Source organism: Pseudomonas sp. FW305-20, assembly GCF_058788075.1.
The window spans coordinates 1-57671 of sequence record NZ_JBYTAJ010000033.1 but is presented as its reverse complement, the minus strand read 5'-3'; the positions used below and the strand labels follow the sequence as shown (position 1 = coordinate 57671).

The window sequence follows — 57671 nt, the reverse complement described above, 5'->3', positions numbered from 1 at the left end:
CGCAAACTGGCGGAAAACCAGTTCGATATCACCCAGTACCACCATGTGCCACGGCGTTATTACGGGCGGATTTTCTTCGCCACCGTGATCGTCATTGCGATTATCGGCCTGGTACGAGCCTTTGCCGAAGGCAAGATCGAGTGGTCCTATATCGGCCAGTTCCTCACGTCCCAGGCGATCATGTGGGGCTTGCTCAACACCATCGTCATGGCGGTGCTGGCCATGGCGCTGGGCATCGTTTTCGGGGTGATCACCGCGATCATGCGCATGTCGGCCAACCCGATCCTGCGCTACGTGGCGGTGACCTACACCTGGCTGTTTCGCGGCACGCCGCTGATCCTGCAACTGCTGTTGTGGTTCAACCTGGCGCTGATCTTCCCCACCATCGGCATCCCCGGCCTGTTCGAAATGGACACCGTGAGCCTGATGACCCCGTTCGTGGCGGCCCTCCTCGGTTTGAGCATCAACCAGGGCGCCTACACCGCCGAAGTGGTACGTGCCGGCCTGCTGTCGGTGGACACCGGCCAGTACGAAGCTGCCAAGTCGATTGGCATGCCGCGCCTGCAAGCGCTGCGCCGGATCATCCTGCCGCAAGCCATGCGGGTGATCATTCCGCCGGTCGGTAACGAGTTCATCGGCATGGTGAAGATGACCTCGCTGGCGAGCGTCATCCAGTACTCGGAACTGCTCTACAACGCCCAGAACATCTACTACGCCAACGCCCGCGTGATGGAGCTGCTGATCGTCGCCGGTATCTGGTACCTGGCCACCGTTACCGTCCTGTCCTTTGGTCAAAGCCGTCTGGAGCGTCGTTTCGCTCGCGGCGCCGGCAAGCGTTCTTGAGGAGCCCCACATGAGAAGCATCGTCAAGGCCGTGAGCCTGAACAAGTACTACGACCATTTCCACGCGCTCAAGGACGTCAACATCGAAGTCGAGCAAGGCGAAGTGCTGTGCATCATCGGCCCGTCCGGCTCCGGCAAAAGCACTTTGCTGCGCTGCATCAACCAGCTGGAAAAAATCGACAAGGGCGGCCTCTGGGTCGATGGCGAACTGGTGGGTTACCGCATCGTCGGCAACAAGCTGCACGAACTCAACGAGTCGCAGATCGCCCGTCAACGCCTGGCCACCGGCATGGTGTTCCAGCGTTTCAACCTGTTTCCGCACATGACCGTGCTGCAAAACATCATCGAAGGGCCATGCCAGGTGCTCAAGCGTTCGCCCAAAGAGGCGCACGAAGAAGCCTTGGAACTGCTCGCTCGCGTCGGCCTGGCCGACAAGCGCAACAGCTACCCGATCGAACTCTCGGGTGGCCAGCAACAACGCGTCGCCATAGCCCGTGCACTGGCCATGCGGCCCAAGCTGATGCTGTTCGATGAACCCACTTCGGCACTCGACCCGGAACTGGTCGGTGAGGTGCTGTCGGTGATGCGCGATCTGGCGCAGACCGGCATGACCATGATCGTCGTCACCCATGAACTGGGCTTCGCTCGCGAAGTTTCCAACCGCATGGTGTTCATGGACGGCGGGCAGATCGTGGAGGCTGGAAGCCCCGAAGAAATACTAATAAGTCCGCAAAACCCGCGCACCCAAAGCTTCATTTCTGCCGTTCGAACCTAAGCGTCCTTTGGCGCTCACAACACTCATAAGAGAACGACCATGAAGAACATTGTTATCCCAGCAGTACTCGCAGGCGTTATGGCTTCCGGCTTCACCTGGGCCGCCGAACTACCGGCCAGCATCAAGGAAAAAGGCGAGGTCGTGGTAGCGATCATGCCGAACTACCCGCCGATGGACTTCAAGGACCCGGCCACCAACACGCTCACCGGTCTTGACTACGACCTGGGCAATGCCTTGGCCGAACGTCTGGGCGTGAAGATCAAATGGCAGGAAACCGGCTTCGAGCAAATGATCAATGCGCTGACCACCGACCGCGTCGACATGGTGCTGTCGGGCATGACCGACACCGCCGAACGCCAGGCCAGCGTGACCTTCGTCGACTATTTCACCAGCGGTCCGCAGTTCTACACCTTGCAGAAGAACAAGGATTTCAACGAGATCATCGACCTGTGCGGCAAGAAAGTCGGCACCAGCCGCCGCACCACCTTCCCGGCGGAAATCGCCGAGTGGAGCAAGGCCAATTGCGAAGCCGCCGGCAAGCCTGCGATCAACGTGATCGGCACCGAAGGCTCAGCCGATGCCCGCGCGCAATTGCGTCAGAGCCGTATCGATGCGGCCATGCAGGGCAGCGAGACTTTGTCCTACCTGAAGACTCAGGAAAAGGACATGTACAAAACCGTGGGCCTGCCAATCTCCAAACAGTTCACCGGGTTGGGCGTGAGCAAGAAAAAGCCTGAGCTGAGCGAGGCGGTGAAGGTCGCGTTGCAGAGCATGGTGGATGACGGCAGCTACCAGGCGATCCTGAAAAAGTGGGACCTGGAACTGGGGGCGATCAAGACTGTGACCATTAACGCCGGGAAATAAGGGATCGGCGTGATGCCTTTGTGGGAGCGAGCCTGCTCGCGATGGCGGTCTGTCAGGCGACAGGGATGTTGAATGTGCCGGCCCCATCGCGAGCAGGCTCGCTCCCACAGGGTTCGGTGTTTATTTATGAATAGTTGGAGCCCACATGTCCTCCTTGCCACAACCCACCTGGCCCGACCAGCACAAAGCCTGCCTCGCCCTGGCCTTCGACCTCGACGGCCCGACCGGCGATGCCATGCTCAACGGTTCGATCTGGCGCAAGCCCGAGTACTTCGGTTTTGGCGGTTACGGCCCTTACCGCGCCTTGCCCCGCATCCTCGATGTACTCGACGCCTACCAAATCCCGACGACGTTTTTCGTCCCGGCCTGGGTCGTGGAGAACTGGCCGAAACAGTGCCAGGCGATTGTCGAGCGCGGGCATGAAGTGGCCTACCACGGCTACAAGCACGAATCCTTTTACGCCCTGACGCTGGAACAGCAAAAGGACGTGATGAACAAATCCCGCGAGGTGTTCTGGAAGCACCTGAACATCCGCGCCGAAGGGTTTCGCACCCCGTCCGGTGACTGGCGGGCCGAAACCCCGGCGATGCTGGTGGAGGCTGGCGTGACCTACTCCAGCAGCATGCGCGGCGATGACCGGCCATACCTGGTGAAAGTACCGGGGCACGACACGCCGCTGGTGGAAATCCCCGGCCGCTGGGAAATGGACGACTACGCCTCCCTCGCCTACACCCGCGCGCCGGACTTTCCTTCCGGGCTGGACCGCACCGCCAGCTACGCACTGACCCTCGATAACTGGTGCCGCGAATACGACGGCGCCATGAACGAAGGACTGTGCCTGACCACCCTGTTCCACCCCAAGATCACCGGCAAACCGGGACGCATCCTGCTGCTGGAAAAACTCTTCGAACACATGCGCCAGCGCGATGACGTGTGGTTCGCCACATGCCGCGATGTCGCCCACTGGTGGCTGAAGGAGCATCACCATGGCTGATTCCCCTGTCTGGCCCAAAGGCTACCGCTGCGCCGTGGTACTGACCGTCGATTACAACGACATCCACGGCATCCTCACCCAGGCCCCGGAGGTCGCCGGGCGCGACAAGACGCTGTCGGTCTGGCGCTATGGCACCCAACGCGGCGTCGACCGTTTGCTCGGTTTATTCGAAGAACTGGGGGTTTCCAGCAGCTGGTTTGTTCCCGGGATCGTCGCCGAGGAAAACCCCGGGCACATTCGGGCAATCCAGGCCGGTGGACATGAGATCGCCTGCGCCGGGTATCGCCACCAGCACTACGACACCCTGAGCCTCAACGAACAAAGCGCCGAGATTGCCAAAGGCTGCGAGGCGTTGACCGCGCTGACTGGCCAGCGTCCAACAGGCTTTCGCATCCCGGCCGGCAACGGTGCACCGGGCTTCATCGAAGCGTTGAAGGATCACGGCATTCGCTGGTCCTCATCGTGGCGTGGCGATGATTTGCCATTCGCTCATCCGACGGCGCCCGACGTCATCGAGTTGCCATTGCACTACGAACTGGAAGACGAACCCTACTTCGCCTTCAACCTGAGCCCGGCCGTGCCACCGGCGCAATCGCGGATCGCCTCTTACAGCCATACCCTGGGCAACCTGCAACTGGACTTCGCCGGGTTTCACCGATTCGGCCTGTGTTATGTGCTGCGACTGCACCCGGAAATCATTGCGACACCCGGGCGGATTGGCGTGTTGCGCGAGTTGCTGGAGGGGATTCAACAGCACGACGACGTGTGGATTGCCACAGGCGCCGACGTTGCTCAATGGTGGGCCGAATCGGCGCGACAGGTGACCGAGGACCATCCGGCGGCTGTGTATGAGCGGCATTATCGGGATTACCTTTCATGAGTGAGCGGATGCAGCGATTGGCGCAGTTCTGCGTCGACAGCCGATTCGAAGACTTGCCGCCCGCACTGGTGGCCCAAGCCAAGCGGCACATACTCGACACCTTCGGCGCGACCCTGGCCGGGGCTGGCAGCGATGTCGCGAAGCAGGCACGCCAGGTCTTCGACGGTGAAACCGGGAGCACGCTGATCTGGGGCACCGATCAGCGCACCGGAGCGGCCCAGGCCGCCCTGCTCAATGGTGTCGCCGCCCATGCCCTGGAACTGGACGACACCGGTGGCTGCGACCATTCCGGCGCGGTGGTGCTGCCGGCAGTCATGGCGGCGGTGTCGATGGCTGGACAACCGGTGAATGGTCGGGAGCTGATCACCGCCGTGGTGATCGGCTACGAAATCGGCCGTCGGGTGCTCGAAGCCTGCGGCAGCTATTCAGCCCACAACGGCGCCGGCTGGCACTCCACTGCCACCTGCGGCGTGTTCGGTGCGGCGGCGGCCAGTGCGCGAATACTCGGACTGGATACCGCGCAAACCGTCTCGGCGCTGGGCATTGCCGGCAGTTTCAGTGGAGGGTTGTGGGCGTTTATCCACGACGGTTCGCAAAGTAAAAAACTTCACAGTGGTCGTGCCGCCGAGGGCGGATTGCTGGCGGCGCGATTTGCCCAACGAGGCATCACCGGGCCGACCCGATTATTCGATGATGTCTGGGGCGGGTTTCTCAAGACCCTGGCAGGTGAGACTGCACAACCTGACGCGCTGGATACCGATCTGGGCGTCGTATGGAAACTCGCTCGCTGCTCGATCAAACCTTACGCCGCGTGCCGAGGAACGCATTCCGCCATCGATGCGCTGGGGCTGTTGCTGGATCAACTGCAGGTCAGCACAGATCAGGTCGAGGATGTTCGGGTGTCGTTGTGCGGATTTCTGCAGGACATGTGCGGCGGGCGCGACGTCGGTACGCTGGCGGCGGCGCAGATGAGCCTGCCGTATGCCCTCGCAGCCCGGCTGGTGCAGGGGCATTGCCGGTTGGAGGCGTATGACGATGAACAACGGGGCGATCCACGGATTGCTCACTGGATGTCGCGCATCCACCTTGAAGTGGACCCGCAACTGTCAGAGGATGGCGAGCCCGTTGTCAGCATGCGGACCGTGGACGGTCGGCAGGCGAGCCTGTGTGTCGACCCGCCATTGGGTGCGCCGGGTAATCCGTTGTGTGATGTGGCGCTGGAGGAGAAGTTTTTCAGCCTGGCGTTGCGGGTGATGCCACGGGGGCAAGCGGCAGAACTGCTTGAGCAGTTGTGGCGGATTGAAGAATTGGAATCCATTGAGTTGTCGATCGTTCCCACGCTCCGCGTGGGAATGCAGCCCGGGACGCTCCGCGTCCCTGCCGAAGCGGACGCAGAGCGTCCGGTAAGGCATTCCCACGCAGACGGTTCGACGCCTCGACGTGGGTACGATCACTCAGAGAACATTAAATAAGGATATTTGCACCACCGTGGCCACTTACTCACTCGTTATCCGCCGGTTGATGATCGTTTCGCTGACCATCGTCGTCAGCCGCGCCATCACCAGCCCGCTGCTGACGCTGTTCCTGAGCAACAAACTCGGCCTCAACCAACAGGATGTCGGCTTGCTGCTGGGCATTGCGGTGTTCATCGCCACCCTGCTCGCGCTCTACGGCGGTTACATCATCGACCGCCTCGAGAAGCGCCGACTGTTGATCCTGGCGATGCTCTCCAGCGCCATCGGCTTCGTGCTGCTGACCTTCGCCGACAACCTCTACCTGACCACCGCCACCCTGGTCATCACCGAAACCGCCTCGGCACTGTTCCTGATCGGCTCGAAGGCGATCCTCAGCGAAAACCTGCCCGTGGGCCAGCGCGCCAAGGCGTTTTCCCTGCGCTACACCTTGACCAACATCGGCTACGCCACCGGCCCGATGCTGGGCGTGGTGATTGCCGGCGTGTATCCGATAGCACCGTTCCTGATCGCGGGCGGCATCGCGTTCTTCAGTATTTTCCTGATGATCGGAATACCGAAGGATTCGGCCCAGGCTCCCGCGATTGGCCAGCCAACGAGTTTTCTCAAGACCCTGATCACCCTGAAAAACGATCGCACGCTGATCATGTTCACCTGCGGCTGCCTGCTCAGCACCGTGGTCCATGGCCGTTTCACCCTGTACCTGTCGCAATACCTGTTGGTGACTCAAGACACCAAACGGGCACTGGAAACCATGGCCGCCCTGCTCGCCTGCAATGCGATCAGCGTGATCCTGCTGCAATACCAGATCGGCCGTTTCCTCAAGCGCGAACAATTGCGTTACTGGATCGCGGGCGGTACCAGCCTGTTCATCGTCGGTTTGATCGGCTTCAGCCTGGCCGACAGCCTTGTGAGTTGGTGCGTGGCCATGTTCATCTTCACCCTCGGTGAAATGATCATTTACCCGGCCGAATTCCTCTTCGTTGACACCCTGGCGCCGGAAGAGCTGCGCGGCAGTTATTACGGCGCGCAAAACCTCGCAGCCCTCGGCGGTGCACTGAGCCCGGTGATTTGCGGTTTCCTGCTGATGCACACCCCAGCGCCAACGATGTTTTATGCCTTGAGCGCACTGACCGCGATGGGCGGATTCCTGTGTTTCATGAGCGGTCGCCGGGTGGCTTTACAGCAATATTAATGCACTAAAACTGCATTAATATGAATTTGTCAGCATCGGGAATGAGCGGCACACTGTGCCCCGTTCCTCCCCCAATAGTTGGAACAACTTCAAGGGCTTTCTGGGTATCCCAGCTAAGCCTTTTTTTTGCCTCGGTTTTTTTTCAACGGATCGTCTGCCCCATGTTTGCTCGCTGGTTTCCCGCTGCCATCAACACCCGCCCCTCCGAATGGAGTCGCGCCGCGATCGGCATGTCCTTGGGCACGATGTTCAGCGTCTGGCTCTGCAGCCAGGTATTCGGCATGCAAGTGGCGCAGCATCTGATCGGTCCGCTGGGTGCATCGGCCGTGTTGCTGTTCGCCGTGTCCTCCGGCGCCCTCGCCCAGCCCTGGTCGATTCTTGGCGGCTACCTCAGCGCCGGGGTGGTTTCACTGCTGGTCGCTCACGTGCTCGGGCGAACCCTTGGCAGCGCTTGCCTGGCGGCGGGCATGGCGCTGATTCTGATGTGCTGGCTGCGTTGCCTGCACCCACCGGCCGGGGCCTTGGCGTTGCTGTTGGTATTGGCAGACCCGGCGACCATTGCCCTGGACTGGAAAGCCCTCGGCCCGGTGATGCTCAGTGGATCGACCATGCTGCTCATCGCCCTGGCCTACAACAACCTGACCCGTATTCGTTACCCAAAACGCGCCAGCGAACCGGCGTCCATCGTGCCGGCCGACCGCCCGCCCACCGACAGCCAGGCGATCACTGCCGCGGATCTGAAACTGGCCCTTGCCGACATGGAGGCCTTCTACGACGTCACCCCCGAAGACCTTGAACAGCTGATCCATGCCAGTGAGTTGCATGCCAAACGGCGCAGCATTGGTGAAGTCCTCAGCGGTAGAACCTGAAGAAACAAAGATCCCCTGTGGGAGCGAGCCTGCTCGCGAAGGCGGTGTGTCATACAAATCAATATTGACTGACAGCGCCCCATCGCGAGCAGGCTCGCTCCCACAGGTTCAGCGCCAACCCAAAAATCTGTTCAGGCTGCTGACTGTTGCCGCACCGGCACCGCCAGACTCACCGCGCGCACCGATGACCCGACACTCAATCCCAAACTCTTCGCAGTTGCCGCATCGACAATCAACGTCCCGGCAGCCACCCGCGCCGGTGCCGCGATAATCCGGCACTCGGCAAATTGACGGTTATGAATCAGGTAAGTCGCCGCCTGCTCCCCCGGTGTGCCAATGCTCAGTTGCAGCACCTGACTGTCGCGCACCGCACGGATATCCCCGGTGGCGCATTCGATCAGCGGGCCGCCGTCGAAGATGTCGATGTAGTCGCGGTGCTCGAATCCTTCAGCCTTGAGCATGCCCAGCGCCGGTTCGGTATTGGGGTGAACCCGCCCGATGACGGTTCGCGCCGCTTCAGGCAACAGGCAGGTGGGCAGCGGAAACTTGGGCATCAGCTCGGCGATGAAGGTTTTGTTGCCCAGCCCTGTGAGGTAGTCGGCATCGGCAAAGTCCATCTTGAAGAAGTGCCGACCCAGGCCTTCCCAGAACGGTGAAATGCCCTCTTCGTCCGAGTAGCCACGCATCTCGGCGATGACTTTCTCACCGAAGTGCTGACGAAATTCCGCCAGAAACAGGAACCGCGCCTTGGACAGCAAGCGCCCGTTCAGACCGCTGCGGTGATCGGCATGCAGAAACAGTGAACACAGTTCTGAGTGACCGGTCATGTCGTTACCGAGGAACAACGTCGGCAGTTGCTGATTGATCCCGAGGTTTTTCGAGGCCGCGACAAACAGGCCCAGTCGGTAGTTGTACCAGGGCTCGCGCAGGCCGACGGCCCCGGCCAGTGCGCAGATGCCGATGGCTTCATGCTGGTCATTCTCAAGCACAAACAGGTAATCGGCATCGGCGCGTTCGGCTTCGCCGGCGAAGGTCTTCGCTGCCCACTCCAGACGCTGGCGCAGACGCCCCGCGTCGGCAGGCAAGGTGGTCAAGCCGGTTCCGGCGCTATGGGCCAGGGCTAACAGTGCCGACAGGTCTGCCGGTGTGGCTGGACGAACGATCATTGCATTTGCTCCTGGGTAGCCCGATGTTTGGACAGAAAGACTTCGGCCAACATGCAGCGCGCGCTGCCGCCGCCGATGCGTTCGATGGTGTCGATGTTCACGGGGAGCGGCGTGGCGTGGGTTTCGATCAAACGACGTTGGGCGGCATCCAGCGATTGCCAGGCCGTGCGCGACATCACCAGCAAGGGTTCGCCCGCAGCGTTGTGGACTTCCAGCATGTTGCCGGCGAAAGATTCCAGTTGTTCCCAGCTCAGGGCAATCACCTGTTTGCCGCTGTCTTCCAGGCGTTTACGCAGGGCCAGGCGTTCGGCCGGGTGCGTGACTGACGTCAGGCAGGCCACGGCCAGGCGTGTGCCGACACTCATCATCACGTTGGTGTGGTAAATCGCGACGCCCTGACGGTCCACCGCGTTGAAGGCGCACAGTTCGTAACCCAAATGACTGACCACCTGGTCCAGAGCGCGGGCATGGGTGCGGGTGGAGTAACCGGCGTAGCAAATTCGCTGCTGACGATCCAGCACCATGCTACCGGTGCCTTCGAGGAACACTTCCTGCTGTTCGAGGCTGGAAAGGTCCAGCAACTGTTCCACCCGGTACTCGTCCCGCAGCCAGTCAAGCACGCCTTTGTCCCGTTCCAAACGCCGGTTGTGGCCCTGCATCGGGTACAGCACCAAGGTGCCGTCGGGATGGCTGCTCCACCAATTGTTAGGGAAGATCGAATCCGGGGTATGCGGCGCTTCGCGGTCGTTGTGCACCCTGACCTCGACACCGTGCTGACGCAGCGCTGCAACGTAGCCATCGAACTCTTGCAACGCCTTTTGCTGCACGTCTTCGCTGACGGCGGCCGGCTGCTGGAAACGGTTGTTCGCCGCCGTGTCCTGATTGAAGGAGAAACGTGTCGGGCGAATCATCAAAACGGTATTGGTGGTTTGCATGGGCACAGATTCAATGAGGGCTGAGAGGTACTCATTGTCTGTTTCGCAGGCTGGAAAACCCGGTTGATAAGTGTCTGCGGCGTGATGGAAACGGCTGAAAAACGTGTGTGGCCCAGCCGATTCGGCGGAGCTGAACACAAAAAAAATCGCAGCCCGAAGCTGCGATTTTTTGTTCTGCCAAACCTATTCCATCGTGGTCTTGACCATCGCCAGTTCCGGATGGCTGACCAACTTATCGATGTGCAATTCCGGGTCATCGAACCAGACTTCGGTCAGCACCCGATAGTGCTCCATGTCCCGGCAACGCATGCGCAAGCTGTAGTCGAACGCACCGCTGATCAACTGACATTCCATCACCTGAGGGCAGGCGCGGACCTTGGCTTCGAACGCCTTCTGCGCCGCGCGCCCGCTCTGGTTCGACAACGCAACCAACACCAGCAACGACAAGCCTGGCGTCAGTTTCTTTTCATCGAGAATCGCGCCATACCCACGAATGACCCCGAGCTGTTCGAGTTTGCGCACCCGTTCCAGGCACGGCCTGGGCGTGAGATGGACGCGCTCGGAAAGCTTTTGATAAGTGATGCGCCCTTCGTGGCGCAACACTTCGATGATTGCCTGATCGATACGATCAAGCACGATCGACAGATCGCGGATATCCGCCATGTACGTCTTGCCTCACTTCAAACGACCCGATAGGAATTGCTGCAAACGTTCACTTTTTGGCTGGTCAAGGATCGTAGCATCACCCTGCTCCTCGACCTTTCCCTGATGCAAAAACAACACCTGGCTGGAAACCTGCCGGGCAAACCCCATTTCGTGGGTCACCATCAACATGGTACGGCCTTCCTCGGCCAGGGCCTGAATGACCTTCAGCACCTCACCCACCAATTCCGGATCGAGTGCCGAGGTCGGCTCGTCGAACAACAGAATCTCCGGTTCCACCGCCAGGGCACGTGCGATCGCCACCCGTTGTTGCTGGCCACCGGACAGAAACGCCGGGTATTGATCGGCCACTCGTTGCGCCAGACCGACCTTGTCCAGGTAAGCCCGCGCACTTTCTTCGGCGGCCTTGCGGCTGATCCCCAACACCCGGCACGGCGCCAGCACGATGTTCTCCAGCACCGTCAGATGGCTCCACAAATTGAAATGCTGGAACACCATTGCCAGGCGCGTGCGCAGACGCTGCAATTGCGCCGGATGAGCGACGCGCATGCCACCGGCACCCGGGCGCGTGATCACGCGCTCGCCGTCCAGTTCAATGGCGCCTTCGTCCGCGCGTTCCAGAAAGTTGATGCAGCGCAGCATCGTGCTTTTACCCGAACCGCTGGCGCCGATCATGCTCACCACATCGCCTGCCCGTGCATTCAACGAGACGCCCTTGAGCACTTCGTTGTCACCAAAACGTTTATACAGATTTTCAACCGTGAGTTTGTACATGTCAGCACTCCTGGAGCGGCAGGCTTGGCGGCACCGCTCTGGACAGAAAATGGGATTTAGTGAGTCGGGCCGAGAAAACCCAGCCAACGCTTCTCTGCGAACCGGAAGGCGCCGACCAGGCCGAACGACAGCGCGAGGTACAGCAGTCCGGCAATGCCGAAGGCCTGGAACGTCATGAAGGTCGCGGCATTGGCGTCCCTGGCGACTTTGAGGATGTCTGGAATGGTGGCGGTGAACGCCACTGAGGTCGCGTGCAACATCAGGATCACTTCGTTGCTGTAATACGGCAATGCCCGGCGCAACGCCGAAGGCAGAATCAGCCGCAGGTACAGGCGCCAACCGCTCAAGCCATACGCGTGGGCGGCCTCGATTTCACCATAGGGAATGCTGCGAATTGCCCCAGCGAAGATTTCCACGGTGTAGGCGCAGGTGTTGAGCGTGAACGCGAGCAAGGTGCAATTCATCGCATCGCGAAAAAATGCTTCGAGCAGCGGTTGCGAGCGCACCACCGCGATGCCGTAGATCCCGCTGTAGCAAATCAGCAACTGGATATATAGCGGCGTGCCGCGAAACACATAAGTGAACAGCTGAACCGGCCAGCGCAGCAGGCCCCAGCGCGAGGTGCGCATGATCGCCAATGGCAGCGACAGGAAGAACCCCATCACAATGCTCGCCACCAGCAGCCACAAGGTCATGGCCAACCCGGTGAGGCTGTAGCCGTCGCTGAACAGAAAGGGTTTCCAGTATTCGGCAATCAACTCGATCATCGTGCCATCCCCCGCACACCCTGGTTGTAGCGCCGTTCCAACACGCGCAAAACGTAGTTCGAAGCGCTGGTGATCAGCAAATACAACGCGGCTGCCAGCAGCAGGAAATCGAGCATGTTGAAGGTGCTTTTACCCGCTTCCTGCGCGACTTTGACCAGGTCCGACAAACCGATGATCGACACCAGCGCCGTGGCCTTGAGCAGCACCAGCCAGTTATTGCCCAGGCTCGGCAAAGCGAAACGCATCATTTGCGGGAACACCACAAAGCGGAATCGCTGCCAGCGGTTCAGACCAAAGCACGCGGCGGCCTCCTGCTGGCCGCGCGGCACGCTCAGAATCGCCCCGCGAAAGGTCTCGGTGAAATACGCGCCGTAGATAAAACCGAGGGTGATGACCCCGGCCACGAACGGATCGATTTCCATGTAGGGCCAGTCCATGGCTTCGGTCAGGCTGCTCAGCCAGCCTTGCAGGCTGTAGAAAATCAGCAGCATCAGCACCAGGTCCGGCACCCCGCGAATCAGCGTCGTGTAGAAGGTTGCCGGCAGGTTCAACAGCTTCAGCGGCGACAGTTTCGCCGCCGCGCCGAGCAGGCCCAGTGCCATGCTCACCAGCAGCGAGAGCGCTGACAATTTCAGCGTGACCCAGGTGCCATGCAGCAACAATGGGCCATAGCCTTGCAGGGCAGAGAGATCGACCCCGATCAGATTCAGGAAGGAGTTCACGTCAGTCACCTGTCTTGAGGCGCCCGCGCGCAAGCGCTGCGCCTGTCACCAGGACGCAGCCTTTGGGGCGCGGGGATCAGTAGTTGTAGAGGTCCAGATCGCCGAAGTGTTTCTGCTGGATCTGCGCGTAGATACCCTTGTCATGCAGGGCCTTGATGGCGGCATTGAGCATGCCTTTGAGTTCTTCGTTGCCCTTGCGTACGCCGATGGCGATGTCGGAAGGCACCAGCGGGTCGCTGATGCCTTCACTGTTCTTGAAGTCAGCGCCTTGAGGGGAAGTCAAAAAGCTCATCTGCGCCTGCATTTTGTCCTGGATCGAGGCGTCGAGACGGCCAAATACCAGGTCGGCGTAGACCTGATCCTGATTCTGATAGGCCCGCAGTTTCACACCGCCCGGCCCCAACTTGGCCTTGGCGTAGGTTTCCTGGATCGTGCCCTGCATATAACCGATGGTCTTGCCCTGCAGCGACTCGGCGGTGGGCAACAGCCCGGAATCCTTGCGAGTGACGATGGCGGTCGGCCCTGCATACAGGCGGTCGGTGAAGTCGATCTGTTTTTTGCGCGCATCGGTCACGGTCATCGACGATTCGATGGCATCGAACTTGCCCGCCTTGAGCGCCGGAATCAGCCCGTCGAAGTCATTGCTGACCCACACGCATTTAACCTTCAATTCGGCGCAGATCGCATTGCCCAAATCCACGCCAAAGCCCTGCACGCCGCCATCGGCGGTGGAGGATTCAAAAGGCGGGTAGCTCGGGTTGACGCCGAATCGCAGCTCCTTCCATTCCTTGGCACTGGCGCCGGTGGTGCAGCACAGCAATGCGATTGCCGACAAGCTCAGCCATCTAGTCTTCATCTTCTTGAATCCCGATTTATTTGGAATTATCGCGGCCAGGCTAACCCGGCCACCTTTATGGGCAGGAACAGAGAGTCGATGCGGCTAACACCGCAACAGCGTTCTTATTGTTTTGCACGGTGGGCCGCACTCAGCGGCACCTGGCCTGAAACCCTCGGCAGAAGGCTTCAAACCCGAGGCCAGAATGCCAAGAGATGAGCGGGTACAGGTGTCGTACGGGCCGGTGTAGACACCCGGATTGCGCTGATAAGGCTGTTTTGACAGCCGAATCTGTCGTGAGCCCGGCCCACGGCCGTATTCAGAAAGGAATTCTCCACTGCCATTACAAAAATGCAGGCAAGACCTGCACATATGCCGGTTGTACATCACAAATTTGCACTGTTACGATCCAGCATCGCTCGCGCGCGAGCTTCTCTATAAAGAACAATAAAAGCAGGGAGTTAGTGATGACTGCTCAGGTTTCTTCTCCGCGGACTTCGTCCATGGATGCCACGCAAAACGAAGTGCTGGCCGAGGTTCGCAACCACATCGGTCACCTGACCCTCAATCGCCCCGCCGGCCTCAACGCCATTACCCTGAGCATGGTGCGTAACCTGCAGCGTCAGCTCGACGCCTGGGCACTGGATCCGCACGTACACGCGGTGGTGTTGCGCGGTGCTGGCGAGAAGGCGTTCTGTGCTGGCGGCGACATCCGTTCGCTGTACGACAGCTTTAAAAACGGCGACACGCTGCACGAAGATTTCTTCGTCGAGGAATACGCCCTCGACCTCGCGATTCATCATTACCGAAAACCTGTGCTCGCCTTGATGGACGGTTTTGTCCTGGGCGGCGGCATGGGCCTGGTGCAAGGCGCCGACTTGCGGGTGGTCACCGAGAAAAGCCGTCTGGCCATGCCGGAAGTGGCGATCGGTTATTTCCCAGATGTCGGTGGCAGCCATTTCCTGCCGCGCGTTCCCGGTGAACTGGGGATTTACCTCGGCGTCAGCGGCGTGCAGATCCGTGCGGCCGATGCGCTCTATTGCGGCCTCGCCGACTGGTACCTGGAAAGCGACAAGCTGGGCACGCTGGACGAGCAACTCGATCAACTCGAATGGCACGAAACGCCGTTGAAGGACCTTCAAGGTCTGCTGGCGAAACTGGCGGTGCAACAGCTACCCGACGCGCCATTGAGCGCGTTGCGTCCGGCCATCGATCACTTCTTCGCCCTGCCCGATGTGCCGAGTATTGTTGAGCAACTGCGTGAAGTAACGGTCGCCGACAGCCACGAGTGGGCCATGACCACCGCCGACCTGATGGAAAGCCGTTCACCGCTGGCCATGGGCGTGACCCTGGAAATGCTCCGTCGTGGTCGGCACTTGAGTCTTGAAGACTGCTTCGCCCTTGAGCTGCACCTGGATCGTCAGTGGTTCGAGCGCGGCGACCTGATCGAAGGCGTGCGCGCCTTGCTGATCGACAAAGACAAGAAACCGCGCTGGAACCCGCCGACCTTGCAGGCGCTGGACGCCGAGCACGTCGCGAGTTTCTTCAGCGGTTTTGACCAAAGCGGGAGCTGAGCCATGCACGATATCGAATTGAGCGAAGAGCAAGTCATGATCCGCGACATGGCCCGGGACTTTGCCCGCGGCGAAATCGCCCCCCACGCCCAGGCCTGGGAAAAGGCCGGCTGGATCGATGACGGTCTGGTGGCGAAGATGGGTGAACTGGGCCTGTTGGGCATGGTGGTGCCCGAGGAATGGGGCGGCACCTATGTCGACTACGTCGCCTACGCCTTGGCCGTGGAAGAGATTTCGGCCGGTGACGGCGCCACTGGCGCACTGATGAGCATTCACAACTCCGTGGGTTGCGGTCCGGTCCTCAACTACGGCACCGAAGAACAGAAACAGACCTGGCTGCCGGATCTGGCCAGCGGTCAGGCCATCGGCTGCTTCTGCCTGACCGAACCCCAGGCTGGGTCCGAAGCCCACAACCTGCGCACCCGCGCCGAACTGCGCGACGGCCAGTGGGTGATCAACGGCGCCAAGCAATTCGTCAGCAACGGCAAACGGGCCAAACTGGCCATTGTGTTTGCGGTGACCGATCCGGACCTCGGCAAGCGCGGCCTCTCGGCGTTCCTGGTGCCGACCGATACCACCGGTTTCATCGTTGATCGCACCGAACACAAAATGGGCATTCGCGCGTCCGATACCTGCGCGGTGACCCTGAGCAACTGCACGATCCCAGAAGCCAATCTGCTGGGTGAGCGCGGTAAAGGACTGGCCATCGCCCTCTCCAATCTCGAAGGCGGCCGCATCGGCATCGCGGCACAAGCGCTGGGCATTGCCCGCGCGGCGTTTGAAGCGGCGCTGGCTTATTCGCGGGATCGGGTACAGTTCGACAAGCCGATCATCGAGCACCAGAGCATTGCCAACATGCTGGCCGACATGCACACCCGGTTGAACGCGGCACGACTGCTGATCCTGCATGCCGCGCGATTGCGCAGTGCCGGCAAGCCGTGTCTGTCGGAGGCTTCACAGGCCAAATTGTTCGCGTCGGAGATGGCCGAGAAAGTGTGTTCGTCGGCGATGCAGATTCATGGCGGGTATGGGTATCTGGAGGATTACCCGGTGGAGCGTTACTACCGGGATGCGCGGATTACGCAGATTTATGAAGGGTCGAGCGAGATACAGCGGATGGTGATTGCCCGGGAGTTGAAGCACTACCTGGTCTAAATCAACGCCACAGAACTGATCGTTCCTACGCTCTGCGTGGGAACGCCGCCCGGGACGCTCCGCGTCCCTTCTCAAGCGAGACGCAGAGCGTCACAGGATGCATTCCCACGCAGAGCGTGGGAACGATCAAAGCTTCGACTTGCTCGCGAAAGAGCCTTCAAGGGCGCTACATCACTTGCCTTGGAATTCGGCTTCACGCTTGGCAATAAACGCCGCCATCCCTTCTTTCTGATCTTGTGTGGCAAACGCCGCATGGAACACCCGACGTTCAAAACGCACACCTTCCGACAGGCTCACTTCAAACGCGCGGTTGACGCTTTCCTTGATCATCATTGCAATCGGCAACGACTTCTTGGCAATCACCGCCGCGACTTTCAACGCTTCTTCCAGCAACTCATCAGCCGGAACAATCCGCGCGACAATCCCGCAACGCTCCGCTTCCACCGCATCGATCAAGCGACCGCTGAGGCACATTTCCATGGCCTTGGCCTTGCCCACTGCGCGGGTCAGGCGCTGGGTGCCGCCCATGCCCGGCAGTACGCCGAGGTTGATTTCCGGCTGACCGAACTTGGCATTGTCGCCAGCCAGGATGAAGTCGCACATCAGCGCCAGTTCGCACCCACCGCCCAAGGCGAAACCGTTGACGGCGGCAATGATCGGCTTGCGGCGGTTAGCCACGCGATCGCTGTCGCTGAACAGGTCATCGAGGTAGATCTGCGGGTAGGTCAGCTCGGCCATTTCCTTGATGTCGGCGCCGGCCGCGAAGGCTTTTTTCGAGCCCGTGAGCACGATGCAGCCGATGTTCGAATCAGCTTCCAGGCCATCGAGGGCGTGGTTCAGCTCGCTGACGATCTGCGCGTTCAACGCATTCAGCGCTTGCGGACGGTTCAGGGTGATCAGGCCAACGCGACCATGGGTTTCCAACAAAATCGTTTCGTAGTTCACAAGTAGCTTCCTTCTCAAAGATTGCGCGAAATAACCATGCGCTGAATGTCGCTGGTGCCTTCGTAGATCTGGCAAACGCGTACGTCGCGGTAGATCCGTTCCAGCGGGAAATCGTTCAAGTAACCGTAACCGCCGAGGGTTTGCAACGCCGAGGAGCAGACTTTCTCGGCCATTTCCGAGGCGAACAGCTTGGCCATGGACGCTTCGACCAAGGCCGGCTTGCCGCTGTCACGCAGCGCCGCCGCGTAATGCACCATCTGCCGGGCGACGGCGATCTGGGTCGCCATGTCCGCCAGGCGGAACGCGACCGCTTGATGTTCGATGATCGGCTTGCCGAAGCTTTCACGCTCGCGGGCGTAGTCGCGGGCCGCTTCGAACGCAGCGCGGGCCATGCCCACCGATTGCGAAGCGATGCCGACACGGCCGCCTTCGAGGTTGGCCAGGGCGATTCGATAACCTTCGCCCTCCTCGCCCAAGCGGTTGGCCACCGGCACTTTCACGTCCTCGAATAGGATCTGGCAAGTGTCGGAGGCATGCTGGCCGAGTTTGTCTTCGACCCGTGCGACTTTATAGCCTGGCGAATCGGTCGGTACGATCAATGCGGTGATGCCGCGCTTGCCAGCACTCGGATCGGTCACGGCGAACACGATCACCACCCCGGCGTTCTGCCCGGAGGTGATGAACTGCTTGCAGCCGTTCAACACGTAGTGATCGCCTTCCAGACGGGCACGGGTTTTCAGGCCGCTGGCGTCGGAGCCGGCCTGCGGTTCGGTCAGGGCAAACGCCCCGAGCATCGAGCCGCTGGCCAACGGTTTGAGGAAGCGTTCTTTCTGGTCGTCGTTGCCGTACTTGAGAATCGGCACACAACCCACCGAGTTGTGCACGCTCATGATGGTCGAGCAGGCGCCGTCGCCGGCCGCGATTTCTTCCAGGGCCATGGCGTAGGCCAGGTAACCGGTGTCGCAACCGCCCCACTCTTCGGGCACCAGCATGCCGAAGAAGCCCAGTTCGGCCATCTCGCCGATGGCTTCCGTGGGGAAGCGATGCTCGCGGTCCCACTCGGCGGCGAACGGTTTCAGCCGTTCCTGGGCAAACTGCCGGGCCGCGTCGCTGATCTGAAGTTGTTCGTCATTGGGAATCATGCCAAATCCTTAATTTGGTTAAGACGCAGGTCCTGCGGGAGCCGTGTGGCGAGGGGGCTTGCCCCCGTTCGAGTGCGCAGCGCTCGCAGATTTGTGGGGCCGCTGCGCGGCCCAACGGGGGCAAGCCCCCTCGCTACAAAGCCCACTCCCACAGGGATTTGCGTCAGCCCTTAGTAAAGGCATTCAACGGCCATGGCCGTGGCTTCGCCGCCGCCGATGCAGATCGCTGCAACGCCGCGTTTCAGGCCTTTCTGGCGCAGCGCCGAGAGCAAGGTCACGAGGATCCGCGCCCCGGATGCGCCGATCGGGTGGCCGAGGGCGCAGGCGCCGCCGTGAACGTTGATCTTCTCGTGGGGGATTTCCAGTTTGGTCATGGTCACCAGACTGACCACGGCGAAGGCTTCGTTGACTTCGACCAGATCGACTTCGTCCAGGGACCAGCCGGTTTTCTTCATCAGCTTCTCGATCGCGCCCACCGGTGCCACCGGGAACAGGCCCGGGGTGTCGGCAAACGCCGCGTGGCCGTGAATCACTGCCAGTGGTTTCAGGCCGCGTTTTTCAGCTTCGGAACGGCGCATCAACACCAGTGCGGCGGCGCCATCGGAGATCGAGCTGGAGTTCGCCGCCGTCACCGTGCCGCCATCGCGGAACGCCGGTTTCAAGGAAGCGATCTTGTCCAGTTTGGCTTTCGGTGGCTGTTCGTCGTTGCTGATCAGCACCTGCTCTTTGCCGACGGTCACGGTGAGCGGCACGATCTCGTCTTTGAAGCTGCCATCCTTGATCGCCTGCTGCGCACGGGTGGTCGAGGCAATGGCAAACGCGTCCTGGGCTTCACGGGTGAAACCGTTGGTTTCAGCGCAATCCTCGGCGAAGGTGCCCATCAGGCGACCCTTGTCGTAAGCGTCTTCCAGGCCGTCAAGGAACATGTGGTCAAGGACGCGACCGTGGCCCATGCGGTAACCGCTACGGGCGCGGTCCAGCAGATACGGCGCGTTGGACATGCTTTCCATGCCGCCGGCGACAACCACGTCGGCGCTGCCGGCCACCAGCATGTCGTGGGCCAGAATGGCCGCTTCCATGCCCGAACCGCACATCTTGTTGAGGGTGGTGCAGCGGGTCGATTTATCCAGCCCGGCGCCCAATGCAGCCTGACGCGCTGGCGCTTGGCCAAGGCCGGCGGACAGGACGCAACCGAACAGCACTTCTTCAACCGAGTCTGGCGCCACACCGGCACGTTCGACGGCGGCGCGAATCGCCGCAGCACCGAGTTGCGGTGCGGTCAGGCTTTTCAGTTCGCCCTGGAAACCGCCCATCGGGGTGCGGACGGCGCTGACGATAACAATGGGATCGTTGGAAATAGTCATGACAAATCCTCCTTACTTGGCGGCCATGCGCAAGGCACCGTCGAGACGGATCACCTCGCCATTGAGCATGCTGTTTTCAATGATATGCCTGACCAGCCCGGCATACTCGCTCGGTTTGCCCAAGCGCGGCGGAAACGGCACGCCAGCCGCCAAAGATGCGCGGACTTCCGGGGTCATGCCAGCCATCATCGGGGTTTCGAAAATGCCCGGGGCGATGGTCATCACGCGGATGCCGAAGCGCGCCAGTTCACGGGCGGCGGGCAAGGTCAGGCTGACGATCGCGCCCTTGGAGGCGGCATACGCGGCCTGACCGATCTGGCCGTCATAGGCGGCAGCCGAGGCGGTGTTGATGATCACGCCGCGCTCGCCGTCAGCATCGGCTTCGGTTTCGGCAATCGCCGCCGCGGCCAGGCGCAGCATGTTGAAACTGCCGATCAGGTTGACGTTGATCACCTGGCTGAAATTGGCCAGCAGGTGCGGGCCGTTCTTGCCGAGAATCTTCTCACCGCGCACGATGCCGGCGCAGTTGACCAGGCCATTGAGGCCACCAAAGGCTTTGACCGTCGCCTGCACAGCAGCTTCGGCCGCAGCTTCGTTGCTGATGTCCGCCACCACGCTTTGCGCGCCGAGACGTTCAGCCTGGGCCGCAACGGCTTCGGCGTTCATGTCCACCAGCATCACTTTGGCACCGGCCGCGACCAGCATTTCAGCCGTGGCCGCACCGAGGCCGGATGCACCGCCGGTGACGAGAAAAACCTTGTTTTCGATCTGCATCATTGTTTCCTTGGATTCAAGCTGAAACGTTCTTCGCGGCGGCCTCTTGAGCCTTGGCGATTTCCTGGTTGCGCAAGATAAAGCGCTGCAATTTGCCGCTTGGGGTTTTCGGCAATTCGCTGACAAACTCGATTTCACGGGGGTACGAGTGCGCGGCCAGTCGTTTGCGCACGTGTTGGCGCAATTCTTCGGCCAGTTCCGGCGCCGCGCGGTATTGCGGGTTGAGCACGACAAAGGCCTTGACCAGTTCGGTGCGTTCCGGATCGGGCTTGCCGACCACCGCCGCTTCAACCACGGCCGGGTGTTCGATCAACGCGCTTTCCACGTCGAACGGACCGACGCGATAGCCGGAGGTGGTGATCACGTCGTCGCTGCGACCGACGAAGCTGATGCTGCCATCCGGGTTCCACTCGACGGTGTCGCCGCTCAGGTAATAGTTACCGACGAAGGCCTTGGTCGGTGCGCCTTCGTAACCGGCGAACCAGCACATCGGCGACTGGGTGCGATCGATGGCCAGAATGCCCGGTTGGCCGACGCCGAGTTCCTTGTACTCGTCATCCAGCACCACGATGCGGTGGCCCGGCGAGGCGAAACCGGCGGCGCCCATGTGGATCGGGTGCTCCAGGCCATGGTGATTGCACAGCACCATACCCAGTTCGGTCTGGCCATAGTGGTCGTGGATGACCACGCCGAGGTTGTCGGCGAACCAGCGAATCACTTCCGGGTTCAGCGGCTCGCCGGCACTGCTGACGATGCGCAGCTTGCCCTTGATCGAACGGGCGAACTCGTCGCCACCCGCGATCAACAGGCGATAGGCCGTCGGCGAGCCGGTGAGGTTGGTGATCCCGTATTTGTTGATCACCCGGCAGGTGCTTTCGAGGGAGAACGGGCCATCATAAAAGGTGATCGGATGCCCCATGGCCATCGGCCCGGTGACCCCGAAATAGATGCCGTAGGCCCAACCCGGATCGGCGAGGTTCCAGAAGGCGTCTTCAGGGCGCAAGTCCACGGCGTCACGGGTGTAGCTTTGGAAGGCGACGATGGCCTTGAGCGGAACGGACAGCGCTTTCGATGGACCGGTGGTGCCCGAGGTGAACATCAGCAGGAACGGGTCTTCGCCCGTCAGCAGGACCGGTTCGCACTCGGCAGAATAATTGGCCAGTTCGGCCCAGAAGCTGTAATCGCCGCGGACGATGCCTTGGCCTTTGGGGCCGGCCACGGTGACGATGGTCGGGCAGTCGGTGACTTCAGTAAGTTTGGAACGATTGCCCGCGTCGGTGACCACCACTTTGGCGCCCGAGGAGCTGAGGCGGTGTTCGATGGCTTTCGGGCCGAATGCCGTGAACAGCGGCTGGTAGACCGCGCCGATGCGCCAGGTGGCGAATACGGTGATCAACAGTTCGATGTTACGTGGCAGGAGACCGGCCACCTTGTCGCCTTTTTTCACGCCCTGGGCCAGCAGGAAATTGGCGAAACGCGCGGCTTTGTCCTGCAAGTCGCTGAAAGTGTAGGTCGCGCTGGCGCCATCGCGGCCTTCCCAGAACAGCGCGATGCGCCCCGGCAAGGCATGCCGGTCGCAACACTCGACGCAGGCATTGAGGGCAGTCAAATCGCCTGCGAGTGCAGCGTCGACGGTGTGCTGATAATTGAACTGTGATGTAGCAGACAAGTAATCGCGCATTGCCAGAATCCCTTTGTTTTTTTATTAGGCTGGGGAACCTCGATTAACAAGGAAATACTCGCTCTGCGCGGGGCGCGGGACAATGGTCAAAGCTATCAAGTTGCGTGACTGGTTTGGCCAAGATTGGAGAGATACGGCGCCTGCCAGGGCCTCATCGCGAGCAGGCTCGCGCCCACAGGGGAACGCATTCCAAATGTGGGAGCGAGCCTGCTCGCGATAGCGTCAGCCCAGACACCACAGGCTTCGGATCAGTCAGCTGGCTTCGTTGAGGATCAGGCTGCGGTAATGCCCGGGATTTGACCCCGACCACTTGCGAAATGCCTTGTAGAACGAGCTGGTATCGGCAAAGCCCAGCCGCGTGGCAATCTCGGCAAAGCTGATGGTCGGTTCTGCCAGCCAGACAATCGCCAACTCCTTGCGCACGCTGTCCTTGAGCCCCTGGTAAGTCTGGCCCTCTTCGGCGAGGCGTCGACGCAAGGTGGAAGCCGACATGCACAGTTGTTGTGCCAGGGGTTCGGTTTCCGGCCAGTGTTCGGCGGGCAGTTGTCGCAAATCGTGCTTGATCCGGCTGGCCAGGCTCTCCGGGTCGCGGTACTTGACCAGAATATTGGCCGGCGCATGGGCCAGGAAACGCTTGAGTTCTTCCGGGCTGCGCTTGATCGGCAAGTCCAGGCACTCGGCGGAGAAAATCATCCGCGTGCGCGGCCGGTCGAAACGCAGGTTCTCGGAGAACATCACCTGATAGTCATCGCAGAAGTCAGGCTGCGGGCAGCGCAACTCGATGGCCAGGATCGGAATTCGTCGCCCCGCCAGCCAGCAGGCGACGCCGTGAACGATCATCCAGTAGGTGAAATACGTGAAGGCGCGGCGCGGGTCCTGGTCGTCTTCGAGCAGGACGATTTCCGCCAGGCTTTGCTGACGAACCAGTTGCGCGGGCAGGTGTTCGAGCATCAACGACAAAAAGCTCAAACCCGAGGTCAGGCCGGCAGCCAGGCTCGGCTGGACCATGGAGCAGCGACAGAGAAACTCAAGACTGCCGGATTTGAGTTTGCGCGGGTCCATGCCAAAAAACTCATCGTCCCCGCGTCGGGCCAGTAAACGCCACAGACGCGCATAAGCAGTGGCCGGCACGCGTGCATCGCTGCTGTCGAGCAGTGCCGGATCGATACCGACCTTGGTCAACACCTCATCGGTGGTCGCCCCGGGGGCGCAACTTTGCAACAGTGCTTCACGCACCAGTTGAATGGAGATGGTGTCTTTTTCCGACATTGACCGAGCTAAGCCCTGTTCTTGTTTGAAGTGGTGGGCCTATTTGCCCGCCGTGCTACAGAATCCGGTACAACAACCGCTCGATCCGCACCCGACTCACGCGTTTGAGAAACTTGGCCACCCCTGGCGGGTACTCCAGCAGCGTTTCCAGTTCCTGGTATCGCTCGATGCGACGGGTGTTCTCGAAAATCTCCGCCAGCTCCTTACGTCGCGGCTCCAGCAACTCGCCTTTCGGATCATCGATCAGCAAGGCGTTTTCCAGATCGAGCCGGAACGCCCGCGGGTTGAGGTTGTTGCCGGTCAGCAAAGTGTAGCGCTGGTCGATCCACATGCCCTTGAGGTGATAGGTGTTGTCGCCGTCACGCCACAGATGCAGGTTCAACTGGCCGCTGTCGACGCTGCGATGATGACGCTTGGCGAAGCGCCGCAGGCTGATCTCGTAAAGGTACGGCAGCGCCGAAATCACCTTGAACGGCTCGCTCGGCGGAATGTAGAAGTCGTTGGCCGTCTTGTCGCCGACAATGATGTCGATCTTCACGCCGCGCGCCAGTGCCCGGTTGATTTCCCGGGTCACGGCCAGCGGCAGGTTGAAGTACGGCGTGCAGATGGTCAGTTGATGCTGAGCGCTGGCGATCAACTCGCAAATCACTCGACTCAACGGGTTGTTCTTGCCGACACCGAGCAATGGGCTGACCGACAAACTGCCCTTTTCCGTGGTGCCAGTCGTGGTGTCGTACGCCGCGTGCTTGAGGCGGCTGCGCAGGTCGCCGATGTCGTTGCGCAGGCTGCGGGTGGTCGGCAGGTTTGGCAAATCCAGACGATGCACCGCTTTGGAGGCGATCAGACCGTGCTGGATCAGGTGCTGCATCGAATCGGCCAGGGCGCTGTTCTGCAGCAGGTGATAACGGTCGTAGCGGTACTTGTCGAATTTGTGCAGGTAAACGTTGTTCAGGCTCGCGCCGCTGTAGATCACGCAATCGTCGATCACGAAGCCCTTCAAATGCAACACGCCGAACAGCTCTCGGGTCTGCACCGGAACGCCATACACCGGCACTTCACTGGCATGAGTGCGGGTGGTTTCCTGATACCAGGCCGAGTTGCCCGGCTGCTTGCCGGCGCCGATCAAGCCGCGCTGGGCGCGCAGCCAGTCAACGACGACCACCACGTCCAGTTCCGGACGTGCCAGTTTGGCCGCGTGCAAGGCATCGAGAATTTCCTGACCGGCTTCATCCTGTTGCAGATAGAGCGCGACGATATAGATGCGTCGGGTGGCGCTGGCGATCTTTTCCAGCAGGCACCGACGAAACTCGGCAGCACCGGAAAGGAAGGTGACGGCATCGGCGGTCAGCGGAAAACTGCGCAGTTTGGGCAGCAGAGAGCGTTTGAAAAGCGACGGCATAGGGCTCGCAAAAAGGTCGAATCCGAAGAACCCGAGAGCTTACACCATGGATCGGCTCGGGTCTTGTGAGTGTCTGTAAAGGCCCCTTCGCGAGCAGGCTCGCTCCCACATTGAAATGCATTCCCTGTGGGAGCGAGCCTACTCGCGAAAGCGATTTTTCAGTCAACAAAAAATATCTGCTTGACCAAGGAGAACGATCGTTCTACTGTTCGCAACATGAACGAAATAACCAGCAACGACACACGCGACATCATTCTGGACGTCACCGAAAAGTTGATCTACAAAAGTGGCATCGCGGCCACCGGCATGGATCTTCTGGTGAAAACCGCCGGCGTCTCCAGAAAGAGCATTTACCGCTACTTCGCCAATAAGGAGGAGCTCACCGTCGCGGCGCTGCAACGCCGTGATGTGCGCTGGATGCACTGGTACCGAAGCGAAGTCGACCAGGCCGAAACGCCGGCCGACCGCTTGCTCAACCTGTTTACCGTACTTAAGGCCTGGTTCGCCTCCGAAGGCTTCCGTGGCTGTGCATTCATCAACACCAGTGGCGAAACCGGCGACCCGCAAGACCCGGTTCGCCTGGTTGCCAAAGAGCATAAACAGAAGCTGCTCGACTACGTGCGCGAGCTCTGCACCGAACATGGCGCCACAGACCCGGAGACGCTGGCCAAACAGCTGCTGATCCTGATCGACGGTGCCATTACCGTGGCGCTTGTCATGGGTGATCACAGTGCCGCCGATAATGCGCAATGCATGGCGCGAAAGTTATTGGACCTGTAACACTTTAATCAAGCCCGACAACTTGCTAGAACTTTACTTTGATAGGGAGACTATTAATGTCTAATGCCGAAGTTCGTCCGCCATTGCCGCCGTTCACCCGTGAGTCGGCCATCGAAAAAGTACGCCTGGCCGAAGATGGCTGGAACTCCCGCGACCCGGAACGGGTATCGCTGGCCTACACCCTGGACACCAAATGGCGCAACCGCGCCGAGTTCGCCTACAACCGCGAAGAAGCCAAAGGCTTCCTGACGCGCAAATGGGCCAAGGAACTGGATTACCGCCTGATCAAAGAACTTTGGGCCTTTACCGGCAACCGCATCGCCGTGCGTTATGCCTACGAATGGCACGACGACTCGGGCAACTGGTTCCGCTCGTATGGCAACGAAAACTGGGAGTTCGACGAAAACGGTTTGATGGCCAATCGGTTTGCCTGCATCAACGACATGCCGATCAAGGAAAGCGACCGCAAGTTCCACTGGCCGCTGGGCCGCCGGCCTGACGATCACCCAAGCTTGTCCGACCTGGGCCTGTAACTTCACATAGACCAAATGTGGGAGTGAGCCTGCTCGCGATGACGGTTGAACATTCAACAAATAAGTTGCCTGTTACACCGCTATCGCGAGCAGGCTCACTCCCACAGGGTTTTGGGGTGTTCAGGCGACCGCGGCCTGCTGCCTGGCCGCTGCATTAGCTTCCAGCTCACGTACCAACGGCAACACCCGCTTGCCGAAATACTCCACTTCTTCCTGGAAGTGCAGAAACCCCGCCAATACCAGGTCCACGCCCACCGCTTTCAACGCGACGATCCGCTCGGCAATCTGCTGCGGCGTGCCGATCAGGTTGGTCTTGAAGCCGTCGTTGTACTGCACCAGATCGTCGAACGTCGACTTGGCCCAGTTGCCCTCACCCTCAGGTGACGCCCTGCCCGCCTGCTTCGCCGCATCGCCGAACGCATTCACCGCCTCGGGGTCCGCCTGATCGATGATTTGCGCCAGCACCGCTCGCGCTTCTTCTTCGGTGTCGCGGGCAATGACAAACGCGTTCACGCCGACTTTCACCGAATGATTGTTCGCCGCCGCCTTGGCGCGGATGTCATCGACCTGGGCCTTGATGCCTTGCGGGGTGTTGCCGTTGGTGAAGTACCAGTCCGAAACCCGCGCCGCCATGTCCCGAGCCGCGCGGGAACTGCCACCCTGAAAGATTTCCGGCTGACCCAGCGGTTTGGGTTTGAGGCTGTAGTTGTCGAAGCGGTAGAAGTCACCACGAAAGCTAAAGTTGTCCTGGCTCCAAATGCCTTTCAGCGAGCGGATGAATTCTTCGGAGCGGCGATATCGCTCGTCGTGTTCCAGCCAGTGTTCGCCAATCGCCTGGAATTCACCCTTGAACCAGCCACTGACAATGTTCACCGCCACCCGGCCGTTGGTCAGCTGGTCGATGGTTGCCAATTGCTTGGCCGCCAGCGCCGGTTGCCAAGGGCCGGGCAGGATCGCGGCGATCACTTTCAGTTTGGTGGTGGCGGCCAGCAACGCGTGGCTGAAGGCGACGGATTCGTGCTGGTACTCGGCGCCGTAACCGGCGGTAAAGCGGATCTGCGTCAGGGCGTATTCAAACCCTGCCTCTTCGGCCAGTTGCGCCAGTTTGCGGTTGTAGTCGATGCCCCAGTGGGTGCGTTGCTCGATCTTGCTGACCACCAGCCCGCCGCTGACGTTCGGCACCCAGTAGGCAAATTTGACGGCTTGCTGACTCATTGGCATGTCCTCGGGACGTTAGGGATGTCCTGGGGTGAGAGCAGCAACCGTGCCAGCGCACAAATCGCGGGGTGAGCGAGAACTGTGGCGAGGGGGTTTACCCCCGTTGGGCTGCGAAGCGGCCCCAAAAAACAGGACTGCTGCGCAGTCCAACGGGGGTAAACCCCCTCGCCACAAAGTGTGGTGTGCCTGGGGCAAATTGCTGATGCACTGTTGTTACAGCAACAATTCACTGCGTACCGACATCCAGTTTCTCCAGCAAATCCTGGCTCGCGAGTTTCGGCATGGACCCTGCAATTGCCCCTGGCAAACGCAACACTTTCTACTGCCGCCCCAAGGAGCTGTCCCATGACCGAACACCAGGTAATCAATCCGCTGTCCATTGGCACCGACTATGAAGCGCTTGCCGAAAGATTCCGGCCGATCTTCCAGCGCATCGCCACCGGTGCCGTTGAGCGCGAACAGTCCCGCAGTCTTCCGTACGAACCGATTCAGTGGCTCAAGGACGCCGGTTTCGGCGCGGTGCGGGTGCCGATTGAATACGGCGGTGGCGGTGCCTCCCTGCCACAACTGTTTGAGTTGCTGATCGAACTGGCCGAAGCCGACTCCAACATCCCTCAGGCCTTGCGCGGACATTTCGCATTCGCTGAGGATCGCTTGAACTCGCCACCCGGGTCGGCGCGGAATCTGTGGTTCAAGCGCTTCGTCGACGGCGACATCGCCGGCAACGCCTGGACCGAAATCGGCAACGTGGCGATTGGCGACGTCATCACCAAAGTCTCGCCCCACGGTGACCAATGGCGGCTCAACGGCGAGAAATTCTACAGCACCGGAAGCCTGTTTTCCGACTGGATCGACGTGTACGCGCAACGCAGCGACACCGGCGGCGATGTGATTGCCGCAGTGCGGACCCGCCAGCCGGGCATCGTGCTGAGCGACGACTGGGACGGCTTCGGCCAGCGCACCACCGGCAGTGGTACTTCACGGTTTATCGATGCCGATGTAGAGGCCGAGAACATCATCGACTTCGCCACTCGCTTCAAATACCAGACCGCGTTTTATCAGTTGGTGCTGCTGGCAACCCTGGCCGGGATCGGTCGTGCGGCGTTGCGCGATGTGGCTCATCAGGTGCGTGAACGCAAACGCATCTACAGCCATGGCAATGCGCAGCATGTCAGCCAGGATTCGCAGGTGCAGCAAGTGGTCGGCGAAATCGCGGCATTGGTGTATGCGGCCGAAGCGAGCGCCTTGAAGGCTGCACAACCGGCGCAGCGGGCTTATCTGGCGCGTTTCTCGGGTGATGAGGCCGCGGAAAAAGAAGCTAATGTCGCGGCGGAAATCGAATCGGCCAAGGCGCAGGTGGTGGTGTCGGAGTTGATCCAGCGAGCGACCACTGCGCTGTTCAATGCGCTGGGGGCTTCGGATACTCGGGTGGGTAAATCGCTGGACCGGCATTGGCGCAATGCGCGAACGGTGTCGTCGCACAATCCGGTGATCTACAAGGCGCGGATTGTCGGGGACTGGGCGATCAACGGGACCGAGCCGCCGTTTGTGTGGCAGATCGGCAATGGGCCACAGCCAAAGTGATGTGGTGTTTGGGCTGACGCCATCGCGAGCAGGCTCACTCCCACATTGATCTGGGCAACGCCGCAAATCCCTGTGGGAGTGAGCCTGCTCGCGATGAGGCCAGACAGGTCGCCGCAGAAGTTGGATCTAGGTAAGATATCGGCCCTTCCCCGCAGCCTTGTCCTGCACCCCGCCGAATAAGCCGATTCCATGCCTTTCGAACTCAGTGTTGACCTCACCACCCTGGCCATTCTGGCCCTCGTCGCTTTCATTGCCGGTTTCATCGACGCCATTGCCGGTGGCGGTGGTCTGTTGACCACTCCGGCGCTGCTGACCGCAGGCCTGCCCCCGCATCTGGTGCTGGGCACCAACAAACTCAGTTCGACGTTCGGCTCGGCCACCGCCAGCTTCACCTTCTACCGACGCAAGCTGTTCCATCCAAGGCAGTGGATGCACGCGATTGTCGGCACGCTGGTGGGCGCGCTGACCGGTGCCGTGGTCGCTCACTACCTGCCGGCTGAATGGCTGAACAAGATGCTCCCGGTAATCGTTTTCGCCTGCGGCGTCTACCTGTTGTTTGGCGGCACGCCAAAAGCGCCGCTGGACAGCGACGCACCGATCAAGAAAAAGTGGCAATCGACCCAAGGCTTCGGCCTGGGCTTTTACGACGGTGTGGCCGGTCCCGGCACGGGCGCGTTCTGGACCGTCAGCACGATGCTGATGTACCCCATCGATTTGGTGAAAGCCAGCGGCGTGGCGCGCAGCATGAACTTCGTCAGCAACATTGCGGCACTGTCGGTGTTCGTGTTTTCGGGACAAGTGGACTGGATCATCGGCCTGAGCATGGGCCTGTCGGTGATGGTCGGGGCGTTCTTCGGGGCTCGCACCGCCATCAGCGGCGGTGCGAAGTTCATCCGCCCGGTGTTCATCACCGTGGTATTGGGCTTGACCGTGCGGCTAGCCTGGCAACACTGGTTCAGCGTGGCCTAAGCGCCGCGCCACATAGACGTCGATCAGGTAACGGGCAATCGAGCGTGACGCCGGCAACGGCGGCAGCTCGTGCACGTTGAACCACTGGGCGTCTTCGATCTCGTCTTCCTGACACACGATCTCGCCACCGGCGTACTCGGCATGGAAACCCAGCATCATCGAATGCGGGAACGGCCAGCACTGGCTGCCCATGTACTGGATGTTCTTGACGTCGATCTGCACTTCTTCGCGGACTTCACGAATCAGGCAGTCTTCGGCCGATTCTCCCGGTTCGGCAAACCCCGCCAACGTACTGTAGACCCCGGCGACAAAACGCGGCGAACGCGCCAGCAGGACTTCATCGCCCCGGGTCACCAGTACGATCATGCTCGGCGAAATGCGCGGATAGCTGCGTAAATCACACGGCTCGCAATACATCGCCCGTTCCCGGGTCACCTGGGTCATCGCCTGTCCGCAGTTACCGCAAAAGCGGTGTTCGCGGGCCCAGGTACCGATTTGCGCGGCGTAGCCGAGCATCTTGTAAACCGTATGGTCGCCTTCGAGCATGAACGCCCGCAGGCCTTTCCAGTTGCAGCCCGGCACTTCGCTGTGACTGCGTAGCTCCAGCAAATAGACCGGTTCGCCGTCCAGGTGACCGATGCCATGTTCGGCGAGGATCGACAGGTCCTGGCGCTTGAGCCATTCGCGGGGGAACAGCGCGCCATTGTCATCGAACAGAAAGCCTTCGGGGCTGCGCGCCACCGCCCAGCCGCCGGGCTGATCGGTGTCCAGTACTGCAGTGGTCCAGCGTGAAGTCATTTTCAATCAATCCAGAAATTCAGGTTTCTGTTTGCTCATATGGGCGGCCATGGCCACGCGCAGATCGTTGGATTGCAGCATGGCGGCGTTCCAGGTGGCGACGTATTCGAGGCCGTCGTCGATGCGATGGTCGCGCATGTAGCTGATCATCTCTTTGGTGCCGGTGATCGCAATCGGCGACTTGCTGGCGATCTCCCGGGCGATGCCCATGACACCGTCGAGCAGGCTGGCGGTGTCGCTGTAAACGCGATTGACCAGGCCCATGCCACGCGCTTCTTCGGCGCCGAACGTGCGACCAGTGTAAGCCAGTTCACGCAGCATGCCGTCACCGATGATCCGCGGCAAGCGTTGCAAAGTGCCAACATCGGCGGCCATGCCGATGTCGATTTCCTTGATCGAGAATTGTGCGTCTTCAGCGGCGTAACGCATGTCGCACGCGGAAATCAAATCAATGGCGCCGCCCAGGCAATAACCCTGAACCGCCGCCAGTACCGGCTTGCGGCAATTGTCGACGGCATTGAAAGAGGCTTGCAGGGCGAGAATCTTGCGACGCAGCAGGCGCGCGTTGCGCCCCACGTCCTTGCCCAGTTCATTGGCCACACCGGCCAGCATCATCAGGTCGATGCCGGAAGAAAAATGCTTGCCCGCACCACTGAGCACCACCACGCGGACTTCATCGGTGTCGTCGACCCATTGGAAAATCTCGATGATTTCGCTCCAGAACGCAGCATTCATCGCATTGATCTTTTCTGGCCGGTTGATCTGCACATGGGCGATTTTATCGGCCAGTTCGACGGTGAACGCAGTGTACTGAGACATGGCAGTGATCCTTTTACCGGGCAGAAAATGAGGCCCGGACTATAACAAGGCAACATGGCCGGCTGTAAGGCAGCGGTTCGGCCAAAGACAGGACTGGTCGTTATGCACCACAACAGTGCGCGAACGTGACCGCGCTTCGCACATTCATGTGACACCTAAATTATTTTTTGAGGCAAAAAGGTAAAAAAACATGCCCTTCATCGGGGCATTTTCCCTTCCAAGCGGTACGTCCGTACCTCTTTAAACCGATTGTCGAACAATTTTGCCATCCGGCGTCCCCCGCTCTAAGTTCTGGCCTAGACTCAGTTCCGCCAGGTAAAACCGGTCGGTCACAAAGTGAAAAAAAAGTCGAAACTTTTGCCGGTCGTGACGAGTCAGCTTAAAAGGAGGTGCGTTGCGACTGGTGCAATCCTTGCAACGATCTCTCCAGCCATTGTGCTTCAACGTGTTGGCAGCGTTTGCTCACCGATGCGTAGCGCGTTTGCGCCCGGCCACAGGAATTGGCCACGAAACAACGTTTCTGCCAGACCTAAGAATTAGATCAACAACATGGGAGATTCATATGATCAGTGCGGCTTTAGATATTCAGGGAGAACGTGCTCATCAGCAAGTCGGCGAAACAAGCGCCGTGAGTGCCCCCAGTCACCAATCGATCAGCGTCCCCGGCACCAAGACGCTGGCACCGGTGGCCAGTCGGAATCCCAACAGGAAGAAAGTGCTGTTCGTCACCTCGGAGATCGCCGACCTGGTGAAAACCGGTGGCCTGGGCGACGTTTCAGCAGCGCTGCCGCGAGCCATGGCTCATTTGCATGATGTGCGAGTGTTGATCCCCGGTTATCCGCAAGTGCTGCACAGTGAAAACCCGATTCATATCATTGGTGAGCTCGGTGGTCACGCCGCGTTGCCTCCCTGCAAGATCGGGCGTATGGACATGCCTGACGGTCTGGTCATTTACGTCTTGATCTGCCCCGAACTCTACGAGCGCGAGGGTTCGCCTTACGGCGCCAACAACGGCCGCGACTGGCCGGACAACCACATTCGTTTCGCCCGCCTGGGCCTGGCAGCCGCCGATATCGCCGCCAACCTCGCACAAATTCACTGGTGCCCGGACCTGGTGCACGCCCATGACTGGCCTGCCGGTCTGGCACCTGCTTACATGCACTGGCGTGGACAGCGCACCCCGACGCTGTTCACCATTCATAACCTCGCCTACCAGGGCGTGACCAGTCTTGGGTCGTGCCCGGAACTGGGTATTCCCATGCATGCCTTGCAACAGGAAGGCATGGAGTTCTACGGCAAGATGTCGTTCCTCAAGGCCGGCATGGCTTATTCGAGCCACATCACCACCGTCAGCGCCACCTATGCCCAGGAAATCACCACCCCGGCCTTCGGCTGCGGCCTCGACGGTTTTCTTGCCGCCAAGACCCAGCAAGGTCTGCTCAGTGGCATTCCCAATGGCATCGATGAAAGCTGGGACGCGGCCACCGACCCCCATTTGTTCTGCCCCTTCAAAATTGGCGATTGGGAAGGCAAAGCGGTCAACGCCGCCCACGTGCGTGAGCTGTTCGGCCTGGAAGATTCCAAAGGTCCGTTGTTCGCCGTGGTGTCGCGACTGGTCTATCAGAAAGGCCTGGACCTGACTGAAGCCGTCTCCGAGTACATCGTCAAATCTGGCGGGCAAATCGCGATCATCGGTCGTGGCGAGCCGGAAGAAGAACAAGCCATGCGTGAACTGGCCCTGCGTTTTCCGGGCCAGATCGGCGTGCGCATCGGTTTCAACGAGACCGACGCCCGGCGCATGTTCGCCGGCAGTGATTTCCTGCTGATGCCTTCGCGTTACGAGCCTTGCGGGCTGAGCCAGATGTACGCCCAGCGCTTCGGTTCGTTGCCGGTGGCACGCAACACCGGAGGGTTGGCCGACACCATTGAAAACGGCGTGACCGGTTTCCTGTTCGACGAATCCACTCCTGAAAGTTATGAGGAAGCGCTGAGCCGGGCCTTCAAGGTTTTTGCCTTCCCCGACCTGCTCAATGCCATGCGTTGCCGAGCCATGGCCGCGCCTTTCAACTGGTGCAAGGCGGTCGAACCGTACGCCGAACTCTACGAAAAACTGGTGACCAAAGCGCTGGGCAAATCGGGCAAACATTAAGAGGTTTTCAAAGATGCCGTTACGGACCCTTGAGACCTGGCCCCACGGCGCATTCATGCTGGACGCAGAACACACGCGTTTTGCCTTGTGGGCGCCAGATGCGTTTTACGTCAGTGTCGAACTGGAAGATGGACAATCCTTGCCGCTCCTGCCCCAGGCAGATGGCTGGTTCGTGATCAATACCCGCTGCCCCGCCGGCACGCGTTACCGCTACAACATCGACGGCGAGCTGGAGGTGCCCGACCCGGCCTCCCGCGCGCAGGCCGGTGATATCGACCGCCACAGCGTGGTGGTCGATCCACTTGCCTATCAATGGCAACACAGCGCCTGGCTCGGACGGCCGTGGAACGAGGCGGTGATCTACGAATTGCACGTCGGTGCGCTCGGCGGCTTCAGCGAAGTCGAGCAGCACCTGGCACGCCTCGTGGAGCTGGGCATCAGCGCAATCGAATTAATGCCGCTGGCGCAGTTCCCCGGTGATCGCAATTGGGGTTACGACGGGGTTCTGCCCTACGCACCCCAAGCCTCCTATGGCACTCCCGAACAACTCAAACACCTGATCGACACCGCCCACGGCCATGGCCTGGCGGTGATTCTCGACGTGGTCTACAACCACTTCGGCCCGGACGGCAATTACCTGCATCGCTACGCCAAGGGCTTCTTCCGCGAAGACAAGCACACCCCGTGGGGTGCGGCGATCGACTTCCGGCGCCGGGAGGTGCGGGACTTCTTCATCGACAATGCGTTGATGTGGTTGCTGGAATACCGCTTCGATGGTTTGCGCCTGGACGCGGTGCATGCCATCGAAGACCCGGACTTTCTTCGGGAACTGGCACAAAAGGTTCGCCAGCAAGTCGATCCGGCCAGGCATGTGTGGCTGACCGTTGAAAACGAACACAACCAGGCCAGCCTGCTCGAAGAAGGCTTTGACGCGCAGTGGAACGACGACGGCCACAACGCCTTGCACGTGCTGCTGACCGGCGAAACCGACGCCTATTACGCCGACTACGCGCAAAACCCGACTGAACAACTGGCGCGCTGCCTGAGCCAGGGCTTTGTGTTTCAGGGCCACGTCACCCGTCACGGCACAACCCGAGGCGAGCCCAGTGGTCATTTGCCGCCGACGGCTTTCGTGCTGTTTCTGCAAAACCATGACCAGATCGGCAACCGCGCCCTGGGTGAACGGCTGCATCAACTGGCCAATCCCGACGCGCTCAAGGCAGCCACCGCATTACTGCTGTTGTCACCGATGATCCCGCTGATGTTCATGGGCGACGAGTTCGCCGCCGAGCAACCGTTCCTGTTCTTCACCAGTCATCACGGTGAGCTGGCGGAGTTGGTCCGCGAGGGACGACGCAACGAGTTCGCAGCCTTCAGCGCGTTTGCTGATCCGCACACACGCGAGCAGATTCCCGATCCCAACGCACGCCAGACCTTCGAGGCTTCACGCCCCGAGCTGACGTCAACTCGACAATCCGCCATGCACGAGTTGTATCGCCAACTGTTGCAGATCCGCCACCAGCAGATCATTCCCCGTCTTCCAGGTGCGCAAGCCCTGGGCGCCGAGGTGCTGGCCACAGGCGCGGTGACGGCGCGCTGGCGACTGGGCGATGGCAGTCAGCTGCGCATTGACCTGAACCTCAGCGACACAGCTGTGGTCCACTCCCCACAGGCCGACGCTTCGTTGTTGTTGTTCGAATACCCGCCACAGTCAGCCGGCCTGTTGGATCAGGGCACACTTGCCCCGTATTGCGCGCTAGTCAGCCTCACGGCCGCAGCCCCTTTGCTACCCCCGGATGGAGAGCGCCAATGAGCGATGCGCAATTGGAAATACTGGCCAGCCGAGCTGGCCTGGCCGTCGACTGGATCGACGCCAACGGCCGCCCACAGAAAGTCGCGCCATCAGTGTTACGCAATGTCCTCACCGGACTCGGCCACCCGGCTGGCAGCGCTCAGGAAATCGACGCCAGCCTGCTGGAACTGCAGCAGGTGCAACAAACCCGACACCTGCCACCGCTGCTGACCGCAGACTTCGGTGTCGGCCTGAGCCTTGCGCATTACTTTGAGCCCGAAACACCGTGCGAGATCAACCTTGAAGATGGCTCGCGACTTCATTTGAAGCTGGATGGCGAGGCGGTATTGCCTGGCCTGGTCCCGGTCGGTTATCAACACGTCAGCATCGACGGACAGGAATTTACGCTGGCCGTTGCACCGGCGCGCTGCTACAGCGTCGGCGATGCCGTCGACAGCCCGATCCCCCGCGCCTGGGGCCTGAGCGTGCAGTTGTACTCGCTGCGTCGTCCGGGCGATGGTGGTTTTGGCGATACCCAGGCGCTGGAAGACCTTGCACGGGTGGCCGGCGAACGCGGTGCCGAAGCGCTGGCGATCAGTCCGCTGCATGCGATGTTCGGCAGCGATACCCAGCGCTACAGCCCGTACTCGCCTTCCAGCCGTTTGTTTCTCAACAGTCTGTACGCCGCACCCGGCGCCATCCTGGGTGATCGAGCATTGCGGGCCGCGATAGATGCAACCGGCCTGGCGGCAGAACTCAAGCACCTTGAAGCCTCGCCGTTGATTGATTGGCCAGTGGCTGCCGAAGCCAAACATCGTCTGTTGCAGGCGTTGTACGAAGGCTTTGTCCAGGGCGAACACCCGCTGCATGAGGACTTCAGCAGTTTCCGCCACGCCGCTGGCGAAGCCCTGGAAAACCACTGCCGCTTTGAAGCCATTCAAGAAGCCCGCGCCGCCAAGGGTGAAAGCCTCGACTGGCGGCATTGGCCCGAGCAATGGCAAAACCCGCGTAGCGCGGCCCTGGCTGAATTCGCCGAAGAGAACGCCGGGCGCATTGGCTTCTTTGCCTTCTGCCAATGGCTGATCACGCGGTGCCTGGAACGGGCACAAACCGCCGCCCGTAGCGCCGGCATGAGCATTGGGCTGATCGCCGATCTGGCGGTGGGCGCCGATGGCGGTGGCAGTCAGGCCTGGAGTCGTCAGGACGAATTGCTCGCCTCGCTGACCGTGGGTGCACCACCGGATATCCTTAATCGTACCGGTCAGGGCTGGGGAATTTCCGCGTTCTCGCCCGAAGGCCTGGTACGCAACGGCTTTCGTGCCTTCATCGAAATGCTCCGCGCCAATTTTGCCCACGCCGGTGGCCTGCGCATCGATCACGTCATGGGCCTGCAACGGCTGTGGGTGATCCCCAATGACGCGTCCCCCGCCGACGGCGCCTACCTCTATTACCCGGTGGACGACCTGCTGCGTTTGCTGACCCTCGAGTCCCATCGCCATCAGGCCATCGTCCTTGGCGAAGACCTCGGCACCGTGGCTGACGGTCTGCGAGAAAAGCTTATCGCCCGCTCGATTCTCGGCATGCGCGTGCTGCTGTTCGAGCAGGACAACGCGCACTTCAAGCCGATTCTCGACTGGCCAGACAACGCACTGGCGACCACCAGCACTCATGACCTGCCCACGCTCAATGGCTGGTGGCATGGCCGCGATATCGACTGGAACGCCCGACTGGGCCTGGTCGACGCCTCGGGTGAAATCGAATGGCGCCACCACCGCGAACGCGAGCGTGAAGGCCTGCGCCGGGTGTTGAGCGAGGATCCGCAGAACTTTCGCGAAGAGTCCCATGAAACCGATCAGGTACTCGACGCCGCCGTACGTTTCCTCGGTCATACCCGTGCGCCGCTGGTGTTGCTGCCGCTGGAAGATGCCCTGGGCATCGAGCAGCAGGCCAACTTGCCCGGTACCATCGACACGCATCCCAACTGGTCCCGACGCTTGCCCGGCGACAGTGAAGCCTTGCTCGATAACCCGGACGCCGCCCGGCGCCTGGAACTGCTCGCCTGTGCGCGGCTTCAGGCGGCCGAGCGTGACCAATGAAGCAAACGCTTATCCAACCGCTGCGGGCAACCCTGCGGCTGCAGTTTCATAAAGACTTCACGCTGGACGATGCGGTGCCACTGGTGCCGTACTTTGCCAGCCTCGGTATCAGCCACGTCTATGCGTCACCGCTACTGAGTGCTCGCGCCGGTTCCATGCACGGCTACGACGTCGTCGACCCGACCACGGTCAACCCCGAGCTGGGCGGCGAAGCGGCGCTGCGGCGTTTGGTCAGCGCATTGCGCGAGCAGAACATGGGGCTGATCCTCGACGTCGTCTCCAACCACATGGCCGTCGGCGGTGGCGATAATCCCTGGTGGCAGGATTTGCTGGAATGGGGACGCTTGAGCCCTTACGGCGAGTTTTTCGATATCCAGTGGCATTCGCCCGATCCGTTGATGGAAGGCCAGTTGCTGCTGCCCTTCCTCGGCAGCGACTACGGCATCGCCTTGCAGGACGGCACCCTGCCCCTGCGCTTCAATGCGCAAAAGGGCATGTTTTATGTCGAGCACTACGAGCATCACTTCCCGATCTGCCCGACGAACTACGGCGAACTGCTCAGGACCGATGACCCACTGAGCGCCGAATCGCTCAAGTCGCTGGCAGACCGTTTCAGCGCCTTGAGCTACCAGACTGACGCCCACAGCCTGGCAATACCGCTGAAAACAGAGTTGCGCGAGCTGGCCAATGATCCGGCGATTCTGCAGGCCATCCAGCAAAACCTCAGCGCTTACGACTCGCTCACGGCCGAAGGTTTCCAACGCCTGCACCAGTTGCTGGAACGCCAAAGTTATCGGCTGGCCAGTTGGCGTACGGCGGCCGATGACATCAACTGGCGGCGTTTTTTCGATGTCAACGAACTGGGCGGCCTGCGGGTCGAACGCCCCGCCGTGTTCGAAGCCACCCACGCCAAAATTTTCGAGCTGGTGGCCGAAGGCCTGGTTGACGGTCTGCGCATCGACCACATCGACGGTCTCGCCGACCCACGCGGCTACTGCCGCAAACTGCGGCGGCGAGTCGACAGCTTGTCGCCGGATCGGCACCTGCCGATCTACGTCGAGAAAATCCTCGGCGAAGGTGAAACCCTGCACCGTGACTGGTCGGTGGATGGCACCACGGGTTACGAGTTCATGAATCAACTGTCGCTGCTGCAACATGCTCCGGAAGGCGCCGACACGTTGGCCGAATTGTGGAATCGCTACAGCGAACGGCCCGCCGATTTCCGTCAGGAAGCGCAACTGGCCCGCCAGCAGATCCTCAACGGCTCCCTCGCCGGAGACTTCGAAAGCGTCGCCCAGGCCCTATTGCAAGTGGCCCGGGATGACCTGATGACCCGCGACCTGACCCTGGGCGCGATTCGTCGGGCGTTGCAGGAACTGATCGTATATTTCCCGGTGTACCGCACCTACATCAGCCCCCGCGGGCGTTCGGCTGAAGACGATGTGTTTTTCCAGCAAGCCATGACCGGTGCCAGGCATGCCCTCAGCGAAGCCGACTGGCCGGTGCTCGATTGCCTGGCCCGTTGGCTCGGGGGTGAATCATGGCGCAAACGCCCGTTGGGCCGGCCGCGCAAGATGCTCAAGCATGCCTGTGTGCGTTTTCAGCAACTGACGTCGCCGGCGGCGGCGAAAGCCGTGGAGGACACCGCGTTCTATCGCTCGGCGACATTGTTGTCACGCAATGACGTGGGCTTCAGCACCGAACAGTTCAGCGCCCCGGTGGCCGATTTCCATGCGGCTTGCGTCAACCGTCTCGACGAGTTCCCCGATAATTTGCTGGCCACCGCCACCCACGACCACAAACGCGGCGAAGACACCCGCGCGCGCCTGGCGGTGCTGAGCGAGCGCAGTGCCTGGTACGCCGAGCAAGTCCCGCTCTGGCAGGCCCTGGCCCGCCCCCTGCGCGACGACGACCAGATGCCGACTGCGGGCGATGAGTTGATCCTCTATCAAGCGATCCTTGGCAGCTGGCCGCTCGATTTGCGCCGTGACGATCAAGCAGCGCTGGAGAACTACACTCAACGAGTGTGGCAGTGGCAACAGAAAGCTTTACGCGAAGCCAAGTTGCAAAGCAGCTGGAGCGCGCCGAACGAGGCTTACGAACAAGCGGTTCGCCGATTCCTGCAACGTCTGCTGCGAAGTCCCGAAGGTGAACCGTTACGCGCGGCCCTCGGCAAGGCCGCCATGAGCATCGCCGTACCCGGCGCACTCAATGGATTGGCGCAAACCTTGCTGCGCATGACAGTGCCGGGGGTGCCGGATCTTTATCAGGGCAACGAGTACTGGGACTTCTCGCTGGTCGATCCGGACAACCGCCGGCCGGTGGATTACGCCAGCCGTCAGCAGTCGATGCAGACACCCTCGGAACTGCCCGAGCTGTTGGCTGGCTGGCGGGACGGGCGCATTAAACAAGCGCTGATCGCTCAGGTGTTGAACTTGCGGCTCGAGCACACCGAGCTGTTTCGGCGAGGGACCTATCAAGCCCTTGAAGTCGTCGGCAGCCAGGCTCACAGGGTGCTCGCATTTGCTCGCACGCTGGAGGGAAAACGCGCCGTCGCGATCGTGCCGATTCGCTGCGCCGAATTGCTGAAAAACAGTGCCGAGCCCCGTATTGACGCGCCGCTGTGGGGCGATACACGGGTCAAATTACCGTTCACCGCCCCTGATGAAAATTTGAAGGGACTTTTTTCAAGCACAACAGTCACACACCAACGGGAGCTGAACATCAGCGACGCGCTGGGAGATTTCCCGGTCAATCTTTTAATCCAAACTACCCATACTTGAGTTCAGTTCAGGAGCATTGCGATGAGCATCAACGATAAACGCATCCGCGAATTCGCCTATCAGATCTGGGAATCGGAAGGAAAACCCGAGGGCCAGGACGCTCGCCACTGGGAGATGGCCCGCAAACTGGCCGAAGCCGAAGCTCTCGCACCGAGCAAATCGCCGAAAGCCGCTGGCAGCAAGACCGACGGCGCCAAGGCTCCGGCCAGCAAAGGCAATGGCAAGGCCGCGGCGCCAAAAACCAAAGCCAAGCCCGCCGCCGCCTCCAAGGTCATACCGCCGGGCGAAAAAGCCAGCGAGAAAAAGCCTCGAGCAGCGCGTAAGCCGCCCGCTGTCTGACGCCTTTCACTTTTGTCCTGATTGACTTCGTGGCGAGCCTTCTCGCCACCGAGGGCTCGCTCGCCCTCGAAAAAAAACCAGAGCCACGAATTGTCCCCCCTTTGCAGGAGCACTTATGACCAGTCCGAAGAAAGCCGCGCCAGAACCTCAGCACGAGGCCTCGCGAATCCGTGAAGGCCTGCCCTTCCCGCTGGGCGCGACCTGGGATGGCCTGGGGGTCAACTTCGCCTTGTTTTCCGCCAATGCCACCAAGGTCGAGCTGTGCATCTTCGATGATGCCGGCGAGGTCGAACTGGAACGCATCGAACTGCCGGAATACACCGACGAGATCTACCACGGCTACCTGCCCGACGCGCACCCGGGGATGATCTACGGCTACCGTGTCTATGGCCCGTACGACCCGGCAAACGGACATCGCTTCAACCACAACAAACTGCTGATCGACCCCTACGCCAAACAACTGGTCGGCCAGTTGAAATGGTCCGAAGCCCTGTTCGGCTACACCATCGGCCACCCCGACGCCGACCTCAGTTTCGATGAGCGCGACAGCGCCCCGTTCGTGCCCAAGTGCAAAGTGATCGACCCGGCTCACACCTGGGGTCACGACCATCGGGTCAGCGTGCCGTGGGACAAGACCATCATTTACGAGACTCACGTGCGCGGTATCAGCATGCGCCACCCCTCCGTCCCCGATAACGTGCGCGGCACCTTCGCCGGGTTGATGGTCGATGACGTGCTGGAACACATCCGCAAGCTCGGCGTGTCGTCTGTCGAATTGCTGCCGATTCATGCCTTCGTCAACGACCAGCATCTGTTGCACAAAGGCATGACCAATTACTGGGGCTACAACAGCATTGCGTTCTTCGCTCCCGACCCGCGTTACCTGGCCAGCGGCAAGATCGCCGAATTCAAGGAGATGGTTGCGCACCTGCACGAAGCCAATCTTGAAGTGATCCTCGACGTGGTCTACAACCACACCGCCGAGGGCAACGAACAAGGCCCGACCCTGTCCATGCGCGGCATCGACAACGCCTCTTACTACCGCTTGATGCCCGACGACAAGCGCTTCTACATCAACGATTCCGGCACCGGCAACACCCTGGACCTGAGTCACCCGTGCGTGCTGCAAATGGTCACCGACTCCTTGCGCTACTGGGCTTCGGAAATGCACGTCGACGGTTTCCGCTTCGACCTGGCAACCATTCTCGGGCGTTACCACGACGGTTTCGACGAACGTCACAGCTTCCTTGTGGCCTGCCGTCAGGACCCGGTGCTGCGTCAGGTGAAAATGATTGCCGAAGCCTGGGACTGCGGCCCCGGTGGCTATCAGGTCGGTAACTTCCCACCGGGCTGGGTCGAGTGGAATGACAAATTCCGCGACACCGTGCGTGCATTCTGGAAGGGCGACGACGGCCAACTGGCGGACTTCGCCAGTCGCATGACCGCTTCCGGCGAGATGTTCAATCAGCGTGGCCGGCGGCCGTACGCCTCGGTGAACTTCGTCACCGCCCACGATGGTTTCACCTTGAACGACCTGGTGTCGTACAACGACAAACACAACGAAGCCAACGACGAGAACAATCAGGACGGCAGTAACAACAACCTGTCCTGGAACCATGGCGTCGAAGGACCGACCGACGATCCCGAGATCAATGAGCTGCGTCAGCGCCAGATGCGCAATTTCTTTGCCACGCTGCTGCTGTCCCAAGGCACACCGATGCTGGTGGCCGGCGACGAATTCGCTCGAACCCAGGAAGGCAACAACAACGCCTATTGCCAGGACAGCGAGATCGGTTGGGTCAACTGGGACCTGAGCGAAGACGGCAAGGCCCTGCTCAAGTTTGTCAAACGGCTGATCAAGTTGCGCCTGGCCTATCCGATCCTGCGTCGCGGTCGGTTCCTGGTGGGCAATTACAATGAGGACATCGGCGTCAAGGACGTCACCTGGCTCGCCCCGGATGGCAGCGAAATGTCTGTCGAACAATGGGAGGAAGCCCATGGCCGCTGCCTCGGCATGTTGATGGATGGCCGCGCCCAGGAAACCGGTATCCGCCGCAAAGGCGCCGACGCCACCTTGCTGTTGGTGGTCAATGCGCATCACGACATCGTCAATTTCCTGCTTCCGGAAGTGCCCGACGGCGGTTTCTGGACCTGCATGATCGACACCAACCAACCGTCGATCAGGGGGCAGGAACGCTTCGAGTTCGGGCACGAATATTCAGTCACTGGCCGTTCGCTGCTGCTGTTCGAATTGCAGCGTGAGGAAGAAGAGTGAAATAAACCTTCAAGACTTCCGGCCATATTCGCCCCCCACAGCGATCCATTGGCCGGGATCGGGACACAGCCGGGGGTAATAAAACCGCACCGGATTGAACATCGGGGCGACGAATAGCGTGACATGAGCAATACTCTGTTCGCGGCAATCCAGGGTTTGGAGCGCCGCACATTGCTATCAACGAGAACAAGGACGTAGCCATGAAAACGGTCTCCATCAGTGAAAGCAGACTCTGCGCCCAAATCTGGAACAGCGCGCCGCAACTGGACAACATCCCTGTCATCAGCACTCAGACCCTGGTCCCCGCCGGCGCACGCGCTGTAGTGATTGCCCCACACCCTGGCGATGAAGTCGTGACCTGCGGCGGCCTGCTGCAGCTGCTCAGCGCCTTGGGTCATCCCCTCCAATTGATCTCGATTACCGACGGCAGCGCCAGCCATCCGGGCTCGCAACAATGGTCGGAGAAACGCTTGAGCGTGTTTCGCCCCCAGGAAAGCCTCGAAGCCTTGCGCCGGCTCGGATTGCCGATGCACAGCCTCAAATGGATTCGTGGCGGTTTCACCGACAACGCCCTGGCCGAACGGGAGTTTCAGATGACTCAGTTCATTGCCCGTTATTTACGCCCCGGGGATGTGGTGTTCAGCACGTGGCGCGAGGATGGCATTGTCGACCATGACGCCGTCGGCCGGGCCAGCGTCAAGGCCGCGGCCATGGTCGGGGCGACGCTCAACGAAGTACCGGTCTGGGCCTGGCACTGGCCAACGCGTGATCGAGGGCTTATCCCCTGGCATCGCGCGCGCAAGGTTCGCCTGGACACCTGGACCGTCGCGCGCAAAAGCCACGCTACCCACGCCTATGCCAGCCAGCTCGACGGCGAACCGGCCATCGGCCTCGCCCCGCTGCTGCCCCCGGTGCTTCTGGAACGGATACGGTTGCCCTATGAAATTGTCTTCGTCTGACATAAGCCTGTAGCAACTGTCGAGCTTGCGACGAATCACTCTGAACTGCCTGCCGCTGTATCAGTCGCATGCATAACCCATCCCATTCAGAGGAGTGAACGTGACCAGTGATTCCAAGTGGCAGGCCGTCGAATCATCTCCATTGAATACGCCCCCCGCGATTCATCGTCTGAGAGTGCTGACGGTCAACACCCACAAGGGTTTTACCGCACTCAACCGACGTTTCATTCTTCCGGAATTGCGTGAAGCGGTACGCAGTACCTCGGCGGACCTGGTGTTCTTGCAGGAAGTCGTCGGTGAACACGACCGCCATTCCACTCGCTACAACGATTGGCCACAGACCTCACAGTACGAGTTCCTGGCCGACAGCATGTGGAGCGACTTCGCCTACGGTCGTAACGCGGTCTACCCCAACGGTCACCACGGCAATGCCCTGTTATCGAAATACCCGATCCGCGAACACCGCAACCTCGACGTCTCGATCACCGGCCCCGAACGCCGCGGCTTGCTGCATTGCGTACTGGATGTGCCGGGTCACAAAGAAGTGCATGCGATCTGCGTGCATTTGAGTCTGTTGGAAAGCCATCGCCAACTGCAGCTCCAACTACTCTGCCAACTGCTCGAATCGTTACCCGACGATGCGCCGGTGATTATCGCCGGCGACTTCAACGACTGGCAGTTGCAAGGCAACACCGCCCTCGCCCGGCGCGACTATCTGCATGAAGCCTTCGAGCGCCACCACGGTCGCCCGGCAAAAACCTATCCGGCACGCTTTCCGCTGCTGCGCCTGGATCGGATTTATCTGCGCAATGCCAGCAGTCATGAGCCGCGAATATTGGGGCACAAGCCCTGGACGCATTTGTCGGATCACTTGCCATTGGCGGTGGAAGTGCACCTTTGAAACGCCCAATAGCTTCGTAGAATACGGTGCCTGAAAACGAAATCCCTTGCCCTACCTGTTACTTCTGACAGTAGCGACTTCCAAAATCTGTTGATACGGTGCGCAGGTCCGTACCCGTTGCATGTACGAGCTTTCAACCGTAGCAGCCAACGTTGCCGAAGGTTTCCAGTTCGGGGACTTGTATTACCGATGTCGTCTCGCAATTCACGCTGCCAAGGACGTCAGACTCTTTTTCACCCACTACGAGTGAAGGGGTCGGACGCCAATCGATGCGTGGAGACGAGCATGATATTTCCGACAGAATTGCCCAACTACCGTTACTCAGCCTGCGCCGTTTCTCTCTGTTTATGGATAGGCTGGTCCAACACCGCCCAGGCGAGCTGTACGCTCACACCGACCGCCGGCAACGACAATTACGTGTGCGACAGCACCAGCGGTGGCCCGCTGACCGACTTGTCGGGCAACAACACCCTGATCTTTCCCGCCAATGGCACCATCAATGGCGATGTAACCTTCGGCGCAGGTGCTGACCGGGTCGTCATGGCGGCGGGCACCATCGCAGGCGTACTCGATCAGGGCGACGGCGCCAATTTTCTGCAGATCGACAACGGGCAGATTACCGGCGAAGTCCACCAGCACAGCGGCATCGACACCTTCAACATGAATGGCGGGAGTATTCATTCTCTGGCGCAGGGCGATGGTTTCGACCAGTTCCTGATGACTGGCGGCACGATTGCCGAGGACTTTGAAGATGGTGACTTTGCGCAGATGACCGGTGGCACGATCGGTCGCGTCAATATGAAACTCGACGACAACACCTTCGACATGTCCGGCGGCCAGATCCTCGGCAACCTGGTGACTGGTTTCGGCACCGACACGATCATCGTGTCCGCCGGGCGAATCGGCGGCAACGTCAGTGTCAGCGGCGGCAATGACAGCATCACCGTGACGGGTGGCGAGATCCTCGGCGAGGTCCGTGCCAGCGCCGGTAATGACACGTTGGTGTGGAATGGTGGCGGCATCATCCGCTCTGCCATCCTCATGGGCACCGGCAATGACAGTGCCACCTTGGGAAATCTCGGCCAAAGCACCCTCGCCCTCACCCCGAGCATTGATGGTGGAGACGGCACAGACCTGCTGACCTTCGATGACACCACCGCAGCGGGTACTCCCCGGTACATCAACTGGGAAACGGTCAACCTGAACAATGGTTCGCAGATCGATCTGGCCGGCATTTTTGTATTGGGCGACAGTGCCAGCGGCACCGGTGTATTCAATATCGATGGCAGCAGCACGCTGACGTCGACCCAGGGCCGCATCACGCCATTCACCGCCGGTCAGCGTGCAACCTTGAACAATGCCGGGCTAATCGACCTCAGCAGCGGCAATAGCCGGACCGACGATACGCTCACGGTGCAGGGTAATTATTCGGGTAACAACGGCCAGTTGTTTTTGCAAAGTGCAGTCGGCGATGACAACTCCCCCAGTGACAAACTGGTGGTGAACGATGGGACATTGACCGGCAGCACATTGATCACGGTCACCAATCTGGGCGGAACCGGCGGGTTGACGCGGCAGAACGGTATCGAGTTGGTACAGGCGCAAGGCACTGCTGTCAGCACCCCCGATGCGTTTGCGCTCAAAGGTCCGGTCTCTGCGGGTGCCTTCGATTACTACTTGTTCAAAGGTGGCGTTACCGCAAACAGCCAAAACAATTGGTATTTGCGCTCTGCCATTGTGGCCCCCACGACCCTCACCCTCCCCAACCCGGATCCGGCCTTGCCCCCGATTGTCGTCCCGGTTGTCGCAACGCCGGTACCCGCACTTGCACCCGTCGGCAGCCCACCGTTGCCGGTTTTGCCGACAGCCGTACCGGGCGCGTCACCGATTGCGCTGTACCGCCCCGAGGTTCCAACCTGGTCGGTACTGCCTCCCGCCGCCGCGCAACTGACCCTCAATGCACTCGGCACTTTCCATGATCGCCAAGGCGACCAGCGCCTGCTCCACGAAACCGGGGCCTTTGGCGCTGGCTGGGGCCGGGTCTATGGCAAGAATGTGAATCAGACCTGGGCCGGCACCGTAACGCCAAGGCTCGACGGTTCGCTCAGCGGCTTTCAGGTGGGTAACGATGTGTACAGCTCACTGACTGTCCATGGACAGACCCAACGCATTGGTTTTTTTGTCGGGCATACGCGTTTGCAGGGCGATGTCGACGGTTTCAACCAAGGGTTCGAAAACAAACGTGCAGGCAAAGTGGAACTTGAAGGCGACAGTTATGGCGTGTACTGGACGTTGACCGATCCCAAGGGCTGGTACGTCGACACCGTCCTCATGGGCACTCGGCTCGACGGTGACAGCCACTCCGAACGCGGCCTCAAGCTGGATAACCGAGGCCATGCCTTGACTGCTTCGGCGGAAGCCGGCTATCCAGCTCAAGTGACGGGTAACTGGGTGGTCGAACCCCAGGTGCAGCTCATCCATCAAAAAGTCTCGCTGGACAGCCAGGACGACGGCATTTCCCACGTCTCATTCGACTCCGACGGAGCCTGGACCGGTCGCCTCGGCGCTCGACTAAAAGGCCGCTACCAAGTCAGCGGACGACCACTGGAACCTTACATTCGAGCCAATCTGTGGCACACCCTTTCCGGTACCGACTCGGTCACCTTCGACGGTGTGGACCGGATCGATACCGAGCAAAAATCGTCATCGGCCGACCTCGGTGTCGGTGTTGTGGTTAGCCTCGCGAAAAGCGTGAGCGTGTATGGCGCAGTCGACTACACCAGCAATATCGACAGTCATCAGCAGCGCGCAACGTCTGCAAATATCGGTGTCAGGGTGAGTTGGTAGACCGGTAGCCCACTATTAAAAAACGCTCTGGGACGCAGGTTTCTTGACGATTTTTCGAACAAACAACAGCTTAGATGTGCGGCGAAAATCAGTCACTTGCGAACCCTAAAATACACGTACCACTTATCGGCCATTTTCTTGACGCAGTATCAAGGGTCTTCTTAGCTACACGTTACTACCCCCGGAAATACACCAGGGGCAAGCCTCCAGACACCCGCAAAAACGGGCGGCCAGAGGCTTGCCCCATTACATTCGGTCGCCCCTCATTCGGGGTAGGAGAGACGCCAGAGCGAGATACCGCATGCGATTGCAAGGTAGACCTCCATGAAAACTTCATTCACCCAACAAGAGATCAAAGTTACTTTTTGCACTGTATCGAGCTCACTCCTTCTGTGCTCGTCCATGGAAGTGCAGGCAGGGCCGGCAGCGGATGAAGCCACGCCTTGGTACCGTCAGGATGTTCCGGTCATGACCTTACCCGCTGTCACTTTCACCGCTCCCTACTCCCGCCGCTTCAGCGCCGCCTCCGATACTCGAAGTTCGCGCCTGACCATCGAGGACGCTGCGCCTTCGGCCTGGGATCAGGTATATGGACAAGCTTCGCGGCAAGCGCAAACCGATGTTCTGGCTCAGGGGTTTGCCGGCCCTGGCAGTAGCGAATTCAAAGGTCCGGCGATCCTGACTCTAAAAAGCGGTAGCGGTCATACCCAGCGAGTCGGACTGGTTGGCGGCACCACTCAGTTACAAGGCAACAGCAACGGGCTGCTGACCGGTCGCGCCCATGCTGACCCCAGCCACGACACCCTCAGCCTCGAAGGCCAAAGCCTCGGTGCTTACTGGAGTTTGACCGGTCCCCAGGGCTGGCACGTGGATTTGACGGCCAGCGGCGGTCGGGTCAACGGCTATACCCGCAATGACCAGGGCGCCCGAATGGCGACCGAAGGCAGCGCGGTGACGCTGTCGGTAGAAGGTGGTTTCCCCATTGGCCTGAGCGACAATTGGGTCGTTGAACCCCAGGCGCAGTTGATCAATCAACGCATTACCCTGGACACCCCGTATGGCGGGTCTGGCAATGCCTCGTCCAGCGAACTGACGTCCTGGAGCGGGCGGGTCGGTGCACGCTTGAAAGGTAGTTACGACATCAACGGGCTGGGGGTCGAACCCTATGTGCGAACCAACCTGTGGCACACGGTGTACACCGGCAATACCGTGAACCTCGATCAGGTCGAGAAGATCAGCAGCAGCCGTTATTCATCGACCGTCGAAGTGGGTTTGGGCCTGGTGGCCAGAGTCACACCTGCCGTGAGTCTTTACGTCAGCGCCGACTACAGCAGTGATGTGGATGACAATGATTTGAACGGGTTGATTGGGAGTCTGGGTGTGCGGATGCGGTGGTGAAATGATCGTTCCCACGCTCTGCGTGGGAATGCCTCCAGTGACGCTCTGCGTCACATCGTAGGAACGCGGAGCGTCCCGGGCTGCATTCCCACGCGGAGCGTGGGAACGATCATGTGGGAGCGAGCCTGCTCGCGATGGGAGCGACTCGGTTCTGGATCAACCCTCCGGACGCAGCATCAACACTGCCAGCGGTGGCAGGTTCAATACCAATGAGAGTGCCTGGCCGTGGCTCGCCTCGTCCTCGGTAAACGCCCCGCCGCTGTTGCCATAGTTCGAACCGGCGTAAGTGGCCGCATCGCTGTTGATCACCTCGGTCCAACGCCCGGCAAACGGTACGCCGATACGATAACCCTCACGCGGCACCGGCGTGAAGTTAGCCACCACCAACACCGGCCGCCCATCCCTGCTCCAGCGCATGAAGGCGTAGACGCTGTTGGTGGCGTCATCGCCAATCAACCACTGGAAGCCTTGTGGCGCGTCGTCCTGATCATGCAGCGCCGGTTCTTCGCGATACAGCCGATTCAGATCGCCGACGAGTTTCTGCACTCCTTTGTGTTCCGAATACTGCAGCAAGTACCAATCCAGTTGCTGATCGTGGTTCCACTCACGCCACTGACCAAACTCGCACCCCATGAACAACAGCTTCTTGCCTGGATGTGCCCACATGAAACTGAGGTAGGCGCGCAGGTTGGCGAATTTCTGCCAGCGGTCGCCGGGCATCTTGTCGATCAGCGAGTGCTTGCCGTGTACCACTTCGTCGTGGGAAATCGGCAGGATAAAGCGCTCGGACCAGGCATACACCAGACCGAAGCTCAGTTCGTTGTGGTGATGGGCGCGGTACACCGGGTCTTGCTGGATGTAGTGCAGCGAATCGTGCATCCAGCCCATGTTCCACTTGTAGTCGAAGCCCAGTCCACCCTGTTGCGTACCCTGGCTGACACCCGGCCACGCAGTGGATTCTTCGGCGATCACCAGCGCGCCAGGGGCTTCGAGGTCGACCACGTCATTGAGATGGCGCAGGAAGTCGATGGCTTCGAGGTTTTCCCGACCGCCGTGACGGTTCGGCACCCATTCGCCGGCCTTGCGCGAATAATCGCGATACAGCATCGACGCCACGGCATCGACCCGCAGGCCGTCGACGTGGAAATGCTTGAGCCAGTGCAGCGCCGAAGCCAGCATGTAGCCGTGCACTTCGGTGCGACCCAGGTTGTAGATCAGCGTGTCCCAATCCTGATGGAAGCCTTCCTGCGGGTTGCCGTACTCGTACAGCGCAGTGCCATCGAATTGCGCCAGGCCGTGGGTATCGGTCGGGAAATGTGCCGGCACCCAGTCGAGGATTACACCGATGTCGGCCTGGTGGCAGGCATTGACGAACGCGGCGAAGTCATCCGGCGAGCCGTAGCGGGCGCTCGGGGCGAATTGCGACAGCAGTTGATAGCCCCAGGAACCGCCGAACGGGTGTTCCATGATCGGCATCAGCTCGATGTGGGTAAAACCCAACTCCTTCACGTAGGGAATCAGCCGTTCTGCCAACTCATGCCAGGTGTACTGCCGGGCGACCTCACCCAGATCATCCAGCTCACATTGCCACGAGCCAGCATGCAATTCGTAGATCGACAGGGGCGCACTTGGCCGATGACGGTCGCCCCGCGCTTGCATCCACTCCTGATCCTGCCAATCGATGTTCAGCGGCGATGCGACTTTTGACGCGGTGTCCGGCGGCAGCGAAGTGGCCAGCGCCATCGGGTCAGCCTTGAGCGGCAGAATGCCGTGGGTGCCGAGAATCTCGTATTTGTATGTTTCCCCCGCTTGCATGCGCGGGATGAAAATCTCCCATACGCCGGTAGGATGGCGCAGGCGCATCGGGTGCCGACGACCGTCCCAGTTGTTGAAATCCCCGACCACCGACACCCTTTTGGCATTCGGTGCCCACACGGCGAACCGCACGCCATCGACACCATCGACGGTTTTCAGCTGCGCGCCCAGGCAAGCACTCAGATCGCGGTGATTGCCTTCGGCGAACAGGTACAAGTCCATCTCGCCGAGCAACGGGCCAAAGCTGTAAGGGTCTTCGCAAACCTGTTCGCCGCCAGCCCACCGGGTTCGCAGCAGATACGGCTGCGCCCGATCGAAGTGCCCGACGAACAGGCCCGGCGTCTGGGTGGCCTCAAGGTTGCCGAGTTCTTCCCCGGAGTCCTTGGCCAGGACCTGCACGCTCAAGGCGTCCGGCAAATAGGCCCGAATGAATTGCCCGCCGGCACCATCGCCGTGGGGACCAAGAATTGCAAAGGGGTCGTGATGTTCGGCGCGTACCAGCGCGTCGATGTCCCGCGATCTGGGCAGCAACGCTTCTTTAGCGTGTCCCTGTTCCTTGTTCGAGAAACTCATGACTACTCTCCACCAAGATCGGAAAAGGGTTTAAGCCCACTCAATAACCCATACAAACCGTGCAACGGCACGGGCAACCATGTGGGGCGATTTTCCGCCTCATAGGCCACTTCATACGCTGCCTTCTCCAGGCCGAACAACGCCAATGCGGCGTCCTCGCCTTCCGGATCTTGCCATGCATGAGCAAGACTAGCTGCCGCCAGCCGATAAGCGTCGACAAATGCTTGTCTTGCTTCAATCAAATAGCGATCGGCGACACGTTGACGAGCGGCTTGGGCATCGACCGTGTTGTCGACGTTGTGCACATTCATCGCCATCGCCGCAGCGTAGTCAAAGGAGCGCAATACCCCACTGACGTCTTTGTACGGGCTGTGTTTGCCCCGTCGTTCATGCAGCGGCCGCGCCGGCTCGCCTTCGAAGTCGATCAGGTAGGCGTCACCCTTGATCACCAGCACCTGGCCCAGGTGCAAGTCGCCGTGGACGCGAATGCGCAGACCACCAACGGCTTTTTTGCCCAGCTCCTGAACATGGCTGAGGATGGCTTTTTTGTTGTCCAGTAAATGAGTGACCAAGGCTTTGTCTGCCGGGTTCAATTCGCTTTGATGCTGTTTGAGCAACTTCAGCGCGTGTTCCAGTTGCGCCACCACGTCCTTGGTGCAAGCCAGGGCATCTTTCTGGGTGGTGACCTGCGGGGCGAAGTCCGGATTGTCGCTGGGCGCTGCCAGTACCTGGTGCATTTCACCCAGGCGCTGGCCGAGCATGCCGGCGAAGTCTTTGAGTTCACCCAAGGCGTTGTAGTGTTGCTCCTGCTCGGACACGGCGTCGGCCAGTTCGTCGCGCAGTGCCCGTTCGAGGTTGTTCTGGGTCCATTCCCAGGCGTCGCCCTGATTGCTCAAGTAGCCTTGGGCAATCATCAGCAACGTTTCCTCGCCCGCCGGATCACGGCGAACCACTGAACCCAGCAGCGGCGAAATATTGCGGAAACCGGCGTGAGTCAGGTACGCGCTCATTTCCAGTTCCGGGTGCACACCGGACGCAACCTTGCGGATCAGTTTCAGCACCAGGCTGTTGCCGATCACCACCGAACTGTTGGATTGCTCGGCGGACAAGTAACGTACTTCCGATTCCCCGGTCAGGCCGAGTTTCGCCAGTTCCCACGTTGGCTCAAAGCAGATATCGCCCGCACTGGATGGCACTACGGTATTACTTTGCATGCCCTGCAATACCGCATGCACAAAGGTATCGAGGCTGAAGGCATCGGTGATCAAGCCGACCTGACGCACGCGCCGGACCCGCGACAAGGCCAGTTGCTGAGGCAACGCGGCGCCCACCTGATCTTCAGAGATAAAACCGAACGGTAACTGATAGCGGCTGGTCTGGCCGCCGCTGGTGACATCGATTTCACTCAGCAATACGGGATGCAGCGGATCGCCGAAGCGCACGCCGTAAGCGATGTTGACCTGTTCGATGGCCGCGTCCTTGCCGGCAAACCAGCGGCGGTTCTGCAGCCAGCTCGGCAAGATGCCCTGCTCCAGCGTGTCGCGAGACGGCGCTTCGAGCAGTTCTTCCATGCGTTTCTTCAGCACCAGCGTGGTGAAGTCCGGCAGGCTTTGCGCCGCTTCCACGTGCCAGCTCGGCATCTGGTTTTCCGCCGCCAATACAAACCAATAGAAGCCGTAAGGCGCCAGGGTCAGCAGGAAATTCAACTGGCCAATAGGCGGGAAGGCGTTACCGCCGAGCATCTCCACCGGCACCATGCCGACGTAGGCCGACAGGTCCAGCTCCGCTGCTTGCGCGCTGCGGGACACGTTGGCGACGCACAAGATGATTTCGTGCTTGCCGTCCGGTCCGGTGAATTCCCGGGTGTAGGCCAGGATTCGCCGGTTAGTCGGCGAAAGCATCTTCAGGGTGCCGCGACCGAAGGCCTTGGACTGCTTGCGCACGGCGAGCATGCGCCGGGTCCAGTTGAGCAACGAATGCGGGTCGCCGGCCTGGGTTTCGACGTTGACCGACAAGTAACCATATTGCGGGTCCATGATCGGCGGCAGCACCAGGCTGGCCGGGTCGGCGCGGGAGAAACCGCCGTTACGGTCAATCGACCACTGCATCGGCGTGCGCACGCCGTCACGGTCGCCGAGGTAGATGTTGTCGCCCATGCCGATTTCATCGCCGTAATACAGGGTCGGCGTGCCGGGCATCGACAGCAGCAAACTGTTGAGCAGTTCCACGCGACGACGATCGCGCTCCATCAACGGCGCCAAGCGGCGGCGAATCCCAAGGTTGATCCGCGCCCGACGGTCGGCCGCGTAGTAATTCCACAGGTAATCGCGCTCCTTGTCGGTGACCATTTCCAGCGTCAGCTCATCGTGGTTGCGCAAGAAAATCGCCCACTGGCAGTTGGCCGGGATCTCCGGAGTCTGACGAAGGATATCGGTGATCGGAAAACGGTCTTCCTGGGCCAGCGCCATGTACATACGCGGCATCAGCGGGAAGTGGAACGCCATGTGGCATTCGTCACCGTTCAGGCCTTTGGCGTCGGTGTCGCCGAAGTACAGTTGCGTGTCCTCCGGCCATTGGTTGGCCTCAGCCAGCAGCATGCGGTCCGGGTAGTTGGCGTCGATTTCGGCACGGATCTGCTTGAGGACGTCGTGGGTCTCGGGCAGGTTTTCGTTGTTGGTGCCGTCGCGTTCGATCAGGTACGGAATCGCATCCAGACGCAAGCCATCGATGCCCATGTCCAGCCAGTAGCGCATCACCGACAGCACGGCTTTCATGACTTGCGGGTTATCGAAGTTCAGGTCTGGCTGGTGGGAATAGAAGCGATGCCAGAAGTACTGGCCGGCCACCGGATCCCAGGTCCAGTTGGACTTCTCGGTGTCGAGAAAGATGATGCGGGTGCCGTCGTACTTATGATCGTCATCGGACCAGACGTAGAAATCCCGTGCCGCCGAGCCTTTCTTGGCCTTGCGCGCACGCTGAAACCAGGCGTGCTGGTCCGAGGTGTGGTTGATGACCAGTTCGGTAATCACCCGCAAGCCACGTTTGTGGGCTTCAGAGATGAAACGCTTGGCGTCGGCCATGGTGCCGTAGTCGGAATGCACGCCACGGTATTCGGCAATGTCGTAGCCGTCATCGCGTCGTGGCGAAGGATAGAACGGCAACAGCCAGATGGTGTTGACGCCCAGATCGGCAATGTAGTCGAGTTTGGCGATAAGACCGGGAAAGTCGCCGATCCCGTCATTGTTGGAGTCGAAATAAGACTTAACGTGAACCTGGTAGATCACCGCATCCTTGTACCAGAGCGGGTCCTTGATAAAGGTGGCAGCCTTGGGTTTCTTCGCCATTTGAAACTCCTGTTGAAAACTGGAAAGCGCCTTGTCCCAGATCGTTCCCACGCTCTGCGTGGGAATGCCTCCACGGACGCTCCGCGTTCGGCTCTGGATGGGACGCAGAGCGTCCCGGACTGCATTCCCACGCAGAGCGTGGGAACGATCAGTGCTTATCAGTTAAACGGTAATACGCCAGATCCCGAACGGTTGATACGCCGGGTCGATCCGCATGAATTGGTACTTGCCGTGCCAGGTCCAGCGATGGCCGTTCATCAAGTCTTCGCCGTGGGTACTGGCGTCGTCGGGCAAGCCCATTTCCCACAGTGGCAATTCGAAATTCGCTTCCTGGACGTTATGTGGATCAAGGCTGACGGCCACCAGAATGAAATTGCTGCCATCCGCGCTGCGCTTGCCAAAGTAAAAAATGTTGTCGTTCCAGGCGTTGTAGACCTTCAGGCCCAGATGCGTCTGCAGCGCCGGGTTTTGCCGGCGGATGCGGTTGAGCTGGGCGATCTCGGCAATGATGTTGCCCGGTGCATTGAAGTCCCGTGGGCGAATTTCGTATTTCTCGGAGTTGAGGTACTCCTCCTTGCCCGGCACCGGTGCCGCTTCGCACAGTTCGAAGCCTGAATACATGCCCCACAGACCGGAGCCCATGGTGGCCAGCGCCGCGCGGATCAGAAAACCGGCGCGCCCCGACTCATGCAAGAACGCCGGGTTGATGTCCGGTGTGTTGACGAAGAAGTTTGGCCGGAAGCATTCGCGCCACGGTGATTCGTTGAGTTCGGTGAAGTAAGTGGCCAGCTCGGACTTGTTGTTGCGCCAGGTGAAGTAGGTGTAGCTCTGGGAGTAACCGACCTTGCCCAACCGCGCCATCATTGCCGGGGTGGTAAAGGCTTCGGCCAGGAAGATCACCTCGGGGTACAGCGCCCGCACATCCGCGATCAGCCACTGCCAGAACGGCAGCGGTTTAGTGTGAGGGTTGTCGACGCGGAACAGCTTCACGCCCTCCTCGACCCAACCCACGACGATGTCGCGCAACTCGACCCACAGGCTCGGTATCGCGTCGGTGGCATAGAAGTCGACGTTGACGATGTCCTGGTATTTCTTCGGCGGGTTCTCGGCATATTTGATCGTGCCGTCGGGACGCCAGTTGAACCAGCCCGGATGCTGTTGCAGCCACGGGTGATCCTGAGAACACTGAATGGCAAAATCGAGGGCGATTTCCAGTCCATGATCTGCGGCCCTGGCGACAAGTCGCCGGAAGTCTTCACGCGTGCCCAGCTGCGAGTGAATGGCTTCGTGACCGCCCTCTTCACTGCCAATGGCATACGGGCTGCCCGGATCGTCCGGCCCGGCGGTCAGGGAATTGTTCGGGCCTTTGCGGTAGCTGCGGCCGATCGGGTGGATCGGCGGGAAGTACAGCACATCGAAACCCATGTCCTGGATCATCGGCAGCCGCGAATGCACATCGTTGAAGGTGCCATGACGGGCCGGATCGTCGGTGATCGAACGCGGAAACAATTCATACCAACTGGCGAACTGCGCGAGGTCCCGTTCGACGTCGAGCGGGTACTCAGGACTGATGCTCAAATAGGGGCGATGATCGGCCAGCGTCATCAGCTCGGCGCTACGCTGGTGCAGAAACAGCTCGACCTGCTCGATTTCGAGCAACCCCGACAGATCATGGTGCAGCGTCGTAAGTTGCTCGCTCAGTTGTCCTTCGGTGCGTTCGGCGGCTTGCTGGACCAGCGTTCGCCCTTCCTGCAACTCCAGGCTGATCGGCACCCGGGCGGCGTGTTTTTTCTCCAGCTCATAACAGAAGCTGGCGAACTGATCGATCCAGGCTTCGATGCAAAACACATAACGGCCCTGGCGCGCGACCCGGAACTGACCCTGCCAACCGTTATTGCCCAGATCGGCCATGACTTCGCTATGCCAGGTTTCCTCGCCCTCGGCATGCCAGCGCACCCGCACCGCCAACTTGTCGTGACCGTCGGCGAACACTTTGCTGGTCACCACCACGTCCTGACCCACAACGGCTTTGACGGCGAACTGCCCGCCATCGAGGGTCGGCATGGTGTTTTCGATGGCAATGCGCGGCAGCAGTAAAGCCTGCGAAAGCGGCATATGAGGGTTGTAGTTCAGCTCTGTCGGTTTTTCAGCAGTCATCGAGCATCTCTCCTTTACGCCCCATGGACGCTCTTGTGTCTGTGGCTTGTAACAGGATAGTCATCCCGCAGGATCGTCCGCCCTGGAATGAACTCACTTAGGTTCCGAGCGACAGGCACTGGTAAAAGTTCACGAAGATTTGCCCGGGCCTTCGAAGGAATCAATTCCTTTGCGCAGTGGTCAACACACTTAAGCACGACTTACGCCATGTGCCACTGGAGGTTGAATTCATGAGCATTCCGATCCCTGCCGAAACGCCTGATCCAAACATCGACAGCCCAACCATTCCGCCGACCGAGCCTGAACCTGTACCGGAGCAAGACCCGCCCGGCACCACTGCGCCACCACGCGAAGACCCGCCAGAGACGATGCCACCGGTGGTCGTCACCCCCGAATAATCGCGCACTGATCGTTCCCACGCTCTGCGTGGGAATGCCTCCACGGACGCTCCGCGTTCGGCTCTGGATGGGACGCGGAGCGTCCCG

At 60.4% G+C, this 57671-nt stretch carries 45 protein-coding genes (1 of these 45 running past the window's edge); 25 read left to right on the top strand and 20 right to left on the bottom strand.

Annotation, left to right across the window (positions count from 1 at the left end):
- The 8 genes from AC3WP4_RS23265 to AC3WP4_RS23230 form a co-directional block, all read left to right on the top strand.
- Positions 1 to 843 carry the 3' portion of an amino acid ABC transporter permease gene (locus AC3WP4_RS23265; RefSeq protein ID WP_076031070.1) on the top strand. 36 nt of this gene lie to the left of the window's left edge, so only the last 843 of its 879 coding nucleotides appear in the window; the start codon falls outside the window, past its left edge; the stop codon is at positions 841 to 843.
- Positions 844 to 853: 10 nt separating this feature from the next.
- Positions 854 to 1618 carry an amino acid ABC transporter ATP-binding protein gene (locus AC3WP4_RS23260; RefSeq protein ID WP_102615460.1) on the top strand — a complete coding sequence of 255 codons (765 nt, stop codon included), beginning with the start codon at positions 854 to 856 and terminating at the stop codon, positions 1616 to 1618.
- Between the two features lie 39 nt (positions 1619 to 1657).
- Positions 1658 to 2482: an ABC transporter substrate-binding protein gene (locus AC3WP4_RS23255; protein ID WP_074876709.1), complete on the top strand. Its 825-nt coding sequence runs from the start codon at positions 1658 to 1660 to the stop codon at positions 2480 to 2482.
- A gap of 145 nt (positions 2483 to 2627) precedes the next feature.
- Complete coding sequence (locus tag AC3WP4_RS23250; protein WP_102615459.1) at positions 2628 to 3476, top strand: polysaccharide deacetylase family protein; 849 nt, start codon at positions 2628 to 2630, stop codon at positions 3474 to 3476.
- On the top strand, positions 3469 to 4356 hold the full coding sequence (locus AC3WP4_RS23245; RefSeq protein ID WP_102615458.1) for a polysaccharide deacetylase family protein: 888 nt from the start codon (positions 3469 to 3471) through the stop codon (positions 4354 to 4356). Before AC3WP4_RS23250 ends, AC3WP4_RS23245 begins: the two co-directional genes overlap by 8 nt.
- A complete protein-coding gene (locus AC3WP4_RS23240) occupies positions 4353 to 5828 on the top strand; it encodes an MmgE/PrpD family protein (protein WP_256581199.1) in 1476 nt (491 codons plus the stop codon). The genes AC3WP4_RS23245 and AC3WP4_RS23240 overlap by 4 nt, the downstream gene beginning before the upstream one ends.
- A gap of 16 nt (positions 5829 to 5844) precedes the next feature.
- Complete coding sequence (locus AC3WP4_RS23235; RefSeq protein ID WP_102615457.1) at positions 5845 to 7023, top strand: MFS transporter; 1179 nt, start codon at positions 5845 to 5847, stop codon at positions 7021 to 7023.
- 161 nt (positions 7024 to 7184) lie between these two features.
- A complete protein-coding gene (locus tag AC3WP4_RS23230) occupies positions 7185 to 7892 on the top strand; it encodes an HPP family protein (RefSeq protein WP_102615456.1) in 708 nt (235 codons plus the stop codon).
- 131 nt (positions 7893 to 8023) lie between these two features.
- Here the strand turns inward: AC3WP4_RS23230 and astA are convergent, their stop codons facing one another.
- The 7 genes from astA to AC3WP4_RS23195 form a co-directional block, all read right to left on the bottom strand.
- Positions 8024 to 9058: an arginine N-succinyltransferase gene (gene astA / locus AC3WP4_RS23225; RefSeq protein ID WP_074876719.1), complete on the bottom strand. Its 1035-nt coding sequence runs from the start codon at positions 9056 to 9058 to the stop codon at positions 8024 to 8026.
- A complete protein-coding gene (ctlX, locus tag AC3WP4_RS23220; RefSeq protein WP_074876721.1) occupies positions 9055 to 9993 on the bottom strand; it encodes a citrulline utilization hydrolase CtlX in 939 nt (312 codons plus the stop codon). The genes astA and ctlX overlap by 4 nt, the downstream gene beginning before the upstream one ends.
- Before the next feature lie 183 nt (positions 9994 to 10176).
- Complete coding sequence (locus AC3WP4_RS23215) at positions 10177 to 10656, bottom strand: Lrp/AsnC family transcriptional regulator (protein ID WP_074876723.1); 480 nt, start codon at positions 10654 to 10656, stop codon at positions 10177 to 10179.
- Positions 10657 to 10668: 12 nt separating this feature from the next.
- Positions 10669 to 11430 carry an ABC transporter ATP-binding protein gene (locus AC3WP4_RS23210; RefSeq protein ID WP_074876725.1) on the bottom strand — a complete coding sequence of 254 codons (762 nt, stop codon included), beginning with the start codon at positions 11428 to 11430 and terminating at the stop codon, positions 10669 to 10671.
- A gap of 56 nt (positions 11431 to 11486) precedes the next feature.
- Positions 11487 to 12197 carry an ABC transporter permease gene (locus tag AC3WP4_RS23205; protein ID WP_074876727.1) on the bottom strand — a complete coding sequence of 237 codons (711 nt, stop codon included), beginning with the start codon at positions 12195 to 12197 and terminating at the stop codon, positions 11487 to 11489.
- Complete coding sequence (locus tag AC3WP4_RS23200) at positions 12194 to 12919, bottom strand: ABC transporter permease (RefSeq protein WP_033054762.1); 726 nt, start codon at positions 12917 to 12919, stop codon at positions 12194 to 12196. Before AC3WP4_RS23200 ends, AC3WP4_RS23205 begins: the two co-directional genes overlap by 4 nt.
- Before the next feature lie 76 nt (positions 12920 to 12995).
- Positions 12996 to 13775: a transporter substrate-binding domain-containing protein gene (locus AC3WP4_RS23195; protein ID WP_074876729.1), complete on the bottom strand. Its 780-nt coding sequence runs from the start codon at positions 13773 to 13775 to the stop codon at positions 12996 to 12998.
- 446 nt (positions 13776 to 14221) lie between these two features.
- Between AC3WP4_RS23195 and AC3WP4_RS23190 the strand changes: the two genes are divergently transcribed.
- Positions 14222 to 15328, top strand: a complete 1107-nt coding sequence (locus tag AC3WP4_RS23190; protein WP_102615455.1) for an enoyl-CoA hydratase/isomerase family protein — start codon at positions 14222 to 14224, stop codon at positions 15326 to 15328.
- 3 nt (positions 15329 to 15331) lie between these two features.
- Entirely contained in the window at positions 15332 to 16483 is a 1152-nt protein-coding gene (locus AC3WP4_RS23185) for an acyl-CoA dehydrogenase family protein (RefSeq protein ID WP_102615454.1), read from the top strand.
- Positions 16484 to 16654: 171 nt separating this feature from the next.
- Here the strand turns inward: AC3WP4_RS23185 and AC3WP4_RS23180 are convergent, their stop codons facing one another.
- From AC3WP4_RS23180 to pssA, 7 genes are all read right to left on the bottom strand, one after another.
- A complete protein-coding gene (locus AC3WP4_RS23180; protein WP_102615453.1) occupies positions 16655 to 17428 on the bottom strand; it encodes an enoyl-CoA hydratase in 774 nt (257 codons plus the stop codon).
- Positions 17429 to 17442: 14 nt separating this feature from the next.
- On the bottom strand, positions 17443 to 18570 hold the full coding sequence (locus tag AC3WP4_RS23175; RefSeq protein ID WP_102615452.1) for an acyl-CoA dehydrogenase: 1128 nt from the start codon (positions 18568 to 18570) through the stop codon (positions 17443 to 17445).
- A gap of 170 nt (positions 18571 to 18740) precedes the next feature.
- Positions 18741 to 19934, bottom strand: coding sequence for an acetyl-CoA C-acyltransferase (locus AC3WP4_RS23170; protein ID WP_074876735.1), 1194 nt, complete (start codon positions 19932 to 19934; stop codon positions 18741 to 18743).
- A gap of 12 nt (positions 19935 to 19946) precedes the next feature.
- Positions 19947 to 20708, bottom strand: coding sequence for an SDR family NAD(P)-dependent oxidoreductase (locus tag AC3WP4_RS23165; RefSeq protein ID WP_074876737.1), 762 nt, complete (start codon positions 20706 to 20708; stop codon positions 19947 to 19949).
- Between the two features lie 16 nt (positions 20709 to 20724).
- The gene (locus tag AC3WP4_RS23160; RefSeq protein ID WP_102615451.1) at positions 20725 to 22389 is read right to left on the bottom strand and encodes an AMP-binding protein; all 1665 of its coding nucleotides are present in this window, start codon (positions 22387 to 22389) and stop codon (positions 20725 to 20727) included.
- Between the two features lie 252 nt (positions 22390 to 22641).
- Positions 22642 to 23658, bottom strand: coding sequence for an AraC family transcriptional regulator (locus AC3WP4_RS23155; RefSeq protein WP_074876742.1), 1017 nt, complete (start codon positions 23656 to 23658; stop codon positions 22642 to 22644).
- A 55-nt stretch (positions 23659 to 23713) separates the two neighbouring features.
- Positions 23714 to 25057, bottom strand: coding sequence for a CDP-diacylglycerol--serine O-phosphatidyltransferase (gene pssA / locus AC3WP4_RS23150; RefSeq protein ID WP_074876745.1), 1344 nt, complete (start codon positions 25055 to 25057; stop codon positions 23714 to 23716).
- A gap of 216 nt (positions 25058 to 25273) precedes the next feature.
- Between pssA and AC3WP4_RS23145 the strand changes: the two genes are divergently transcribed.
- Complete coding sequence (locus AC3WP4_RS23145; RefSeq protein WP_074876746.1) at positions 25274 to 25837, top strand: TetR/AcrR family transcriptional regulator; 564 nt, start codon at positions 25274 to 25276, stop codon at positions 25835 to 25837.
- 56 nt (positions 25838 to 25893) lie between these two features.
- The gene (locus AC3WP4_RS23140; RefSeq protein ID WP_010460010.1) at positions 25894 to 26370 is read left to right on the top strand and encodes a nuclear transport factor 2 family protein; all 477 of its coding nucleotides are present in this window, start codon (positions 25894 to 25896) and stop codon (positions 26368 to 26370) included.
- A gap of 120 nt (positions 26371 to 26490) precedes the next feature.
- Here the strand turns inward: AC3WP4_RS23140 and sfnG are convergent, their stop codons facing one another.
- Positions 26491 to 27585, bottom strand: a complete 1095-nt coding sequence (sfnG, locus tag AC3WP4_RS23135; RefSeq protein ID WP_074876751.1) for a dimethylsulfone monooxygenase SfnG — start codon at positions 27583 to 27585, stop codon at positions 26491 to 26493.
- Positions 27586 to 27933: 348 nt separating this feature from the next.
- Between sfnG and AC3WP4_RS23130 the strand changes: the two genes are divergently transcribed.
- Together AC3WP4_RS23130 and AC3WP4_RS23125 are read left to right on the top strand one after the other, a co-directional pair.
- Positions 27934 to 29172 (top strand): acyl-CoA dehydrogenase family protein, encoded by a 1239-nt coding sequence (locus tag AC3WP4_RS23130; RefSeq protein WP_102615449.1) that lies wholly within the window; start codon positions 27934 to 27936, stop codon positions 29170 to 29172.
- A 189-nt stretch (positions 29173 to 29361) separates the two neighbouring features.
- Complete coding sequence (locus AC3WP4_RS23125) at positions 29362 to 30141, top strand: TSUP family transporter (RefSeq protein WP_008152714.1); 780 nt, start codon at positions 29362 to 29364, stop codon at positions 30139 to 30141.
- Here AC3WP4_RS23125 and nudC read toward each other — a convergent pair.
- Both nudC and AC3WP4_RS23115 read right to left on the bottom strand, forming a co-directional pair.
- The gene (nudC, locus tag AC3WP4_RS23120; RefSeq protein ID WP_074876754.1) at positions 30109 to 30939 is read right to left on the bottom strand and encodes an NAD(+) diphosphatase; all 831 of its coding nucleotides are present in this window, start codon (positions 30937 to 30939) and stop codon (positions 30109 to 30111) included. The two genes, AC3WP4_RS23125 and nudC, sit on opposite strands and share 33 nt — an antisense overlap.
- A 6-nt stretch (positions 30940 to 30945) precedes the next feature.
- A complete protein-coding gene (locus AC3WP4_RS23115; protein WP_074876755.1) occupies positions 30946 to 31758 on the bottom strand; it encodes a crotonase/enoyl-CoA hydratase family protein in 813 nt (270 codons plus the stop codon).
- A gap of 562 nt (positions 31759 to 32320) precedes the next feature.
- Between AC3WP4_RS23115 and glgA the strand changes: the two genes are divergently transcribed.
- From glgA to AC3WP4_RS23065, 10 genes are all read left to right on the top strand, one after another.
- Positions 32321 to 33907 (top strand): glycogen synthase GlgA, encoded by a 1587-nt coding sequence (gene glgA, locus AC3WP4_RS23110; RefSeq protein WP_074876758.1) that lies wholly within the window; start codon positions 32321 to 32323, stop codon positions 33905 to 33907.
- A 13-nt stretch (positions 33908 to 33920) separates the two neighbouring features.
- A complete protein-coding gene (gene treZ / locus AC3WP4_RS23105) occupies positions 33921 to 35720 on the top strand; it encodes a malto-oligosyltrehalose trehalohydrolase (RefSeq protein ID WP_102615448.1) in 1800 nt (599 codons plus the stop codon).
- Positions 35717 to 37795, top strand: a complete 2079-nt coding sequence (malQ, locus tag AC3WP4_RS23100) for a 4-alpha-glucanotransferase (protein WP_074876762.1) — start codon at positions 35717 to 35719, stop codon at positions 37793 to 37795. The genes treZ and malQ overlap by 4 nt, the downstream gene beginning before the upstream one ends.
- Positions 37792 to 40578: a malto-oligosyltrehalose synthase gene (locus tag AC3WP4_RS23095; RefSeq protein WP_102615447.1), complete on the top strand. Its 2787-nt coding sequence runs from the start codon at positions 37792 to 37794 to the stop codon at positions 40576 to 40578. Before malQ ends, AC3WP4_RS23095 begins: the two co-directional genes overlap by 4 nt.
- 21 nt (positions 40579 to 40599) lie before the next feature.
- Positions 40600 to 40917, top strand: coding sequence for a DUF2934 domain-containing protein (locus tag AC3WP4_RS23090; RefSeq protein ID WP_074876766.1), 318 nt, complete (start codon positions 40600 to 40602; stop codon positions 40915 to 40917).
- A 115-nt stretch (positions 40918 to 41032) separates the two neighbouring features.
- Entirely contained in the window at positions 41033 to 43192 is a 2160-nt protein-coding gene (glgX, locus tag AC3WP4_RS23085; RefSeq protein ID WP_074876768.1) for a glycogen debranching protein GlgX, read from the top strand.
- Positions 43193 to 43392: 200 nt separating this feature from the next.
- The gene (locus AC3WP4_RS23080) at positions 43393 to 44151 is read left to right on the top strand and encodes a PIG-L deacetylase family protein (RefSeq protein WP_074876770.1); all 759 of its coding nucleotides are present in this window, start codon (positions 43393 to 43395) and stop codon (positions 44149 to 44151) included.
- Positions 44152 to 44251: 100 nt separating this feature from the next.
- A complete protein-coding gene (locus tag AC3WP4_RS23075; protein ID WP_074876771.1) occupies positions 44252 to 45052 on the top strand; it encodes an endonuclease/exonuclease/phosphatase family protein in 801 nt (266 codons plus the stop codon).
- A gap of 285 nt (positions 45053 to 45337) precedes the next feature.
- Entirely contained in the window at positions 45338 to 47899 is a 2562-nt protein-coding gene (locus AC3WP4_RS23070) for an autotransporter family protein (RefSeq protein ID WP_102650649.1), read from the top strand.
- Between the two features lie 324 nt (positions 47900 to 48223).
- The gene (locus tag AC3WP4_RS23065; protein ID WP_074876775.1) at positions 48224 to 49297 is read left to right on the top strand and encodes an autotransporter domain-containing protein; all 1074 of its coding nucleotides are present in this window, start codon (positions 48224 to 48226) and stop codon (positions 49295 to 49297) included.
- A gap of 156 nt (positions 49298 to 49453) precedes the next feature.
- On the opposite strand, the gene glgB is transcribed toward AC3WP4_RS23065, so the two are convergent.
- The 3 genes from glgB to AC3WP4_RS23050 all read right to left on the bottom strand — a co-directional run bounded on the left by glgB (position 49454) and on the right by AC3WP4_RS23050 (position 57186).
- Complete coding sequence (gene glgB / locus AC3WP4_RS23060) at positions 49454 to 51685, bottom strand: 1,4-alpha-glucan branching protein GlgB (RefSeq protein ID WP_102614330.1); 2232 nt, start codon at positions 51683 to 51685, stop codon at positions 49454 to 49456.
- Between the two features lie 2 nt (positions 51686 to 51687).
- Positions 51688 to 55029 carry a maltose alpha-D-glucosyltransferase gene (gene treS, locus AC3WP4_RS23055; RefSeq protein WP_102614331.1) on the bottom strand — a complete coding sequence of 1114 codons (3342 nt, stop codon included), beginning with the start codon at positions 55027 to 55029 and terminating at the stop codon, positions 51688 to 51690.
- Between the two features lie 162 nt (positions 55030 to 55191).
- Positions 55192 to 57186, bottom strand: coding sequence for an alpha-1,4-glucan--maltose-1-phosphate maltosyltransferase (locus AC3WP4_RS23050; protein WP_102614332.1), 1995 nt, complete (start codon positions 57184 to 57186; stop codon positions 55192 to 55194).
- A 230-nt stretch (positions 57187 to 57416) separates the two neighbouring features.
- Here AC3WP4_RS23050 and AC3WP4_RS23045 point away from each other — a divergent pair, with 230 nt between their 5' ends.
- The gene (locus AC3WP4_RS23045) at positions 57417 to 57584 is read left to right on the top strand and encodes a hypothetical protein (RefSeq protein ID WP_173860490.1); all 168 of its coding nucleotides are present in this window, start codon (positions 57417 to 57419) and stop codon (positions 57582 to 57584) included.
- Positions 57585 to 57671 lie beyond the last annotated feature (87 nt).

Excerpts from the sequence above, each read along its gene's own strand:
- AC3WP4_RS23260 (WP_102615460.1), top strand. The coding sequence starts at position 854 with ATGAGAAGCATCGTCAAGGCCGTGAGCCTGAACAAGTACTACGACCAT.
- AC3WP4_RS23255 (WP_074876709.1), top strand. The coding sequence starts at position 1,658 with ATGAAGAACATTGTTATCCCAGCAGTACTCGCAGGCGTTATGGCTTCC.
- AC3WP4_RS23250 (WP_102615459.1), top strand. The coding sequence starts at position 2,628 with ATGTCCTCCTTGCCACAACCCACCTGGCCCGACCAGCACAAAGCCTGC.
- AC3WP4_RS23245 (WP_102615458.1), top strand. The coding sequence starts at position 3,469 with ATGGCTGATTCCCCTGTCTGGCCCAAAGGCTACCGCTGCGCCGTGGTA.
- AC3WP4_RS23240 (WP_256581199.1), top strand. The coding sequence starts at position 4,353 with ATGAGTGAGCGGATGCAGCGATTGGCGCAGTTCTGCGTCGACAGCCGA.
- AC3WP4_RS23230 (WP_102615456.1), top strand. The coding sequence starts at position 7,185 with ATGTTTGCTCGCTGGTTTCCCGCTGCCATCAACACCCGCCCCTCCGAA.
- astA (WP_074876719.1), bottom strand. The coding sequence starts at position 9,058 with ATGATCGTTCGTCCAGCCACACCGGCAGACCTGTCGGCACTGTTAGCC.
- ctlX (WP_074876721.1), bottom strand. The coding sequence starts at position 9,993 with ATGCAAACCACCAATACCGTTTTGATGATTCGCCCGACACGTTTCTCC.
- AC3WP4_RS23215 (WP_074876723.1), bottom strand. The coding sequence starts at position 10,656 with ATGGCGGATATCCGCGATCTGTCGATCGTGCTTGATCGTATCGATCAG.
- AC3WP4_RS23210 (WP_074876725.1), bottom strand. The coding sequence starts at position 11,430 with ATGTACAAACTCACGGTTGAAAATCTGTATAAACGTTTTGGTGACAAC.
- AC3WP4_RS23205 (WP_074876727.1), bottom strand. The coding sequence starts at position 12,197 with ATGATCGAGTTGATTGCCGAATACTGGAAACCCTTTCTGTTCAGCGAC.
- AC3WP4_RS23195 (WP_074876729.1), bottom strand. The coding sequence starts at position 13,775 with ATGAAGACTAGATGGCTGAGCTTGTCGGCAATCGCATTGCTGTGCTGC.
- AC3WP4_RS23190 (WP_102615455.1), top strand. The coding sequence starts at position 14,222 with ATGACTGCTCAGGTTTCTTCTCCGCGGACTTCGTCCATGGATGCCACG.
- AC3WP4_RS23185 (WP_102615454.1), top strand. The coding sequence starts at position 15,332 with ATGCACGATATCGAATTGAGCGAAGAGCAAGTCATGATCCGCGACATG.
- AC3WP4_RS23175 (WP_102615452.1), bottom strand. The coding sequence starts at position 18,570 with ATGATTCCCAATGACGAACAACTTCAGATCAGCGACGCGGCCCGGCAG.
- AC3WP4_RS23170 (WP_074876735.1), bottom strand. The coding sequence starts at position 19,934 with ATGACTATTTCCAACGATCCCATTGTTATCGTCAGCGCCGTCCGCACC.
- AC3WP4_RS23165 (WP_074876737.1), bottom strand. The coding sequence starts at position 20,708 with ATGCAGATCGAAAACAAGGTTTTTCTCGTCACCGGCGGTGCATCCGGC.
- AC3WP4_RS23160 (WP_102615451.1), bottom strand. The coding sequence starts at position 22,389 with ATGCGCGATTACTTGTCTGCTACATCACAGTTCAATTATCAGCACACC.
- AC3WP4_RS23155 (WP_074876742.1), bottom strand. The coding sequence starts at position 23,658 with ATGTCGGAAAAAGACACCATCTCCATTCAACTGGTGCGTGAAGCACTG.
- pssA (WP_074876745.1), bottom strand. The coding sequence starts at position 25,057 with ATGCCGTCGCTTTTCAAACGCTCTCTGCTGCCCAAACTGCGCAGTTTT.
- AC3WP4_RS23145 (WP_074876746.1), top strand. The coding sequence starts at position 25,274 with ATGAACGAAATAACCAGCAACGACACACGCGACATCATTCTGGACGTC.
- AC3WP4_RS23140 (WP_010460010.1), top strand. The coding sequence starts at position 25,894 with ATGTCTAATGCCGAAGTTCGTCCGCCATTGCCGCCGTTCACCCGTGAG.
- sfnG (WP_074876751.1), bottom strand. The coding sequence starts at position 27,585 with ATGAGTCAGCAAGCCGTCAAATTTGCCTACTGGGTGCCGAACGTCAGC.
- AC3WP4_RS23130 (WP_102615449.1), top strand. The coding sequence starts at position 27,934 with ATGACCGAACACCAGGTAATCAATCCGCTGTCCATTGGCACCGACTAT.
- AC3WP4_RS23125 (WP_008152714.1), top strand. The coding sequence starts at position 29,362 with ATGCCTTTCGAACTCAGTGTTGACCTCACCACCCTGGCCATTCTGGCC.
- nudC (WP_074876754.1), bottom strand. The coding sequence starts at position 30,939 with ATGACTTCACGCTGGACCACTGCAGTACTGGACACCGATCAGCCCGGC.
- AC3WP4_RS23115 (WP_074876755.1), bottom strand. The coding sequence starts at position 31,758 with ATGTCTCAGTACACTGCGTTCACCGTCGAACTGGCCGATAAAATCGCC.
- glgA (WP_074876758.1), top strand. The coding sequence starts at position 32,321 with ATGATCAGTGCGGCTTTAGATATTCAGGGAGAACGTGCTCATCAGCAA.
- treZ (WP_102615448.1), top strand. The coding sequence starts at position 33,921 with ATGCCGTTACGGACCCTTGAGACCTGGCCCCACGGCGCATTCATGCTG.
- malQ (WP_074876762.1), top strand. The coding sequence starts at position 35,717 with ATGAGCGATGCGCAATTGGAAATACTGGCCAGCCGAGCTGGCCTGGCC.
- AC3WP4_RS23095 (WP_102615447.1), top strand. The coding sequence starts at position 37,792 with ATGAAGCAAACGCTTATCCAACCGCTGCGGGCAACCCTGCGGCTGCAG.
- AC3WP4_RS23090 (WP_074876766.1), top strand. The coding sequence starts at position 40,600 with ATGAGCATCAACGATAAACGCATCCGCGAATTCGCCTATCAGATCTGG.
- glgX (WP_074876768.1), top strand. The coding sequence starts at position 41,033 with ATGACCAGTCCGAAGAAAGCCGCGCCAGAACCTCAGCACGAGGCCTCG.
- AC3WP4_RS23080 (WP_074876770.1), top strand. The coding sequence starts at position 43,393 with ATGAAAACGGTCTCCATCAGTGAAAGCAGACTCTGCGCCCAAATCTGG.
- AC3WP4_RS23070 (WP_102650649.1), top strand. The coding sequence starts at position 45,338 with ATGATATTTCCGACAGAATTGCCCAACTACCGTTACTCAGCCTGCGCC.
- AC3WP4_RS23065 (WP_074876775.1), top strand. The coding sequence starts at position 48,224 with ATGAAAACTTCATTCACCCAACAAGAGATCAAAGTTACTTTTTGCACT.
- glgB (WP_102614330.1), bottom strand. The coding sequence starts at position 51,685 with ATGAGTTTCTCGAACAAGGAACAGGGACACGCTAAAGAAGCGTTGCTG.
- treS (WP_102614331.1), bottom strand. The coding sequence starts at position 55,029 with ATGGCGAAGAAACCCAAGGCTGCCACCTTTATCAAGGACCCGCTCTGG.
- AC3WP4_RS23050 (WP_102614332.1), bottom strand. The coding sequence starts at position 57,186 with ATGACTGCTGAAAAACCGACAGAGCTGAACTACAACCCTCATATGCCG.
- AC3WP4_RS23045 (WP_173860490.1), top strand. The coding sequence starts at position 57,417 with ATGAGCATTCCGATCCCTGCCGAAACGCCTGATCCAAACATCGACAGC.